The sequence below is a fragment of the Geothrix rubra genome (genome assembly GCF_030268065.1).
Lineage (GTDB): Bacteria > Acidobacteriota > Holophagae > Holophagales > Holophagaceae > Geothrix > Geothrix rubra.
On record NZ_BSDD01000002.1, the window covers coordinates 1 to 54990 of the forward strand.

Below are 54990 nucleotides of genomic sequence, written 5' to 3' on the forward strand. Positions count from 1 at the left end.
AGCGGGCCGCGAAAGGCGTGTCGGTGACCTTCCGGGCGCGCCTTTCGCGACCTTGCACCCCTCCCGGCGAGCCGACCCTGCCCGCGCGAAGGAATGGCAACGTGGTACCTTGACGGTGAACTGACAACCTTTCTCTTCATTCGTCTTCCTCGGCTTCGCTCATCGCCTCGGCGCAGGCGGGGCCGGTTAGCTCATTCCGTTAGGCGTCTGTAGAAAGGAGGGCCGAAGTGAGCACACTGCCTGGAATGCAGACGAGCCGATTTCTGTTGTTCCGGCGCCTGATCATTTTTTTTCTCGCCGGACTGCTGATCTACTACCACATCTATACCCTGTGCGGTCTGTATCTAGGTACTGGGACTAGTGCTCATACAACATTCGAATACGTGCAATCGGTCCTTCGAGTGATGATTACTCTCAGTTTGTTGCTCGTCGTCTTTGGTAAAAGCTGGGCATTGTATGGAATGTGGGTCGGTATCACCGGACTTGTTGCAACGCACTATTGGGCGCACTTCGGGAAACTGCCCGTCGATTTCACCCTGGGAAGGCATCCGCTTTCCTATCTCAAGGGCTTTATTTTTCCGTCAATCATCACCATGGCATTCCACACTTCAAGCCAGAATGGCGATTCAAATGCAGACGCCTAACCTCTCGCTCAAGTCGGACCCCGCCTGCATTGCCTTCCGCTCTATCTCAACTTCTCCCTTCCTTGGCTCCGCTCAGCGCCTCGGTGCAGGCGGGGCCGGTTAGCTTCATTCGTTAGGCTTCACATCCACACTGGTGCCCGATGAAAACCGCCATTATTGTTTTTACTCTTCTCACCTTTGGATGCAAAGGACCGGTTTCGGGGGTTCATTCAACACCAAAGGAAGATGGACCGTCCTTCAAATTTGAGCCAATACACATCAAAACCTGGCCTGCATCAGGGCCTGAATATCCCGCAAAGGCGAAAGCTGGTCATATTACAGGCACTGTGACGGTTTACATTCATGTTTCGGAAACCGGGCAAATTTTAAAAATCTACTCCGATCAAGGGCCGGAGATTCTTAGACAAGCAGCTGAAGACTATGCCAAACGCTTTACATTCATTCCTGCAAAATTAAATGGGAGGCCTACCACAGCCCGCTTCACCCTTCACGTCGTATTTGACTCGAATCCTTGAACAACAGCCTAACCCCTCGCTCTACTCGGACCCCGCCTGCATTGTCTTCTGCTCATTCTCTTCCTTCGTCTTCCTCGGCTTCGCCCATCCCCTCGACGCCGGCGGGGCCGGTTTTCTTCCTTCGTTAGGCGGGGCTGGAACAACTATTGGTACAGATATTGACTCAAACCCTCTGGAGAACCCCTTCCACGTCGATTTCGCAGCATCTTGCAACATCTACTAGGTTTCATCTCCGTGGGTGAATCAAATTGCAGCCTTAGCGACATTTGTGGGTTCTAGGAGGCAAAATGAAAACACTCTGTGTCTTTCTTACAATCTTGATGGTTGGGTGTGCGAATGTGGCCACCACGCCAGCCAAAAATCAGGGGGAAGCAAACGGGCCCGACTTATCACCGCGCCTTGTTATCCCTGCAACAGGTGGTCCACCCATTTTATGCACTCCCCTTGGCGGCGGTGTTTATCAGCCAGTGACAGGGGGGACACCCATCCCTGGAACGCCAGTAAATCAATAACGCCAAATTTCTTTGACCCCAATTCACACCTGCCCAACCCCCCGCTCAACTCGGCCCCCGCCTGCATTGTCTTCCGCTCTTTCTCTTCGTCCCGCTTCCCCAGCTTCGTTCATCGCCTAGGCGCAGGCGGGGCCAGTTGGCTTCATTCGTTAGGCTTCATTAAGGGCTCTGCACATGGACAACCATGAATGGATACCGGTCTCGCATGACAACTGCAACAGCGTGACCGGACCGTTTTATCACGGCACAAAGGCAAAATTGGACATAGGTGACTTGCTGGTAACCGGGCGAGCCTCCAATTTCGAGGAGGGCCGGACATCAAACAACATCTATTTCACAGCTGTCTTGGAAGCTGCCATCTGGGGCGCAGAACTCGCTACAGCGCTTTCGAATTTGAAAGGTCGCGGCTACATCTACATCGTCGAACCGACGGGGACGTTCGAGGATGACCCCAATCTCACAAACAAGCGATTCCCCGGCAATCTGACCAAGTCCTATCGTACGCGCGACCCACTCAAGATCATCGGTGTGGTCGAAGACTGGACCGGACATCCCGCTGATATGCTGCAGGCAAGATTGGATTCTCTTGAAAATTTGAAACGTCGTGGTCAGGCGGTTATCGAAGACTGACCAAATGCGCCCAATGCTCAATCATACAAGTCCACAGCCTAACCCTCCGCTCAAATCGGACCCTGGCCTAATCTTCCGCTCAACTCGGACACCGCCTGCATTGCCCTACGCTCCTTCTCTTTGTTCGTCTTCCTCGGCTTCGCTCAGCACCTCGGTGCAGGCGGGGCGGCCAGCTTCATTCGATATGCGCCGAATGGTCGCAGTGCAATGCATCTAGAATTCGAGAGCGATGCCAATGAGCAATTCAAAGCTTGAAGCGCTGGGCTGGGATGATTGGTTCGCAGAGCACGCGAAAATCGACTGTCATTCTGCAGGTACTTATGGGCGGGTGGCCGCAGTAGACCGCGAACTGTTTCTGCTAATCAATGAATCGGAGGTTTTTCGGGCCAAACTGTCAGGAAAGTATAGGCATGGATCGGTGTCCTCATCGCAGCTACCGTGCGTAGGTGACTGGGTCTGTGTCGAAAAGGCACCCGCTGATCAGTTTGGGGTTGTTCATTGCATTGTTGGCAGAAGGACCAGCCTGCGTCGCAAGATGGCTGGAGCATCAGTCGACGAACAGATGGTTGCGGCGAATGTCGATGTCGTATTTATCGTGCAGTCCTGCCACTACGACTTCAATTTGAAGAGACTAGAGCGTTACTTGGTCATGGTCATGGATGGCGGGGCTGTTCCCCACATTCTTTTAACCAAGACTGACCTTGTTGAGCCTGAAGTGCTTTCTGCGCAATTGGCGCAAATCAGAAGCGCGGGAATTGACGCGCCGGTGTTGACGTTGAGCCATGTCACCAAAGAAGGAATCGACGAACTCCAACGAGTTCTGTTGCCCCGCAACACGTATTGCTTCGTTGGTTCGTCTGGCGTCGGTAAAAGCACCATAATCAACGAGTTGATTGGTCATGCCGCTCTTGAAACACATGGGGTTAGTGGCACGGGTGAAGGTCGCCACACAACCGTGCGCCGAGAACTCATTGTTCTAGCGAACGGTGTGATGGTCATAGATAACCCCGGCATGCGGGAATTTGGAATACTTGGCGCAGGCGGCGGAATTGAGGCGAGTTATTCAGATATCGTCTCGCTTTCATCCCAATGTCATTTCAGGGACTGCACTCATACCAACGAGCCAGGTTGCGCAGTTCTAAAGGCGATGGAGTCTGGGAGAATCAGCGCCGATCATTACGACAACTTTCTCAAGTTGAGACGTGAGTCAGAGCACCATCAGGCGTCATACGCTGAGAAGCGCAAGAAGGATAAGGAGTTTGGCAGATATATTAAATCCGCCAAGAAGGATCTCAAAGGCGAATGAAATCACGCGGCGCCTAACCTCTCGCTCAAAGTCGGCCCCCCCCCCCCCCCCCCCCCCCCCCCCCCCTTGCATTGCCTTCCACGTTCTCTCAGCATTATGCCGTCTCGGCTCCGCTCGTCGCCTCTGTGCAGGCGGGCTGCTCAGCCTCATTCGTAAGCCGCTTCACCACATTCAACAGGAGCCCCATGCGCCCGTGGCGTTTCGTTTCAGCGTGCTTCCCCGCACTGTTGGCCCTATCCCCTTCCGTTGCGCGTGCGGGGCAGGTTCCCAAACCGATGTCCGACCTGGTCACGACAAACCCTGAGGCGACCTTCGACAGGATTGTCGGGAAGCTATTCGATAACAACTGGATCATCCTTTCGGCCAATCAGCCGCTCGGCCTTATCACCTTCCGCTATCAATCCGAGGAGAACTCGAGCCGATCGAGAAGCCACGTCAACGTCCTGGAAGGATCCATCCTCGTCAAAGCCGAAACCGCAACCTCGACCCGGGTACGAGTCGCGCTGACGCTCAGTTGGCAGGAGAGCTTCGCTGACCATACGTTCCAGACCGGGGTTCGAAACGACGTACCGGCCGAGTGGTACAAGCTTGTCTTTGACACCCTGGGGTTATCCGCCCCATCCACAAGCAAGTGACCATCGGCCCGGCCCTCCCCCCCCACTCGAACCCCGCCTGCATCGCCTCCGTCCTTACCCTTCATACCGCGTCTTCGGATCCCTTCCGCGCCCAGTGCAGGCGGGGCCGGCTGGCTTGATCCCTGAGCCCGTCCTTCTTTTCTCGAGTCAGCCCTTTGGCACGCAGATGGCTACTTGGAGCTACCCCTCCAAGGAGCCTCCATGCTTTCGCGCTCGCTGGCCGCACTTGCCCTGCTTTCCCTTGCTGGCTGTTTCCCCATCTCAGCCCCGTTCCACCTCTATCCAATCAGCGCAGCCCCTCCGCAGCCACCCGTCCTCTGCCGTTTCAAAATCCACTTTGGGTGGCAGTCTGCAACCATCACCGCCACCCTGCCCGGTGGTGATTTGTATTCCGGATCGTTCGCGCTTCATACCGCGATCCCGGATCGCGAATTGGCGCCGTACTGGGACCAGGTATTCGGGTCTGGCTACTTCAATGCAAAGGTCCTCGGGAGTCCACGCCATTTCCGGACCGTCCTGAAGAACGACCAGGGGGCTGAGCTGGTTTTGGAAATGCACCAGATCCCCGGGGACAATCACGGCGGCATGGAGGGCGTCGCCATTGACAGCCATAAAGGTATCTACAAGGCTGGTTACTAAGGGTGACAGCGACTGTCTCCTGCGCCTCCGCTGGCTTGACCTTTGGCTCAACCCGAACCCCGCCTGCATGGCCCTTCGTCCTCTCCCACCCTTCGCTTCCCCGGTTCCGCCCGTCGCCTCGGTGCAGGCGGGTCCGGTTGGCCTTCTCCGTTGGGCAGTATCCAGGTCTATGAATCCAACCTCGAAGAGGTCTCGTTGAGAGAAAATCCCCCCATCATGGTGCTCTCCGAAGAAACCCCTGAAAGCGTGACTTTCCGCTTCAAGGGCACCCGCTGGGCGGTGGCCACCTTCATCCCAGGGGTGGTTCTTCTGGGGCTGGTCACCAGGCTTTACCTATCGGCCCACTCCCCGAGTCGGCTCCTGGTCATCGTCGGGATGTTCGGAGCCCTTCTTGTGTATTCGAGCCTCTACAGTTTGACTGCGGATCAATGGCTGGTTGCTTCAGGCAGCCGGAAGACCCTTAAGTTCCACAAAAAGAATTTGTACGGTCTCGTCGAATGGGAAAGGCCTCCGCAGGATTTCCAGGGCATCACCGTTGGAAGGCACTTGAGATCTTCGAACTGGCAGATCACCTTGGTTTGTCGCGATGGGTTGGAGCTTTACCTTGGTGAACATGCGCTCGGCGCATTCACCCTTGAACGAGCGCTGAATCTGGCCCGGAAGGTCAGCGATCGAACTGGGATCATGGTCAAGTCCCCCAACCCAACCCCCTAGACAGGCCTGCCCCTCCGATCCTCTCGTACCAGGCCCGCACGACTTTCCGCTCTCTCCCAACCTCCGAATCCACGGCCCCACCCAGCGCCTCGTTGCGCGGGGGCCGGTCGGCTTCCTTCGTCCGGCCCTGGCTTTACGGAAAGGAGCGCCTGATGAACCACGACCAGGTACCACCTGAAACCCGAGGCGTCACAGTGGAACGCCTCGCCACGGTCGACCTCGGTCCCGAGATCGAGGGCATGGCCGGACTGCAGCTTCGGATGCGCAAGGTGACCCTCGCGCCCGGCGGCGTCTTCGGCCCGATTCACGACCACAAGGGACGACCGGGGACCGTCTACATCCTGCAGGGAACCATCACCGACCATCGGGATGGCGTCGCCACGGACTACGGGCCGGGCGTGGGCTGGCCCGAGGATCGGAACACGACCCACTGGCTGGAGAACCGAGGAACGATCCCGGCCGTGGAGATCTCGGTCGATATCGTCCGGCAGGAGCCGGCGCAGGCCTGACGGGCGGCAGGATCGGGCCCAGCCGACCCCCCGACCCGGCTCCCGGGGGGGAGCCCGATCGGCCTGGGTCGGTGGGCGGTCCTCGCGGTCCTGCGGGACCGGTGGGGTGCGCTCCCGGCTGCCTCAACCCGGCCCTCCCGGCCTTTGCGGATGACCCCGGGGGCCATCCCTGCTCTGATGGGGGCCAGGAGTCAGGATGGACCCCTGGTTCACCACGAGCCTCGGTGATGCGACGCTGGCCCTGGAGCCCCTGGGCCGGCTCGAGGCGGCGTTCCGGGCCGCCTTCGGAACGGCCGGGTGCCCGCCGGAGGCGGCGGTGTTCTTCCGGCACGAGTCGGAGGGGCACCTCCATTGCGAGCTCCGGGTGTACCTCTCCCCGGCCACGGAGGCCCTGGCCCGGACCCTCGGCGCCGATCCCTGCGGACGCCCCTCGCCGCAGGACCTGAGCCTCCTGGCCGGTCCGGAGGGGGCCTGGCGGCTGCTGTTCCCGGACTGGCCCGGACCCCGCTGACGGCCCCGGGGCGTGACGGGCGGGCCGCCCCGCCGGACACTACGGGGATGGGATCCCGACCGCGCCGAACCGACGCCCCCCCGCCCGCGAAGCCCGGGCTGCACCCGCGCAACCGCCATGCCGGCGGCTACGACTTCGCGCGCCTTGCGAAGGCCAGCCCGGACCTGGAGGGCTACGTGGTGCGCGCGCCCCACGGCGGGCCATCCATCGACTTCGCGGACCCGGCGGCGGTGAAGGCCCTGAACCGGGCCCTGCTGGCGGAAGCCTACGGCATCCGGGGCTGGGACGTCCCCGAGGGCTTCCTCTGCCCGCCCATTCCGGGCCGGGCGGACTACCTGCACCACCTGGCGGACCTGCTGGCGGAGGGGAATGGCGGCGCGATCCCGCGGGGCACGGCCGTGCGCGCGCTGGACGTGGGCGTGGGGGCCAGCGCCATCTACCCGCTGGTGGGCCACCGGGAGTACGGCTGGTCCTTCGTGGGCTCGGACATCGATGCGGCGGCGCTGGCCGCCTCGGCCCGCATCCTTCGGGCGAACGGCCTGGAGGCGGTCGTCCAACTGCGGCGGCAGGCGGACCCGGCGGCGAGCTTCGCCGGCGTGGTGGACCCGGGGGACCGCTTCGACCTGACCCTCTGCAACCCGCCCTTCCACGGCTCCCTGCGCGAGGCCAGGGAGGGCACCCAGCGGAAGTGGCGCAACCTGGGGCGCGGCGACTCGGCCCGGCCCGTGCGGAACTTCGGCGGCCGGGGCGCCGAGCTGTGGTGCGAAGGGGGCGAGGTGGGCTTCATCCGCCGGATGGCCGCCGAGAGCGCCCGCCTCTCCGGCCAGGTGCTGTGGTTCACCACCCTGGTCTCGAGCTCGGCCAGCCTGCCGGCGGTGCACCGGGCCCTGCGCCAGGCGGGGGCCGCCGAGGTCCGCACCGTGGCCATGGCCCAGGGCCAGAAGCAGAGCCGGTTCGTGGCCTGGACCTTCCTGGAGCCCGACGCCCGGGCAGCCTGGGCCAAACGCTGGACCCAGGCCTAGTTGCGGCTTGTGATCAGATATTTCGGACAGATCGGTATGATTCTCCCGTCGCCGGAGTTCCCATGCCTTTCCTTCGCCGCCTGCCCGCCGTACTCGCCCTGCTGATGCTGGGCGCCCACTTCCTCCGCTTCGGCCAGCTGCCCTTGGTGCTGCTCTGCCTGGCGCTCCTGGTGCCGCTCTTCCTGCGACGGCCCTGGGCGCAGATCCTCGTGGCCGGCGCCCTGGGCCTGGGGGCCCTGGTGTGGCTCTGGACCCTGGTCGGGGACGTCCAGCAGCGCCTGGCCTTCGGGGCGCCCTGGCTGCGCCTGGCGGCCATCCTGGGCACCGTGGCCCTGTTCACGGGCTGGTCGGCCTGGCTGCTGCGCCCCCGGCGGACCGCCTAGAACACCGACCAGCCGGTGCGGGTGGTGAAGCGGTCCAGGGCCTCCACGCCGGCCACGCTGTTGCCGTGGGCGTCCAGGGCCGGGCTCCATACGCAGAGGACGCCGCGCTCGGGCAGCACGGCCAGGATCCCGCCGCCCACGCCGCTCTTGCCGGGCAGGCCCACGCGGTAGGCGAAGTCGCCGGCGGCGTCGTAGGTGCCGCAGGTGAGCATGACGGCGTTGATGCGCTTGGCCTCGCTGCGGGTGAGGAGCCGGCTCCCGTCGGCCCGCAGGCCGTGGTTGGCCAGGAAGAGGCCCGCTCTCGCCAGGTCCCCGCAGCTCATGGCCAGCGAGCACTGGCGGAAGTAGTGGTCCAGCACCGCCTCCACGGGGTTCTCCAGGTTGCCGCAGCTGGCCATGAAGTGGGCCAGGGCCGCGTTGCGGTGGCCATGGGCGGCCTCTGAGGTGGCCACCTCCGCGTCCACGTCGACGGCTGCGTTCCCGCTCTCCTCGCGCAGGAAGGCGCGGAGGGCGCCCACGGAATCCCCCGTGAGGCTGAGCAGCCGGTCCACGAGGACCAGGGCCCCGGCGTTGATGAACGGGTTGCGGGGGATGCCCTTCTCGTACTCCAGCTGGACGAGGGAGTTGAAGGGGTTGCCGGAGGGCTCGCGGCCCACGCGCCGCCACAGGGCCTCGCCGTCCCGCGCCAGCACCAGCGCCAGGGCGAAGGCCTTGGACACGCTCTGGACGGAGAAGGGCGCGCGCCAGACGCCGCTGCCGAGCACCTGCCCGTCCATGGTGGCCAGGGCGATCCCGAACCGGGACGGATCCACCGCCGCCAGGGCCGGGATGTAGTCCGCCACCCGCCCCTGGGCCGCGAAGGGCGCGGATTCCCGCGCGAGGTCGTCGAGGAGGGCCTGCAGATCCATGGGACGAGGATCCCACAACCGGGCGTAGGATGGGCGCCATGACGCCCCTGGCCGCCGACCTCCTGGTGCTGTTCCGCCGCGACCTCGCGGCCTTCGAGCGGGAGGTGGCGCTGTTCCCGGACGACGAGGCCCTCTGGCGGACGCAGCCGGGCGTCGCCAACAGCGCCGGGAACCTGGCCCTGCACGTGGCGGGGAACCTGCGGCATTTCGCGGGCACCGTGCTGGGCGGCACGGGCTACGTCCGCGACCGGGAGGCGGAGTTCGGCCGCCGGTCGGGCCCGCGGACCGAGGTGGCGGCCGAACTCCGCGCGGCCCTGGCCGACCTCGAGGCCGTGCTGCCGGGCCTCTCCGACGCGGCCCTGGCCGCCCCCTTCCCCGTGGCGGTGGCGGGGGTCCAGCCCCCCACGGGGCGCTTCCTGCTCCACCTCGCCACCCACCTGGCCTTCCACCTGGGCCAGGCCGGGTATCTCCGGCGCGCCCTCGCAGTCGACGGCCGCAGCGCCGGGGCCATGGCCATTCCGGAGCTGATGGAGTCTTGAGCCCGCCCGCCAGGGGCGGCAGAATCGGGCCTGGCCCCAGGGAGGTTGCATGCCGCTCGCAGGAAACGTCGCCCTCGTCACCGGTGCCAGCCGTGGCATTGGCGCCGCCATCGCCCGCTCCCTCGCCGCCCAGGGCGCCGCCGTGGCCGTGAACTACCACCATTCGGAGGCCGCGGCCCAGGCGCTGGTGGCCGAACTGGCCGCCGCCGGAGGGCGGGCCGTGGCCGTGAAGGGGGACGCCCGGGACCGCGCCCAGGTGGAGGCCATGGCCGCGGCCGTGAAGGCGGAGCTGGGCCCCATCGGCATCCTGGTGCTGAACGCCTCCATCGGCTTCCCCATGAAGGGCTTCCTCGACTACCCCTGGGAGGCCTTCGAGTCGAAGCTCCTGGGCGAGATGGGCGCGGCCTTCCACGGCTGCCGGGCGGTGGTGCCCCAGATGCTGGAGCGGAAGGGCGGCTCCATCGTCGCCATCACCAGCGGTCTGGCGCGGAATCCGGGCTGGGGCTTCTGCGCCCACAGCGCCGCCAAGGCGGCCCTGGAGGGCTTCGTGCGGGCCCTGGCCTTCGAGCTCGGCCCCATGGGGATCCGCGTGAACGCCGTGGCCCCGGGCCTCACCCTCACGGACGCCACCGCCCAGCTGCCCGAGAAGCACAAGCAGGCGGCCGCGGAGCACACCCCCCTGCGCCGCAACGGGCTGGCCGGGGACGTGGCGGAGGCCGTGGCCGGGATCCTACAGGCCGGCTTCGTCACCGGCGCCACCCTCCCCGTCAACGGCGGCGGGCACGTCTTCTAGGAGCCACGATGGCGACGCTTCGCGCGGGGATCATCCTCGGGATCCTGGTGGTGCTGTGGACCTTCGTCATGGGGTTCACGGGCTGGTACCACCACCCCTCCCTGTTCGTCCTCTTCTGGCTGGTGATCCCTCTCCAGATCGCCGTGCTGCTGGTGCTGCTGCGGATCACGGCGCCGGCCAGCGGCTACCTGCGGCAGGTGGGCAACGGCGTGGCCGCCTCCGTGATCGCCTCCGCCATCATCTTCCTCGGCAGCCTGTTCTTCACGGTGGTGCTGTTCCCCAGCTACTTCCGCGAGATGGAGGCCCTGGGGCGCCTGAAGATGGCCCAGCAGGGCCTGGCCCCCGCCCAGATCGAGGCCCTGATCCAGGCCCAGGCCTCCATGCAGCGGCCCCTGCCCACGGCCTTCTCCGGCGTCCTGGGCACCTGGTTCACGGGCCTGCTCACGTCGCTGATCGCCGCCACCTGGCTGCGGAAGAAGAGCTAACGCTCCCGCCGCACCACCTCCACCAGCGCGAGGGGATGGCGGAGCCCCGCCCGGGCGTCGTCCACGCAGCGGAGCACCAGGCCCGAGCGCAGGGGCGCCGCGGCCAGCTCGTCGCGGCTGAGCCAGCGGCAGCCGAGGATCTCGGGATCCTCGGGAACGGCCTCCACGCCGTCGGGCACGGTGCCCGTGAAGCAGATGCGGCAGTAGTCGCGGCCGTTGCGGGCCTGCAGCTGGTAGATCCCCACCACCGCCTCCGGTGTGAAGGGTAGGCCGGTCTCCTCCCTCACCTCGCGGCGCACGGCGTCGAGGATCGTCTCGCCGGGATCCACGTGGCCTGCGGGCTGGTTGAACACCCGCTCGGGGTGGACGCCATCCGTCTCCTCCACGACGAGGAAGCGCCCCTGGCGCTCGATGACGGCGGCGACGGTGAGGGACCAGGTCATGGGCATCTCCGGACAGGTCCCATGATGCCCTTGCCCGGGCCGGCGCAGGGCCTATGGTGGCCCCGGACGGACGCATGCCTGTGCACGATCGCAGTCCTCCGGACTTGCACAAGGAAATTCCCGTCGCCTTCGACGACCAACGGAGGCCCCTGTCCCGGAGCCTCCAGGGTCATCTGTTGAACAGGAGGAAGGATATGGTCCGACGCAACGCGCTTTGCGTAGGCATCAACACCTACAAGAACTTCCCAACGGCCACCCTCCACGGCTGCGTCAACGACGCCAACGACATGGCCCAGCTGCTGAAGGACGTGAACGGCTTCACGGATGCGGAGATCACCCGGCTGACCGACCAGAACGCCACCAAGGCCAACATCATGAAGGAACTGAAACGCATGGTGACCGAGGCGCGGAACGGGAAGATCAACCACCTGGTGTTCAGCCTCTCCAGCCACGGCACCCAGGTGCCCGACCTGAACCTGGACGAGATGGACCGGGCCGACGAGGCCTTCTGCCCCCACGACCTGGCCCAGAGCGGCACCCAGTGGAACCGCGACCACATCATCGTGGATGACGAGCTGCATGACCTGTTCATCCAGCTCCCGCCGAACGTGCTGCTCGAGGTCTACCTCGACACCTGCCACAGCGGGACCGGGCTGAAGGCCATCGACCTGCTGCTGGACCGGAAGCCCCGCTACCTGCCCCCGCCCTCCATCGAGGCCTTCCGCGACATGGAGCTCCGCCGGGCGCGGCCCCAGCACCTCAAGCTGCTGGAGAAGGGCCTCACCCACCACATCCTGTGGACCGCCTGCAAGGACCACCAGACCAGCGCCGACGCCCTCATCGGCGGCGACTGGCACGGCGCCTTCACGTACTACCTGTGCAAGGAGATGCGGACCGGGAAGAACAAGCTGTCCCGGGCCAAGGTGCTGGCCAAGGTCCGGACCGACCTCGCCAACGCCCACTTCACCCAGACCCCGCAGCTGGAATGCGAGGCCACCGTCCGCCACGCCACCCACCACGAGGAGGCGCTGGTCACGTAGCCGGAAGTCCCGGTACGGCAAGGGACCCCGCCCGGCGGGGTCCCTTGTCCTGTCCCGGGCCGGGATCAGTACCGGTAGTGGTCCGCCTTGTAGGGCCCCTCCACCGGCACGCCGATGTACTGGGCCTGGTCGGGCCGGAGGGCCGTGAGCTTCGCATTCAGGGTCTGCAGCTGGAGCCGCGCCACCTGCTCGTCCAGGTGCTTGGGCAGGGTGTAGACGCCCACGGGGTACTGGCCCGGCTTCGTCCACAGCTCGATCTGGGCCAGGGTCTGGTTCGCGAAGGAGGAGGACATCACGTAGCTGGGGTGGCCCGTCCCGCAGCCCAGGTTCACGAGGCGGCCCTTGGCGAGCAGGATGATGCGCCGGCCGTCGGGGAAGATGACGTGGTCCACCTGGGGCTTGATCTCCTCCCACGGGTACTGCTCGAGGCTCGCCACGTCGATCTCGCTGTCGAAGTGGCCGATGTTGCACACGATGGCGTTGTGCTTCATCCGCTTCATGTGGTCATGGGTGATGACGTGGAAGTTGCCGGTGCAGGTGACGAAGATGTCGGCCTGGTCCGCGGCCTCCTCCATCGTCACCACGCGGTAGCCCTCCATGGCCGCCTGCAGGGCGCAGATGGGATCGATCTCGGTGACCCACACCTGGGCGCTGAGGGCGCGCAGGGCCTGGGCGCTGCCCTTGCCCACGTCGCCGTAGCCACAGACGACGGCGATCTTGCCCGCCACCATCACGTCCGTGGCGCGCTTGATGGCGTCCACCAGGGACTCGCGGCAGCCGTAGAGGTTGTCGAACTTGCTCTTGGTGACGCTGTCGTTGACGTTGATGGCGGGGAACTTCAGCTCGCCCTTCTTCGCCATCTCGTAGAGGCGGTGGACGCCGGTGGTGGTCTCCTCGGTGACGCCCTTCACCTTCGCGAGCTGGGCCGCGTACCAGCCCGGCTTCTCGGCGAGGCGCCTGCGGATGGCGGCGAAGAGCACCGTGGCCTCCTCGCTGTCGGGGTGGTCGAGGACATGGCTGTCCTGCTCGGCCCGGGCGCCCAGGTGCAGCAGCAGCGTGGCGTCGCCGCCGTCATCGAGGATCATGTTGGCGCCGCCCTCGAAGTCGAAAATGCGGTGGGTGTAGTCCCAGTACTCGGCCAGGCTCTCGCCCTTCACGGCGAAGACCGGCGTGCCGCCGGCGGCGATGGCGGCGGCCGCATGGTCCTGGGTGCTGAAGATGTTGCAGCTGGCCCAGCGCACCTCGGCACCCAGCGCCTTCAGCGTCTCGATGAGCACGGCGGTCTGGATGGTCATGTGCAGGGAGCCGGCGATGCGCGCGCCCTTCAGGGGCTGCTTGGCCGCGTACTCCTTGCGGATGGCCATCAGGGCGGGCATCTCGCCCTCGGCGATGGCGATCTCCCGGCGGCCCCAGGGGGCCAGGGAAAGATCGGCGACGACATGGTCGGCGGTGGCGACGGTCATGGGACCTCCTCGTGGAACCGGACGACGGGCGAACCCACCTCGCCAACCCGGTGCAGGGTTGAGGTGAGCGCCGTTCCTGGAAGGATGGGTCCGAGCCTGGGATCCCGCACAGCCGATCCGGCGGGTCCTGCAGCGCTCCTCGGACCCCTCCAGGATAGGTGGATCCGGGGCATTCCTGAAGGATTCCGGGACCGGGGACCGGTCCCTGTCCCATCAGGTCCCGATTCCTTTGGTTTTGATATGTCACTTTTTCAATTTTTTGAATCTATAAATTTACTAAATTTAAATATTTGAATATTTTGAATTAATAAAAATTTAGAAAATATTGTAATATTTTGATTACACATACATAACATGATTATTGATTAAATCTTTTATTTAAAGCACTTATAAAGTCGGCACGAATCTCGATTTTCCTCGATCGCCCTGAAAGGAGGCGATCATGTCCAACCCCCTCTCCACCCTGGCCCTGGCCTTCGCCCTGGCCCTTCCCCTCGCCGCCGCTGGCCCGGCCCCCCGGCAGCCCCAGCGGCCCGTGAACCTCAACACGGCCACCGTCACCGAGCTCATGCAGCTCCCCCGCATCGGGCAGAAGACCGCCGAGCGCATCGTCGCCTTCCGCAAGGAGCACGGCGGGTTCCAGCGCCCGGAGGAGCTGATGAACGTGAAGGGCATCGGCGAGAAGGCCTTCGCCCGCCTCAAGCCCTTCCTGGCGGCGACCCCCCGGCCCGCCTCGGCGCTCCGGTAGGCGGCGGCCATGGGCACCGGCCTGCTCCGAATCCCCCTCACCGGCGCAGGCCGGCACGCCCAGCGGGGGGTCTCCCTCCTGGACTTCACCCTCACCATGGGGATCTCTGGCCTTCTCGCCCTGGTGGGGGCCACCCAGTGGCACCCGGGCCACGCCGAGCTGGGCGCTGCCCAGCACGAGCTGGCCGAGAGCCTGGACCAGGCCTTCGTCATGGCCCGGGCCCGGGGCGTCAACGTCACCGTGGGCCTGGGCAACGGCCAGGGACCCAACCACCTGCCCATCCGCCTGGGCCGCCGGGTGAAGTGGGGCAAGCCCGCCCGCGTCCCCCTGCCGCCGGGCATGGACGACCCGGCGAAGGCGGACATCCAGGGCGAGGCCCATCCGCTTATCACGGTGACCCCGCGGCACACCGCCACCGCCAGCTGCTGGTTCCTGAACGACGGGGAGGAGGTGCTCTGCATGCGCCTGTCGAACCGGGGACGGGTCCGGATGCTGCGCTGGCGCCCGGACCTCCGGCACTGGGCGAGGGCCTGATGCGCGCCGCCCACCCCTTTCTCGACACGCTGGGCCGCGCCGCGGCCCGGATCCTCCCGGGCCCCCTCAGTCCGCCCCTCCAGGCCGCCCAGCGGGAGCTCCGCCGCAACCTGCACCTGGCTTTCAGCCTGGCCACCACCCACCGGCGCGCCGTGTGCGTGGCGCCCGGCGCCGGCCCAGGCCACCTGGCCCTCCGCCTGCCCGAGGGCGTGCGCTGGGGCCGACCGGCCTCCATTCCGATGCCACCCGAGCTGGCCGGCAGCGGCTGGCGTTCCGGCCGGCCACGCCCCCTCACCCTCCTGCCCCAGGGACGGGCCGCCGCCAACGTCTGGTTCCTCCATCACGGGCGGGAGGCCCTGTGCCTGCGCCTGGGACTGGGGGGGCAGGTGGCCTTCCTGCGCTACCGCCCGCGCCTGGGCGCCTGGACGGAGGCCTGACCATGCGCATCCTTGACCTCTCCCCGGACCAGCGCCCCCGGGAGCGCCTCCTCGCCGGCCACGGCGAGGCCCTGGCGGACGCGGAGCTGCTGGCCCTGCTCTGGGGCACGGGCCGCCAGGGCCAGAGCGCCGTGGAGCTGGCCCAGGCCCTGCTCGGCCGCACCGGCGGCCTCTCGGGCCTCATGGCCCTGGGGCTCCAGGACTGGCTGGACCAGCCGGGCCTCGGCCCCGCCAAGGCCGGCCAGCTCTGGGCCGCCGCCGAGCTGGCCCGCCGGGCCCAGCGGAGCGCGGAACGCCCCCGCATCACCAGCCCCCGGGCCGCCGGCAGCTACCTGCTGCCCCGCTGCCAGGGCTGGACGGAGGAGCGCTTCGGCCTCCTGGCCCTCAACGCCAAGGGCGACCTCCTGGCCGAGCGCATCCTCAGCCAGGGCACGGCCACGGCCACGCTCATCAGCCCGCGGGAGTTCTTCCGCGAGGCCCTGCGCTACGGCGCCACCACGGCCCTGGCCTTCCACAACCACCCCAGCGGCGATCCGGCTCCCAGCCGGGAGGACGTGCAGCTCACGCGGCGCCTCCAGGCCGCCGGGGAATCGCTCGGCGTCCCCCTGGCCGACCACCTGATCCTGGGCAGCGACCGCTACCACAGCTTCCGGGCCGCCGAGGGCTGGGACCGGCAGGCCTGAAGCCCGCCGGTCCCGTTCATCCCTACTTGGCGGAGCGCGTGTCCGCGTCCACTTCCCGGAGGAGCTCCGCCACGGCGGCCTCCAGCTGCTGGTCGCGCCCGCCCGCCAGCAGCGCGGGCTGGTTCATGACGGGGAGGTCCGGCTCCAGCTGGGTGTTCTCGCAGAACCGGCCGTCCGGCATGCGCCAGCCGCCCTGGGGGATGCCGAAGACGAGGGTGGGATCGATCTGCTGCTCCCACCACACGAAGGTGCCGGTGCCCGGCACGGGCATGCCCACGGTGCGGCCCAGGCCCTTGAGCTTGTAGGCCACGGGGAAGAGGTGCGCGTCGGAGTAGTTCCCCTCGCTCATGAGCACGATGGAGGGCTTGATCCACTTGAGGAGCGGCTCGTGGCCGTAGGCCTGGCCCCTCGGGATGACGTCGAAATACTTCTTCCCGCTGAGGAAGTCCGAGAGCTGCTCGTGGATGTTGCCGCCGCCGTTGTAGCGGGTGTCCACCACCACGGCCTCCTTGTCCACGTCGCGGCCCAGCACCTCGTCCATCACGGTGCGCATGCTGGGATCGTTCATGGCCCGCACGTGGACGTAGCCCAGGCGGCCCTTGGAGAGGCGTTCCACCTCCGCGCGGTTCCGCTCCACCCAGCGTCGGTAGAGCAGCTCACCCTCCTGCTGGGGGGTGATCGGCTTGACCGCCTCGTCCCAGGTGGCCCCGGTGGCGGGGTCCGCGAAGCTGAGGAGGGTCAGCTGGCCCGCCCGGCGGTTGAGGAGCCGTCCCAGGTCCTCCAGCGAGGCCAGGGACGTGCCGTCGATGGCGGTGAGCCGGTGGCCCGCCCGCACGCGGGAGCTGGCCTTGTCCAGGGGCCCGCCCCGGAGCACCTCACCCACCTTCAGCCCCTTGCCGCCGGCGGATTCCAGGATGAGGCCCAGGGCGGGCGTGGCGTCCGTGTTCACCTGGGGCGGGTTGTAGCGGCCGCCGGTGTGGGAGGCGTTCAGCTCGCCCAGCATCTCGCTCAGCAGCTCCTGGAAGTCGTAGTTGTTCTGGATGTAGGGGAGGAAGCGCCGGTAGGCGTCCCGGTAGAAGGTCCAGTCCACGCCGTGGAGGTCGGCTACGTAGAACTTCTTCTCCACCTGGCGCCAGGCGTGGTCGAAGATGTAGGCCCGCTCCTCCGCCGGATGCAGCACCATCTCCGTGGCCACGGGCAGGTTCTCCCGCTTGCCGGCCTCGGCCTCCACCTTGATGAGCTTGCCGTCGGCGAGGACGAAGACGGCCTTGCCGTCCCGGCTCAGCTCCAGCCCCGCGCGCTTGGCGTCCAGCTTGACCACCAGCTTCGCCTCCCGGCTGCGGAGGTCCACCGACCAGAGGTCGAAGTCCTTCTCGAACCTGGCCAGGTAGAAGAGCTTGTCGAGGCCCTTGGTCACGGCTCCGTCCGCCAGCGACGCGGAATGCACCGACAGCCGCGCCTTCCGGTCGATGAGGCCATCCCATTCGATGACGACGGGTTCCACCTTCGCGGCCTGGTCCTTGCCGTTCTCCTTGCCCTTCTCCTTGCCCTTCTCCTTTTCCTTGTCCGCCTCCTTCGCCTTCTCCTTGGCCTGGTCCTCCTTCTCCTTCACCAGGGCGAAGTCCTCCTTGGAGAGCTGGTAGCGGTCCCAGGCGGCCCGGGTGAGGAAGACGCCGTAGAAGTCCTCCGTGACGCCCTGCTGGGAGAGGGCGCGGCTGCCGTCCCGCGAGGAGACCCAGTAGACCATCGAGCCGTCCTTGGAGAAGCGGGGGTTCTCGTCCTCGAAGCCGCTCTGGCTGAGGTTGTGGATGGGGCCGGAGCCGTCGGCGGCCACGAGGCCGATGTCGCGCAGCCAGCCGAGGCCGGTGTTCATGGCGAAGACCAGCCACTTCCCGTCGGGGGACCAGTCGAAGGACTGGTCGCCGTCGGCGTAGGAGTAGTTCCGGCCCGCGGGCAGCAAGGTGCGGGTCTTCCCGCTGGCGAGGTTCAGTACCTTGAGCGCCGTGCGCTCCTCCAGGTAGGCCACTTCCGTGCCGTCGGGCGAGAACAGGGGCTGGAACTCCTCGGCGGGGGTGGCGACGAGGGCCTTCTCCTCCAGCCGGGTGGAGGCGTAGAAGTAGGGCTCCTCCGGCCGCACGATGCGGCGGGTGTAGATGTCCCAGCTGCCGCCCCGCTCGGCGGCGTACAGCAGGGTGCGCCCGTCGGGGCTGAAGCTGACGCTGCGCTCCTGGCCGGGGGTGTTGGTGATGCGGCGCGTGACCTTCCCGTCCGCGGAGGTGACGAAGATCTCGCCGCGCACGATGAAGGCGAGCTCCTTCCCGTTGGGGGACACCGCCATCTCCGTCATGGCCCCGTTCACGGGCAGGCTCTTCTCCAGGGAGGCGCGGCCGTCCACGTGGACGGCGATGGGCACCTTCCGCGGCTCCCCGCCGGGCGCCAGGGTCCAGATCTCCCCGTCGTAGGCGAAGCAGAGGACATTCCCCCGCGAGGCCGTGAGGAAGCGCACCGGGTGCTTCGTGAAGTGCGTGAGGGGTGCGGCCTGGTCCGGATGGGCCACCGAGCCCCGGAAGACGTTGAAGGAGCCCCCACGCTCGCTGAGGAAGAAGTATCCGTCCGGATCGGAACCGAAGACCGGGTTGCGGTCCTCCCCCTTGAAGGTGGTGAGCTGGGTGAAGGTGCCGGTGGCGGGCTCGAAGCTCCAGATGTCCCGGGTGACGGCGGAGGTGTGGTGCTTCCGGTACTTGTCCTCGTAGCCCTTGAGGTCCTGGTAGAGGATGCGCCGGCCCGTGGGGTCGTAGGTGGCCGCGTCCAGGGTGATGTCCGTCAGCAGGCGGGTCCGGTCGCCCTCCCGGGACACCAGGTAGGTCTCGGGGAAGAGCCGGCCGGGGAACTGCCGGCTGGCCGAGGCGTGGCCCCGGGAGGAGGTGAACAGGATCTCCTGGTCGTCGGGCGTGAAGGCAAAGGGCAGGTCCGGCGCGGCGTGGAAGGTGAGCCGGGTGGCTTCTCCGCCCTGGCTGGGCATGACGTAGACATCGAAATTGCCGCTGCGGTCCGAGGCGAAGGCGATCCACCGCCCGTCGTGGCTCCAGACGGGCTGGAAGGAGTACGAGCCCCCCACCGTGAGGGGCGTGGCCGTGCCGCCCTCCGCGGGCACCCGGAACAGGTCGCCCTGGTAGGAGAAGACGATGGTCTTCCCGTCCGGCGAGAGGGCCGGGTAGCGCAGCCACAGGGGATGGTCCTGGGCGGCGGCGCCCACCGCCAGGAAGAGGGCCAGGAACAGAAGGCTGAGGGTCCGCATGGATCACCTTGTGAGGTATGTGGTGGTCCCACCCTACCGCGCCTCGCCCGCCGGCGCATCCCCCTGGCGGCGGAAAAGGAAGAAGCCGCCTTGCGGCGGCTTCTGGTGGCGGAGAGAGGGGGATCCCTCCGGGGCCACCGCTTCGCGCCGTCCCCTCCGGCCGCACGCATCGCTCGCCTCTCTGGCCCGGGTCCGACAGCCCCCCGGGCTGTCTCCCCGAGCCAAGACGAGAGTCGGCGATTCAGTGACTTCGAATCCCCCTCCCGCCGCTACCAAAAGAAGCCGCCTTGCGGCGGCTTCCGGTGGCGGAGAGAGGGGGATTCGAACCCCCGGTACTGGTTTACCCAATACACTCGCTTAGCAGGCGAGCCCGTTCGGCCACTCCGGCATCTCTCCAAGGCCTTCCAGATTACCTGTGGGGCCCCAGGGGCACAAGGCTCCTTGTCCCGGACAGGGAACCGCCCCGCGGGCACGGGGCGTGACTGGCGGGTGAGGGATTCGCTACGGCCCTCCGGGCCTCCGCTCCGCGCGAATCGCGGGGCGTCCTGTCCCGGGTCCGACAGCCCCCCGGGCTGTCTCCCCGGGCCAACACAGACGCCAGCGATTCAGCGACTTCGAATCCCTCCCCTTCCGCCCATAAGAACGCCCCGCGGGCGCGGGGCGTGACTGGCGGAAGGTGAGGGATTCGAACCCCCGGCGGGCTCTCACCCGCGCTCGTTTTCAAGACGAGAGCCTTAAACCACTCGGCCAACCTTCCTGGCAAGGACCGTCCGGCGGAGCCGGCGATCCCCCAGTCTAGCGGAGGCCCCGCCGGGACGGCCCCGAACCCGCTGCCCCATCCGGGCGGCTCCTGGTACTGTTGGAACACGGAGGACCCCGATGGCCCAGACGCGCCTGACCCTTTTCGCATCCATGCTCACCCTGGCCGCCCTGGCCGGCTGCAACCAGAACCGCACGGTGAACGCGGCCGCGGCCCCCGCGGCCGCCGCCCCGGCCCCCCAGCCCATGGCCCCCATGATGGGCGGCGCCCCCATGGGCGAGGCCCCGGCGGCCGGCCCCACCGCCACCGGCACCGTGGTGGAGACCATGGACGCCTCCACCTACACCTACGTGCGCGTGAAGACGGCCACGGGGGACATCTGGGCCGCCGCCAACCAGTTCAAGGTGGCCGTGGGCGACCAGGTGGTGGTGCCCCTGAACATGCCCATGCAGAACTTCCACAGCGGCACCCTGAAGCGCACCTTCCCCATGATCTACTTCGCCTCCCACATCGACCGGGTGGGCGGCGCCGCGCCGAAGAAGTAGCCCGGACCGCGCCCGGAAGGCCCGGATATCCAGGGTGGGATCGCTCGAAGGCGAAGACTAGACTGATGGGGTCTGGTCTTCGCCCTCTGGAGTCTCCATGCCCTTCCGCCGCCTGATCGCCCCCCTGCTCATCCTCGCCGCCGGTCTCGCCTGCGGGGGGGGCGGCGGCGACATCCGCTGGGGCGGGGGGGCCACCGGCACCCTCGTGGTCCGGCTCGGGTCCGACAGCTTCCCCGGCTACGACCAGGCGGTCGTGAGCCTGGAGAAGGTGGAGGGGACCCTGGACGGCTCGACCTGGACGCCCCTCGGGACGGTGCAGGCCACCTACGACCTGATGGCCCTCCAGAACGGGAACAGCACGGTGATCCTGCCCGCCGCCTCCGTCCCCGCCGGGACCTACAGCCAGTTCCGCCTCACCTGGGCCACGAAGAACTACGCGAACCCGATCAACCTGGCGGCCTACGTCGTCCCCACGGGAGCCGCCACCGGCCAGCCCATGGGCATGCCCACCACCACCATCCTCCCCGGCCCGGTGACCGTGCCCTCGGGCGGCAGCGCCACGGCGCAGCTCATGCTCTCCGGGCAGCAGGCGGTGCAGGCCCGGCCCGGCACCTCCCCCTACACCTTCCAGCCGACGGGACAGGCCTTCGACACGACGAAGGTGGCCAGCATCGCCGGGAAGCTGCTCGACGGCACCACGCCCCTGGCGGGCACGGAGGTGTTCGCCGAGACCCTGGACGGCAGCCTCACCGTGCCCACGATCCAGCGGCGCGCCTTCACCGACGCTGCCGGCAACTACCTCCTCGAGGCCCTGCCCGCGAGCACCAACACGGCCTACTACGTGGTGGCCCAGCCGGGGAACGCCGTGGCCACCTATGCGGCCCAGGCGGCGACCCCCGTCATCGTCACCTCCGCCAGCGCCTACACGGCCAACCTCGCCTTCAGCGGGCCCACGGCGCCCGGCGCCCTGACCCTCACCCTCACCCCCGCCTCCACGGCCACCCAGGGCACCTGGGGCGAGCTCCGGCAGACCCTCCCCACGGGCACCTCCGGCGCCGCCATCCTGATCATCCGGTCCCAGACCGCGGCGTCGGGCCTGTCCCAGGACCAGGTCTACTTCACCGCCCTCCCGCCCGGCATCTACGGCGTGGCCGCCCAGCGCAGCACCTCCGGCGCGGCCCCGGTCACCGTGAAGGCCGCCACCACCCAGGCCGTGACGGCCGGCGCCACGACGACCACCACGCTCAGCTACTGATCGGGCCTTGGCAACGGAAACGCCCGCCGGATGGCGGGCGTTTCCGTTGGGGGCCTGGAAGCGGTCAGATGACCCGGTGCATCCAGCCATGGGGATCCGGGGCGGCACCGTGCTGGAGGTCGAGGAGCACCTGGCGCAGCTTCGCGGCCACAGGGCCGGTCTCGCCGCCGTTCACCAGCCAGTCGCCCTTGCGGGACTTCACGCGGCCGATGGGCGTGATGACGGCCGCGGTGCCGCAGGCGAAGGCCTCGGTCATGCGGCCCTCCTTCAGGGCCGCCTCCCACTCGTCGGTGCTGATCTTCCGCTCCTCCGCCCGGAAGCCCTGGTCCTTGGCCAGCTGCAGGAGGCTGTCGCGGGTGACCCCGGGCAGCAGGGATCCGGTGAGCTCGGGGGTGACCACCACCGTCTCGCCCTTCTCCTGGTAGACGAAGAAGATGTTCATGCCACCCATCTCCTCGATGTACTTGCGGTGGATGGCATCCAGCCAGACCACCTGGTCGCAGCCCTCGCCCTTGGCCTGGCGCTGGGCCACGAGGCTGGCGGCATAGTTGCCGGCGCACTTCGCGAAGCCCGTGCCGCCGGGCGCGGCGCGGACGTAGTCCTCGGAGATCCAGACCGTCACCGGCTTCACGCCCTGGGCGAAGTAGGCGCCGCTGGGGCTCGCGATGAGGAGGAACAGGTACTCGTTGCTGGGCCGCACGCCCAGGGCGGCCTCGGTGGCGATCATCAGGGGCCGCAGGTAGAGGCTCTCGCCGATGGCGCCGGGGATCCAGGCGCGGTCCTGGCGGATCAAGGCGTAGGCCGCCTCGAGGAACAGGGCCTCGGGCAGCTCGGGCATGGCCAGGCGGCGCGCGGAGGCCTGGAACCGGCGGGCGTTGGCCTCGGGCCGGAAGGTGGCCACGCCGCCGTCCTTCTGGGCGTAGGCCTTGAAGCCCTCGAAGATGGCCTGGCCGTAGTGCAGCACGGAGGAGGCGGGATCCATCGCGAGGGGGCCGTAGGCCTTCAGCTCGCCCCGGCCCCAGCCCTCGCCCTCCTTGTAGGGGATCACCACCATGTGGTCCGTGAACATGCGGCCGAAGCCCGGGTTCGTCATCTTCCGGGCCCGCTCCTCGGCGCTGGCGGCATGGTCCGAGGGGCGGATCTCAAGGGTCGGCGTGGACGTCGCGGTGCTCATGGAGGCTCCTTGGGAGAAGGCTGACCGGCTCAGGTCCGGCGCGCCAGGTGGCCCAGGCGCGCGATGGCGTCCCGGGTGACCGCAGGGTCGTGGGTGGAGAAGTTCAGGCGGAGGCAGTTGGTGCCCCGGCCATCCGCGAAGAAGAGCGGGCCGGGCGCGAAGCCCAGCCCGTGCTGGAGGGCGTCCCGGTGGAGGTCCATGGCCGAGTAGCCCTCGGGCAGCACCACCCAGAGGTGCATGCCCCCCTTCGGTTCCGAGACCTGGGTGCCGGGCGGGAAGTGCTCGACCACGGCCCCGTACATCGCGTCGCGCCGCTCCTTGAGGGCGCGGCGGAGGCGGACCAGATGGCGGCGGAAGCCCCCGTTGTCCAGGAACCGCGCCACCACCTCCTGGGTGAGGGTGGGCAGCGCGATGGTGTGGACCTCCTGGATGGGGGCCAGGCGGCGGAGGATGTCCTCCTTCGCGATGAGGTAGCCCAGGCGCAGGCCCGCGGCCAGGGACTTGGAGAAGCTGCCCACGTGGATGACGTGGTCGGCGTCCGGCAGGCGGCGGAAGGGCGGCAGGGAGTTGCCGGTGAAGCGCAGGTCGCCGTAGGCCGAATCCGCCACCAGCACCACGCCCTGGGCCCGGGTGAGCGCCAGCACCCGCTCGCGCCGGCCCTTGGAGAGGGTCATGCCGGTGGGGTTGTGGAAGCTGGGCACGGTGAACAGGAGTTTGGCCTCGCTGCGCTGGAGCGCCGAGGCCAGGCGCTCCGGATCCAGGCCCTGCCGGTCAACGGGCACGGGCACGGGCTCGCGGCCCAGGGCCCGGATGAGGGCCAGGATGCCCAGGTAGCAGGGGCTCTCCACCAGCACGCGATCGCCGGGCACGGTGAGGGATTCCAGGGCCAGGGCCAGGCCCGCCTGGGCGCCGGGGAGGGCGCGGATGCCCCAGCCCGCGTCGATGGGATCGCCCTCGGAGGCCAGCCAGTTCGACACGGCATCCAGGTAGGGCCGGTGGCCCGAGGGCGCCGCGTAGACCCAGGCCTCGGGGCCCAGGTCCTTCATCACCTGGACCGTGAGACGGCGGAGCTGCTCGCCCGGCAGCAGGTCCGAGGGGATGAACCCCGCGGAGAAGCTGACGAGGTGCTGGTCCTGGGCCCGCTCAAGGGTCTCCCCGATCCAGGAGCCCAGCTCGCCCTCGTGGACGAGGAGGGGCGACCCCTCGAAGGGGAACTCGCCCGAGCTGCGCAGGCCCGGGGCCTCCGGCAGCCGCGGGGCCACGAAGCTGCCCCGGCCCTGCACGGTCTGGATCCAGCCGGTGCGCTTGAGCCCGGCCAGGGCCTTCAGCACCGTGAGGCGGTGCACCCCCCAGCGCCCGGCCAGCTCCGGCACCGCGGGAAGCCGGGTGCCCGGCCGCCACTCGCCCTGCTGGATGAGCCCCCGCAGCTGGCGCTGCAGCTGGAGGTACAGGGGGCTGGAGGCGCCCGGATCGAGGGTGGGGTCGAGGACCATGACCCCACCAGGATCGGATGATCCCCGGCCGCATCCAGCATTTTTGGTATGAAATCACAGCCCTGGACAGACCGGCCGAGCAGGGAGGCCCAGAAACCCCCGGCTGCCAGACCGCCCTAGACCACCGGGGCGCCTCAACCAAGCCGCCCGCCCGGCGTCCATAATGGGTGCCCGGAGGTTCCATGACCGCGTTCCGCCTCTCTCCCGCCCTGCTCACCCTGGCCCTCCTCACGGGCTGCGCGGGCTACCAGGTCCGCTACGACTACGACGTGACCGCCACCTTCGCCCGGTACAAGACCTTCGACTACTACACCTCCAAGAAGGGCACCGGCGGCACCAGCAGCCTCATGGACACGCGGGTGAAGGCCGCCCTGGAGCGGGAACTCCAGACCAAGGGCTACGTGCTGGAGACCAAGGCCGATCCCGACTTCCTCGTGACCTACTACCCCATCGTGCGGGAGCGGCGCTACCGCACCACCACCCACGTGGGCGGCTACTGGGGCTGGGGCTTCCGCCCCTTCTACGGCGGCGTGGGCACCAGCGTGAGCCAGGTCCACAGCTACAAGGAAGGCACCATCGTCATCGAGATCGTGGACTTCAAGACCAACAAGCTGATCTGGCAGGGCGCCGCGGACGGGGCCCTCACCGGCCTCAGCGACCCCGAGGACGCCAACGAGGTGGTGGGCCGGGCGGTCCACGACATCCTCGCCAAGTTCCCGCCGAAGTAGCCGAGGGCTCAGAGGTCCTTCACGAAGGGGCTGAAGTCCGTCCCCTCGTCGTAGACGTCCACGCCTTCCGTGCGCTTCAGGAAGCCCACCACGGCGTAGGTGAGGGGCGTCGCCAGGGCCTCGTAGACGACCTTGAAGAGGTAGCCGCTGCCGGCCATCACGAGGATCGTCTTCACGGGCAGGGTGAACGCGAAGAGCCCGAAGGTCACCACCAGGCTGTCCACGGCCTGCCCGGCCACGGTGCTGCCGAGGGTGCGGGTCCAGAGCCAGCGGCCCCCGGTCCACAGCTTCATCCTGGCCATGACGTAGCTGTTGACGAACTCGCCGATCCAGAAGGCGGCGAGGCTCGCCAGGATGCCCCGGGTGGCGGTGCCGAACACGAGCTCGAAGGCCCGCTGGTTCTCCCTCGGCCAGTCGGGCGCGGCGGGCAGCCACACCATGAACAGGGCGAAGGCCCCCATCAGCAGGCTGGCCAGGAAGGCGATCCAGATGGCCCGGCGGGCGCCCCCGTAGCCGTACACCTCCGTGAAGACGTCCCCGAAGATGTAGGTGATGGGAAAGAGCAGCTGGGCGCCGCTGAAGATGAAGGGCCCGATCTGGGTGGGCTTCGGGCCCACCAGGTTGCTGATGAGCAGCACCACCACGTAGACGTGGACCAGCAGCTCGTAGTGGCGGAAGGCGGCCAGGCGGTGGTCCCGCGCGGTGATCTTCTGGAGCAGGGTGGTCAAGGCGACTCCGGGGCTTCGATGGTCCAGCCTACCTTCACCTTGGCAGTTCCGGACCTGCGCAAGGCCTGGACACCCCTGGGCAATTCCCGCCAAAGATTCCCAGGTTGGGTAACCTGGAGGTTCTCCACAGGAGCATCTCCATGGCCCAGGTCACCCTCAAAGGCAATCCCCTCCACACCTCCGGCGAGCTGCCCAAGCCCGGCACCGCCGCCCCCGCCTTCACCCTGGTCAAGACCGACCTCTCCGAGGTGTCCTCGAAGGACCTGGCCGGCCAGCGGGTGGTGCTGAACATCTTCCCCAGCCTGGACACGCCCACCTGCGCGGCCAGCGTGCGGGCCTTCAACGTGCGGGCCAACGAGAAGCCCAACACCACGATCCTCTGCATCAGCGCCGACCTGCCCTTCGCCCAGAAGCGCTTCTGCGCCGCCGAGGGGCTCGACAAGGTCGTGCCCGCCTCCACCTTCCGGAATGCCGACTTCGGCAAGGCCTACGGCACCACCCTGGTGGACGGCCCCCTGATGGGCCTGCACGCCCGGGCCGTCGTGGTGCTCGACGAACAGGGCAAGGTCATCCACACCCAGCTGGTGCCCGAGATCGCCCAGGAGCCGGATTACAGCGCGGCCCTGGCCGTCCTGTAACGCCGGACACTGCGCGGTCCGCGGCCTCCCGCCCGGGAGGCCGCGCCGTTTCCGGGGACCTACTCCGCCTGGAAGGCCGCCGCCGAGTTCCGGAGGGCCTCCGCCACCCCCACGAGCTCGCGGGAGGTGAGCACCAGCTCCGGCGCCGTGTTGGCCAGCTGGGCGGCCGCCAGCTGGACGTCTCCCGCCGCGGCCAGGCTGGCCTCCATGCGGCGGCTCACCTCGGTGCTGACCTTGGCCTGGTTCTCGGCCGCCTGGTGGATCTCACCCGCCGCCAGTTCGATGTCGCCCAGGGCCGCGTCCACGGTGGCCATGGTGGCCACCATCGCCTCCACCCGGGCGGCTCCCGCCTGCAAGGCCGACCGGCTGGCCTCCACGAGGCCGGAGACCTGGGCCGCGGCCTTCTCGCTCTGGATGCTGATCTGGTGGAGGCGCAGGGCCGTGTCGGCCTCGCGCGGCCCCTCCAGGATCTGCCGGCCCGACTGGGCCAGGGCCTGGATGGCCTGGATCGATTGCACGGCCTGTCCCGTGCGCGCGACCACCTCGCCAAGCGCCGCGACCACGGCCTGGGCCTGGCGGGCGGTCTCGCGCACCCGGTTCCCCGCGTCCCGGCCGCCGTCCAGCATGCTCTCGAGGCTGGCCTGGACCTGGAGGACGGAGGCCTGGAGCTGGGTGACGGCGGAGGCGACCTCCTCGGAGGCCTCCCGCTGGACCCGGGCGCTCTGGGCCAGCTGCCCCGTGGCGGAGGAGACCTGGCCTGCACTGGCCGATAGGGCCGACGCGCCGCCCCCGAGGCGGCCGGCATGGTGCTGGAGGCCGCGGACCAGCTCCCGCAGGCGGGCGCTCATGGCGTTGAAGGCCTGGGTCATGCGCCCGGTCTCGTCGTAGCTGTGGACCGGCAGCTGGATGCGGAGGTCGCCCTCCTCCATGCGCGCCATGCCCTCCGCCAGCTCGTGGATGGGCTCGGTGATGAGCACGGTGGCCCGCCAGGTCCAGGCCAGCACCAGGAGGCCGAAGAGGCCGAAGCCGCCCACCAGCAGCCAGCGCCGGGTGCGGGCGCCGTCCTCCAGTCCCCGGGCCTCGGCGAGGAGGTCCAGGCCCATCCGGTCCTGCACGGCCTTGATGGCGTCCAGCCGGGCCCCTGCCGCCCGGGCCCAGGCCTCGGGATCCTGGTCGAGCTTCCCGGCCATTCCCATGGCCAGCAGGCGGTCGAAGTCCGGCGCGGCGGGTCCCGCCAGGGCGTCCCGGTAGGCTGCCCGGGCCGCCTCCGGCGCAGTGGCCTGGAAGGCCTCGCCTTGGACCTTGAGCGCGTCCGCGGCGGCGGCGAGCCGGTCCTGGAGGCCCGGCCCGAAGGTGCCCTGGGAGAAGGCCTGGGCCAGGATGGCCTGCTCCTGGCCCGCGGACTCCTTGGCCCGCATGAGGCTGGCGAAGGCGCGGAAGGGGCCCTCCAGCGGCGTCCCCGCGGCGGGCAGCAGCAGCCGCTCCTCCACCCGCAGGAGCGCATCCACCTCGCGGCCGTAGCCGTCCAGGAGCTCCTGCGAGCCGCCCTGGCGGTCGGCGCGCTGGCGCAGCTGGGCCAGCAGGCCGTCGTCCAGCACGGGCTGCGAGAGCACGGCCTCCCGGCCGGTCACGGCCCCCTCCAGGGCCGCCCGCCGCCGGTCCGTCTCGGCCCGCGCGGCCAGCATGTCCCCCTGGTGGGAGGCGCCCTTCAGGCCCAGGTAGAGGGCCGTCCGGGCCGACTCCACCTGGAGGGCCTGGACCAGGTCCACCACGGCGCCCGAGGCGCTGGAGGCCGCTCGGAGGCGCGCCATGCGGTCCAGCAGCCGGGTCTGCTGGGCCACCTGGAGGCCCGAGAGCAGCCCCCCGCCCACGACCGGGAGGAGCACGAGGCCCAGGAGCTTGATGCGGATCCGCACGTGGATGAGGTCGAAGATCATGGGGCACCTGAGGCGGGAAGAACCCAGCACCAGTGTGCAAGGAGGGGGGCGGCCCCAAACCCTTGTCGGGACAGAATTGACTCAAATCACCACGATATCTTTTTAACAACCCCGCCCTACCGGATGCGGTCCATGCGGCGCAGGGCCGGCACCTTCCAGGCGGTGAGGCCCACCACGAGCAGGGTCATGCACCCCCCGAAGACCACGGAGGGGATGAGCCCCAGGAGCCGCGCCGCCACGCCGCTCTCGAAGGCGCCCAGCTCGTTGCTCGAGCCGATGAAGATCTGGTTCACGGACGACACGCGGCCCAGCATGGCGTCCGGCGTGAGGGTCTGGAGCAGGGTGGCCCGCAGCACCACGCTCACGCTGTCCACGGCCCCGGCGGCGGCCAGGATCAGCAGGCTCAGGACGAGGCTGCGGCTGAGGGCGAAGGCGATCATGGCGACGCCGAAGCCGCCCACGCAGAGGAGGAGGGTCCGACCCGCCCGCCGCATCGGCCCCAGGTGGGCCAGCGCCACGCCCATGAGCACCGAGCCGACCGCGGGCGCGGCCCGGAGCGCCCCCAGGCCCTGGGGCCCCGTGCGCAGCACGTCCTTGGCGAAGACCGGCAGCACCGCCACCGCCCCGCCGAAGAGGACCGCGAAGAGATCCAGGCTGATGGCCCCCAGCAGCAGCCTCTCGGAACGCACGAAGCGGATCCCCTCGGCCAGGCTCGCGAGCACGGAGCCGCCCCGGGGCGCCGCGGGCCGCGGCACGCGGCGCACGGGCAGCAGGGCCAGGAAGCCGAGGGCGAGGAGGACCATCACGGTGCCGTGGGCCACGACAGGTCCCTGCCAGGCATAGAGCAGGCCGCCGAGGGCCGGCCCCACCACCATGCCCGTGTGGAAGACGGAGGAGCGCCAGGAGGCCCCGTTGGCGTAGAGGGCCCGGGGCAGCAGCTCGGTGCCCAGGGCCGTGTTGGCCGGCCGGTAGAAGGCCCGGACGATGCCGGTGAGGAAGATGACGCCGTAGATGGGCCAGACGGCGCGGGCCAGCGGACCCGTCCGGGAGTGCCAGGTGAAGCTCCAGAGCAGGGCCGAGCAGAGGGCGAGGCTCAACAGCGAGGCCAGGCAGATGCCCCGGCGGCTCACCCGGTCCGCGGCATGACCCCCGAAGAGGGCCAGGAGGAGGAATGGCAGCGCCTCGGAGAGGCCCACCAGCCCCAGGGCCAGCGCATCACCGGTGCGGGCGTAGACCTGCCAGCCCACCACCACGCCCTGCATCTGGAGGCCCAGCGTGGCCAGCCCCAGCGAGTGGATGAACCACCGGTAGTCCGGATCCCGCAGGGCGGCATAGGGATCGTGGGAGGCCTCGCCCTCCTCAGCCACGGGGACCGCCGGCGCGGGGGGAATGGCTGGGGACTTCAGGCGTCACTCGTACCTCAGGGCGTCGATGACATCCAGTCTCGCAGCCTTGAGGGCCGGCAGGAATCCCGCCACCACGCCCACGGCGCCGCTGAAGCCCAGCCCCAGGGCCACGGCCCAGGTCTCCACCACGGCCGGGATCTCGGCCCGCTGGAGGATGGCCACGGCCGTCGCGGCGACCCCCACGCCCAGGGCCCCGCCCAGGATGGCGAGGACGATGGCCTCCGTGAGGAACTGCCAGAGGATGCTGTGCTGGGTGGCGCCTGTGGCCCGCCGCAGGCCGATCTCCTGGGTCCGTTCCGTCACGCTCACCAGCATGATGTTGGAGATGCCGATGCCGCCCACCACCAGGGAGATGCTGGCCGCCACCGCCAGCAGGGCCGTGAGGATGCCGGCCTGCTCCGTCTGCATGCGCACGATGTCGTCCTGCTTCCGGATGTGGAAGGGGTTCTCCTCCTGGGCCGGCACCTTCAGGTGCTGGCGGAGGAGGGCCGTGATCTCGGCCTCGGCCAGCTCGGCCTCCCCCTCGTGGGCGCTCACCATGATCCGCTGGATGGTGTTCCGGCCCATGACCTTCCGCATGACCGTGGTGTAGGGCCCCACGACGAGGTCGTCCTGGTCGCCCCACATGCCGGCGCCCTTCTTCTCCAGCACGCCGACGATCTGGAAGGGCAGGCTCCCGATGCGGAGGATCTGCCCCACCGGCTCCTCCCCGTTGGGGAAGAGGTTGGCCTGGACCGTCTTCCCGATGACGCAGACCTTGGCCTGTCCGCGGACCTCAGCGTCGGTGAAGAAGCGCCCCTTCTCCAGCTCCCAGCCGCGGATCTGGAGGAACTCCGGGCCCGTGCCCTGGACCTGGCTCAGGTAGTTGGCGTTCTGGTACACCACCGGCCGCGTGGTGGAGACCTGGGGTGTGGCCGCGTGGACACTGGACTCCGCCAGCTCTCGCTGGATGAGGGGCGGGTCATCCTCCTTGAGGATCGCGGCGCTGCCCAGGGCCTGGGGCCCATGATGGGTATGCGTGCCCGGCGCACCGGGGAAGATGGTCAGCATGTTCGAGCCCATGTTGCGGATGATGGCGATGGAGGCCCGCTTGGAGCCCTCCCCGATCCCGATCATGGCGATCACCGCCCCCACGCCCACGATGATCCCGAGCATGGTGAGGAATGCCCGCATCTTGTTCCGGGTGATGGCAAAAAGGGCAAGTTTCAGGAATTCGAACAGAGCCATGGCGCCTCCTCAGCCGATCGCAGGAGAGGACAACGGCGTCTCGCGTATCGCCGCAGGCGATACCGAGAGAAGGGCAAGTTTCAGGAATTCGAGCAGCGCCATGGCCAGCCTCCCGTCCAGGAGTGCCCCCTCCATTATCGATCCCGGGGGAGGCCCGGCCAGCGGGCGATCACTCGTAGCGGAGCGCGTCGATCACATCCAGGCGGGCGGCCTTCACCGCCGGCAGGAAGCCCGCCACCACGCCCACGATGCCGCTGAAGCCCAGCCCCAGGATCACGGCCCAGTTCTGGACCACCGCGGGCACCTGGAACTTCTGCAGGATGGCGATGGTGGCGAAGGCGAAGGCCGTCCCGAGGAGCCCGCCGAGCACGGCGAGCACGATGGCCTCCGTGAGGAACTGCCAGAGGATGCTCCGCTGGGTGGCGCCGAGCGCCCGCCGGATGCCGATCTCCCGGGTCCGCTCCGTGACGCTCACCAGCATGATGTTGGAGATCCCGATGCCGCCCACCACCAGCGAGATGCTGGCCGCCACCGCCAGCAGGGCCGTGAGGATGCCCGCCTGCTGGGTCTGCATCTGCACGATGTCGTCCTGCTTCCGGATCTGGAAGGGGCTCTCATCCTTGGGGGTGAGTTTCATGCGCTGGCGGAGGAGGGCCGTGATCTCCGATTGCGCGAGCTCGGCCTTGCCCTCCTGGGCGCTCACGATGAGCCGCTGGATCTTGTCCCGGCCCATGATCTTCCGCATCACGGTGGTATAGGGTCCGACGATGAGGTCGTCCTGGTCCCCGAACATTCCCGCGCCCTTCTTGTCCAGCACCCCCAGGATCTGGAAGGGCAGGTTGCCGATGCGGATGGTCTGCCCGACGGGGTCCTCCCCGTTGGGGAAGAGGTTGGCCTGGACGGTCTTCCCGATGACGCACACCTTGGCCTGGCCCCGCACCTCGCCCTCGGTGAAGAAGCGGCCCTCCTCCATCTCCCAGCCCCGGATCTCGGGAAATTCGGTGTTGGTCCCCTGGACCTGGGTCACGTAGTTGTTGTTCTGGAAGATCACGGGCCGGGTGGTGGACACCTGGGGCGTGGCGGCCACGACACTGGAATCCGACAGCTCCTGCTCGATGAGGGGGGCGTCCGTCTCCAGCAGGATGTCGGCGCTGCCCATGGCCTGGGGCCCGAAGCGGGTCGTCCCCTGCCCCGGGAAGATCATGAGCATGTTCGAGCCCATGTTCTGGATGAGGGCGATGGAGGCCTGCTTGGATCCCTCCCCGATCCCGATCATGGCGATGACCGCCCCCACCCCCACGATGATCCCGAGCATGGTGAGGAACGCCCGCATCTTGTTCCGGGTGATGGCAAACAAGGCCAGTTTCAGGAATTCCAGCAGGGCCACGGCGCCTCCCTGGCCTAGTGCATGCCGCGGGGGCCGCCCAGCGGCCGCGCGCCATTGGTGTTGGAGGCGTTCTTCGGCTCCTCGACCCCGACGAGGATGGCCTGGCCCTCCTGGAGGCCCTCGCCGCTCACCTCCGTGAACTGCCCGTCGGAGATGCCCGCCTTGACGGGGATGGCCTTCGGCTTCCCGTTCTCCAGGATCCAGACATGATCCTCCCGCCGCGCCACCATGCCGCTGGCCGAGCCGCCGGGCCGCTGCGCCGGCCGGGCCTGGCCACCGGGCCGTGCGGAGGCCTCGGGCTTCTTGTCCTCCTTCATGAAGGCCGCGGGGTTGAAGCGGAGGGCGGCGTTCGGCACGCGGAGGACATCCTTGCGCTGGTTGGTCAGGATGGTCACGTTGGCCGTCATGCCGGGCCGGAGGGCGAGGTTGCCGCTGAAGGTGGGGCCGCCCACCAGGCCGGCGCCACCCGGGGTGCGGGCGGCGGCCAGGCGGTCCGCGGCGCTGCGCGGAGCGGCAGAGGCCGTCGCCTTGGCCCGCTCGGCCATGCGCGCCTTGAACCGCGCCAGGAACTCGGCCTTGGTCGTGCCCTCGGGCAGCCGGTCCTTGGCCCGCTCCCAGGCCTTCTCGGGATCCGTCTCGGCGGGACCCTGGGGATGCTCCGAACCCGGCAGGGGCTCGTTGGGCACCTCCATCACCACGTTGTAGGTCACCACGTTCGAGTTGGTGATGGGCTCCAGGCGCACCTGGCTCACGGTGGCCATGAACTGCTTCTCGGGCAGGCTGTCCACCGTGAAGAAGGCCCGCTGGCCCACCTTCACCTGGTCGATGTCGGACTCGTCCACGGAGATCTGGACCTTCATCTTCGAGAGGTCCTGGGCGATCTGGAACAGGTTGGGCGTGCTGAAGCTGGCGGCCACGGTCTGGCCCACGTCCGCCAGGCGGGAGATGACCACGCCGTCCACCGGGGCCGTGATGTTGCAGTAGCCCAGGTTCGCCTTGGCCCGGTCCACCGTCGCCTTGGCGGATTCCAGGTTCCCCTTGGCCGTCTTCAGGGCCGTCACCTTGGTGTCGAGGTCCTGGTCCGCCAGGAGCTTGTCCGCGGCCAGCCGCTTGCTGCGGTCATAGTCCGCCTGGGCGAAGTCGTAGGCCGCCTGGGCCCGGAGGAGGCTGGCCTGGGCATCCTGCAGCTGCGTCTGCCAGACGGTGGAATCGATCTGGGCGATGAGCTGGCCCTTCTTCACCAGGCTGTTGTAGTCCACGTAGAGCGCGGAGATCACGCCGGACACCTGGGTGCCCACGGCCACCTGCACCATGGCGTTGACCGTGCCCGTGGCGCTGATCCGCTGGGTGACGTTCCCCTTGTCCACCTTGACGGTGCGCCACTTGACCTCTTCCTTGGGCTTGGCCGCGAAGTAGGTCGCCACGCCGACCACCGCCAGGAGGCCGCCCCCGAATCCGATCCAGGTCTTCCGCTTCATGGCGCCGCTCTCCCGATGTCAAGGGCCGGGTGGGGTCCGACCCTACACCATTGCATAACGATGTATGGATGGCCAGGGGCCCGATCCGGTTGAGGCCGGATTGAAGAAAATTACCGGAGCAGCCCCAGGCCCTCCGACACGGCACGATGGGCGAACCCATCGGCCAGGAAGGCCTGCACGAACCCGCCCGCCAGCACGATGGCGGCGGCCACCAGCACCGTGGCACCGGCGAGGGGGGCATGCACAGCGGGCCGGTCCGAGGCCAGGCGCTCGGCCTCGGTGCTCGGGGCCTGGAGGAAGAGGGCCACCAGGAAGCGGAGGTAGTAGTAGGCGCTCACCAGGCTCGCCAGGACGCCCAGGATGGCCAGCCCCACGTGACCGGTCCCCACCAGCTCCTTGAAGATCATGTATTTCCCGTAGAACCCGCCCATGGGGGGGATGCCGGCCAGGCTCAGCATGAACACGGCGGCGGCGAAGCCCATGGCCGGACGCTTCCAGCCCAACCCCCGGAGGTCCTCGAACGTGGTGTGCTCCCCCACCAGCCCGTAGGCGGTGAGGAGGCCGAAGGCCCCCATGTTCATGGCCAGGTAGATCACCAGGTAGAACAGCACGCCGGTGAAGGCGGCGGGCGTGCCGGCCACGAAGCCCAGCATGAGGTAGCCCGCGTGGCTGATGCTGGAGTAGGCCAGCATGCGCTTCACGTTGGTCTGCACCAGGGCGGTGAGGTTCCCCACCACGAGGGTGAGCACCGCCAGGAAGGCCAGGGCCGCCTGCATGCGGGCGCCCGCCGCGCCCATCCCCAGGAGGCTGACGGGGAAGATGCGGAGGAGGGCGAGGAAGGCCACGCCCTTGGTGGCCACGGACATGAAGCCGGCGATGGGGTGGGGCGAGGCCTCGTAGGCGTCCGGCGTCCACTGGTGGAACGGCACCGCGGACACCTTGAAGAGGAAGCCCAGGAGCAGGAGGGCCGCGCCCGCCATGACCATGGGATCCGCGCCCAGCCCCTGGGCCCGGATGGCCTGGGCAGCGAGGGTGAGGTCCAGGCTGCCGCCCAGCCCGTAGAGCATCACGCCGCCCATGAGGAAGCAGCTGGAGGCCACGGCGCCGGTGAGGAAGTACTTCATGCCGCCCTCGGCGCCCTCGGCCCGGTGCCGCACGGTGGCCACCATGGCATAGAGGGGCAGGCTGAACAGCTCCAGGCCCAGGAACAGGACCAGGAAGTTCGTGGTGGCCGTGAAGAGCATCATGCCCGTCACGGAGAAGAGCAACAGGGAGAGCGTCTCCCCCTTCACCCAGCCCTCCTGGTGGAAGTGGTCCCAGGACTGGAGGATGGCCATGGCCGCCGCCACCAGCACGAAGATGCCGGAGAACTGGGCCAGGCGGTCCATGTGGAGTTGGTGGAAGGCGGGCTGGGCGCCGGACTTCCAGAGGTCGGTGAGGAACCAGAAGCCCGCGGCCACCGCCGCCAGGGCGACCAGGTACATGGCCCCGCGGATCCACTTGGCCGTGGCCTGGTCCCGGTCGAGGGCCATGAGGGGGATCAGGCAGGCGCCGAGCGTCGGAAAGATCAGGGGCAGCAGGGCCGCCCACTCGGTCGGGGTGATGCTCATGGATGCACCTCGTGGGAGGCGGGGCCGTGGCCCTCGGCGGCGGCCTCGAGGGGGCCGGACTCCGGAGCGGATGGCAGGACGAGGGGCCGGATGGCCGGGGCGTTCGCATCCTTCAGCAGGGCGGTCACGGGAGCCTCGCTGACGGCCACGAAGGTGCGGGGATGGATGCCCATCCAGAGGATCAGCACCACCAGGGGCAGCATGACGGCGATCTCCCGGGCGTTCAGGTCGCTGTGCAGGTGCTGGGTGCCGCTCTCCTCGTCGGGATTCACGGGGCCCCAGAAGACGCGCTTCACCATCCACAGCATGTAGACCGCCCCGAGCACCACCCCCAGGGTGGCGATCACGGCGTAGGCCCGACCCCAGCCGAAACCGGAGAGGAAGGTGCCGTTCAGGATCCAGAACTCACCCACGAACCCGTTGGTGAGGGGCAGGCCGATGGAGCTCAGGGTCACGATCAGGAAGAAGGTCGTGAAGATGGGCATCTTCGTGGCCACGCCGCCGAAGTCCGCGATCATGCGGGTGTGGGCCCGGTCGTAGATCATGCCCACCAGGAGGAAGAGCGCGCCGGTGCTGATGCCGTGGTTGAGCATCTGGAGCATGGCGCCCTGGGTGCCGATCACGGTCATGGAGGCGAGCCCCAGCATCACGAAGCCCATGTGGCTCACGGAGGAATACGCCACCAGCTTCTTGATGTCCCGCTGGACCATGGCCACCAGGGCGCCGTAGATGATGGCGATGACGCTCAGCAGGGCCAGGGGCCTCGCGAAGTGCATGGCCGCCTGGGGGAACATGGGGATGGCGAAGCGGATGAAGCCGTATCCGCCCAGTTTCAGCAGCACGCCCGCCAGGATGACGGAGCCCGCCGTGGGGGCCTGGACGTGGGCGTCCGGCAGCCAGGTGTGGAGCGGGAAGAGGGGCACCTTGATGGCGAAGGCCACGGCGAAGGCGACGAACAGCCAGCACTGGGCCGCAAAGGGAAGCGCCGAGGCGGCCTGGGCCATCACCGCCGGGGCGAAGCTCCCGGCCCGGCCCGCCAGGAAGAGCAGGGCCACCAGCCAGAGCAGCGAACCGCTCAGGGTGTAGAGGAAGAACTTGTTGGCGGCGTAGCGGCGCTCGTCGCCGCCCCACACCCCGATCATGAAGTACATCGGGATGAGCATGCCTTCCCAGAACAGGTAGAAGAGGAAGAGGTCCTGGGCCACCAGGGCGCCCAGCATGCCGGTCTCCAGGAGCAGGAACAGGGCCGCGAAGGTGCCCATGCGGTCCTTCAGGCTGTTCCAGGTGCCCAGCATGGTGAGGGGCACGAGGAAGGTCGTCAGGATGACCAGCCAGAGGTTGAGGCCGTCGACGGCCAGGGCGTAGTCCACGGGCAGTCCCACGAGGGCGAACCAGGGGGCGTGCTCGGCGAGGGGGGCGGAGCCCGGGGCCCGGCCGAGGAGCCAGGCGAGGCTGAGGACGAAGACCGCCAGGGCACCCAGGAAGCCCAGGAGGCGGGTGAGCTTGCCCACGGAGTGCGGCAGGGCCATCAGCAGCAGGCCCAGCAGGGCCGGCGCGAAGACCAGGAAGGTGAGGGGATGGGAGTTCAGCCAGGTCATCGCCCCACCTACTTCAGGAAGACGTACAGGAGGACCGCGGCGCCCAGGGCCATGCTGAGCGCGTAGTTGCGCACCCGGCCGGTCTGGAAGAGGGCGGTGAAGTCCCCGGAGACCCTGGCCAGGGCCCCGGGCAGGTTCACGCCCACGCCGTCGATGATGATCACGTCGAAGAGCTTCCAGAGCAGGTTGCCGAACCAGCGGATGGGCCCGAGGAGCACCAGCTCCACGCCCTCGTCCACGTAGTACTTGTTCAGCAGCACCTTGTGGATGAACGGGAACTTCGCCGCACGCGCCTCCGCCACCGCCAGGCCCTTCCGGTAGGTGGCGTAGCCGAACCAGGCGAAGCCGAGGCCCAGGACCGTGGACACGGAGGCCAGGATCATGGCCAGCGAGGCGCTGCCGTGCTCGCCGTGGGCGGCATGGAGCTGGCCATAGGTCACGGCCGGAGCCAGCCACTCCTCGATGCGGAAGTCGCCGCCGAAGGCCTTGGGCCAGCCCAGCCAGACCGCCAGGATGGAGCCCGCCGCCAGCACCACCAGTGGCACGGTCATGGTGGCCGGGCTCTCGTGGGCGTGATCGTAGGCGTGGTGGTCCCGGGGCTCGCCCAGGAAGGCCAGGGTGAAGAGGCGCAGCATGTAGAAGGCCGTGCAGCAGGCCGCGACGACGCCGACCACCCAGAGGGCCGGGCTCTTCAGGTAGGCCAGGTAGAGGATCTCGTCCTTGCTGGCGAAGCCCGAGGTGCCCGGGAAGCCGATGATGGCCAGGGTGGCCGCCAGCATGGTCCAGAAGGTGAGGGGCATCTTCGACTTGAGGCCGCCCATCTTGAAGAGGTCCTGCTCGTGGTGCATGGCCAGGATCACGCTGCCGGCACCGAGGAAGAGGAGGGCCTTGAACCAGGCGTGGGTGAAGACGTGGAAGAAGCCGGCCGCGAAGCCCGAGGCCCCGAGGCCCAGGAACATGTAGCCGAGCTGGGAGACGGTGGAGTAGGCCAGCACCTTCTTGATGTCCCGCTGGACCAGGCCGATGGTGGCCGCGAAGAGGGCCGTGGCCGCGCCCACCCAGGCCACGATGTCCATGGTGATGGGGGCGAGGGTGAAGACCGGCGCCAGGCGGCAGATCATGTAGATGCCGCTGGTGACCATGGTCGCCGCGTGGATGAGGGCGCTGACGGGCGTGGGGCCCGCCATGGCGTCCGGCAGCCAGAGGTAGAGGGGCAGCTGGGCGCTCTTGCCCGTGGCGCCCACGAACAGCATCAGGGTAGCGAAGGTGAGGATGCCGAAGCCGGCCTCGGGCGCCAGGTGGCCGACGCGGAGGAGGATGTCACCCACGGTCAGGGTGCCGAAGGCCGCGAAGAGCACCATCATGCCGATGGCCACGCCCAGATCGCCCACGCGGTTGGTGAGGAAGGCCTTCAGCCCGGCATCCGGGGCGAAGTCCGTCTCGTAGTAGTAGCCGATGAGCAGGTAGGAGCAGAGGCCCACGCCCTCCCAGCCCACGAACATGAGCGGCAGGCTGGAGCCCAGCACCAAGGTCAGCATGAAGAACACGAAGAGGTTCAGGTAGCTGAAGAAACGCCCGTAGCCCTCGTCGTCGTGCATGTAGCCGACGGAATAGACATGGATGAGGAAGCCGATGCCCGTGACGACGAGCATCATCGTGCCGCTCAGGGGATCGATCACCAGGCCGAAGGGCACGCTCAGGGTGCCCGTGGCCATCCACTCGCCGTAGTCCAGCACCAGGCGGTGGTCGGGCATGCCCTTCATGGCGAAGAAGGCCGCCAGGGCGAGGACCAGGGAGCCCAGGACGGTGCCCAGGCCGAAGAAAGTGACGGCGCCCTTCCCCGCCCGCTTGCCCAGCAGGCCGTTGAAGACCGAACCCAGCAGGGGGAGGACCGGAATGAGCCAGAAGTACTTGTTCATCGCATCCTCACTGCTTCAGGCTGGCGGTCCGGTCCGAGTCGGTGGTGTCGCGGTGGCGGTAGAGCCCGATGATGAGGGCCAGCCCCACCGCGGCCTCGCAGGCGGCCACGGCGATGATGAAGAGGTAGAAGACCGTGGCCTGGAGATCGCCGCCGCGGAAGCGGGCGAAGGCCAGCAGGGCCACGTTGGCGGCGTTGAGCATCAGCTCCACGCCCATGAACTGCATCAGCATCGTGCGGCGCAGGAGCACCGCCGCCAGGCCGATGGCGAAGAGCAGGAGGGCCACCACCAGGTAACCCTGGAGGCCGCCGTGGAGGATCGCATCCATGCCGGTCATCGCCCGCCCCTCACAGATTCCGCTTCTCGGCATCGGCTTCGCCGATACGCGAGACGCCCGGAACATCAATGGTCCGCTCGCCGATGCTGCAGTGAGGCATCCGTGGTGAGCTCATCACAGATTCCTTTTCGTCAGCGCCACGGCGCCCACCATGGCCGCCAGCAGCATGAGGCCCGCCACCTCGAACCCCAGGAGATGGCCCTCGAAGAGCACCGCCCCGACCCCCTGGAGGGTCACCGCCGGGGGTACGGCCGCGCCGCGCGAGGCCAGCATCTGCACGCCCTTGGAGGCCATCACCAGCTTCACGCCCCCCGCGGCCAGGGCCAGGGCGAGCAGGAGGGACAGCCAGCGCTGGATCGGATGGCTGGCCTGGGCGGCCTCCTCCTCGTGGCTGCTGAGCATCATGATGACAAAAAGCACCAGCACCATGATGGCGCCGCTGTAGACGATGAGCTGGAGGGCCGCCGCGACGGGGTTGGCCAGGAGGACGAAGAGGCCGGCGATGCCGAAGAAGGCGGCGACCATGAAGAGCCCCGCCACGATGATGTTCTTCTGCAGCAGCATCCCCAGGGCGCCCAGGAGCGTGATGAGGGCAAAGGCCAGGAACATGGTCGCTCCTTACATCGCGATGGCGCGGCGCGGCACGGAGGGGATCGGATCCTCGGAGATCCGCTCCTTGCCGTCGGCCTCGGCGTAGGTGTTCATCAGGTCCCACTTGCCGAACTGCATGGACAGGCGGTCATAGGCGGCCACTTCGTAGTCGTTGCGGAGCCAGATGGCGTCCTTGGGGCAGGCCTCCTCGCACATGCCGCAGTAGATGCAGCGCAGCATGTCGATCTTGAAGACCTGGGGACGCTTCTCCTCGAAGCCCTGGGTGAAGTTCAGGTTGCTGAACTCCTCCGCCTCGATGCTGATGCAGCGCGCCGGGCAGGCCTCGGCGCACATGAAGCAGGCCACGCACTTGATGGCCCCGTCCTCGAAGCGCTTGAGCTCGTGCAGGCCCCGGTAGCCCGCCGGCATCTGCTTCTTCATGTCCGGGTACTGGATCGTGTAGCGCTTGGACGTGGGCGTGAAGAGCTGCTTGATGAAGTGCCTGAAGGTGATCCCCATGCCCTTCATCACGGGCCAGACGTAGGTGCGGTCCAGCCAGCTCAGCTCGACCTTCTTGACGACGACACCCATGTCCCTCTCCTCAGCGACCGTGGCTCATGAGCCAGGCATGGACAATCAGGTTCAGCATGGACAGCGGCAGCATGGCCTTCCAGCCCAGGTGCATCAGCTGGTCGTAGCGGAACCGCGGCAGCGTCCAGCGGATCCACACGAACACCCAGGCGAAGAACAGCATCTTGATCAGGAAGCTGAGGATGGAGAGCCCCACGGAGGGGTGGGCCACGAAGGGCACCTGCCAGCCGCCGAAGTAGAGGGTGGCCACCAGGGCCGAGGCCGTCATCAGGTGCGCGTACTCGGCCAGGGCCAGGAGGCTGAACTTCATGCTGCCGTATTCGGTGTTGAAGCCGGCCACGATCTCGCTCTCGCCCTCGGCGAAGTCGAAGGGGAGCCGGTTCGTCTCCGCGAACATGCAGGTGAAGAAGACGATGAAGCCGAGGAACTGCGGGACGACGTTCCAGTGCCAGGGGAGATGGCCCTGGGCCGCGATGATCTCCGAGGGATCGTAGCCGCCGGTGGTCATGAAGAGGGAGACCACCGCCAGGCTCATGCCGATCTCGTAGCTCACCATGGTCGCGGACGACCGCATGCCGCCGAGGATGGACCACTTGTTGTTGCTGGACCAGGCCGCCACCAGCACGCCGTAGACCGCGAGGCCGCCGATGGCCAGGGGGTAGAGCATCCCCATGCCGTTGCCGGGATCCAGCACGGACAGATGGTAGACATGGCCCCCGCTCGTGAAATCCCGGCCGAAGGGGATGATGGCGAAACCCATCATGGCGGGCACGAAGGCCAGGAAGGGCGCAAGCCAGAAGAGGCCCTTGTTGGCGTCGGTCGGCTCCAGGTCCTCCTTGAAGAAGAACTTGATGCCGTCGGCGAGGAGCTGGGCCAGGCCGAGGATCCGGATCTTCCCGAAGAGGGCGGCCCGGTTGGGGCCGATGCGGTCCTGGATCATGGCCGCCCCCCGGCGCTCCACCCACGTCCAGACCGAGGCCAGGAGCATGACTGCGCTGAAGACGATGACGATCTTCACCCCCATCCAGGCGATGGCGGGTGAGGTGTGCAGCAGGCTCGCGAGCGTGTCCATGGGCGGCTTCCCGGCAGGGCCTCCCGCGGGGACGCCCAACCCTTCGAGCCTACCAGAGCCCCCGCCCTCCCGACACGAAGGGAAAGAACCGGGTCCGGCGCCTTGCGACCTGGGTCACAGTCCCGGGGGCCCGCAGGTTTCCACGGGCCTGGGAGAAACCAGGCGGACTGCCGGTCAGCCCTTGGCCTCGAGCTTCGCCCAGCTGTCCTTCAACCCGACCGTCCGGTTGAACACGGGCGCCCCCGGCCGGCCGTCGGGATCGGCGCAGAAGTAGCCCAGGCGCTCGAACTGGACGCGCGTGCCAGGGGCGACCTCGGCCAGGGACGGCTCCACCCGGGCCCCGGCCAGGACCTCCAGGGAGTCGGGGTTCAGGGTGTCCCGCCAGTCGCCGCCCTCGGGGACGTCCATGGGGTCCTCGGCCGTGAACAGGCGATCGTAGAGACGCACCTCGGCGGGGACCGCATGTGCGGCGGACACCCAGTGGAGGGTGCCCTTCACCTTCCGGCCATCCGGCGCGTCCCCGCCCAGGGAGGCGGGATCCCAGGTGCAGCGCAGCTCCACGACCTCGCCGGCCGCATCGCGCACGACCTCCGTGCAGCGCACCAGGCAGGCGCCCTTGAGCCGCACTTCGGCACCGGGCGCAAGGCGGAACCACTTCTTGGGGGCCTCCTCCCGGAAGTCGTCCCGCTCGATGAGCACCTCGCGGGCGAAGGGCACCTGCCGCGTCCCGAAGGCGGGATCGTCCGGGTGGTTGGGCAGGGTCAGCCAGTGGACCTCGCCCTCGGCCATGTTCTCGATCACCAGCCGGAGGGGCCGCAGCACCGCCATGGCCCGGGGCGCCTTCCTCTCCAGGTCCTCGCGGATGGCGAACTCCAGGAGCCCCACGTCGATGACGGTGTCGCGCTTGGCGACGCCCACGCGCTCGGCGAAGGCCCGCACGCTCTCGGGCGTGTAGCCCCGGCGGCGCAGGCCGCTGATGGTGGGCATGCGCGGGTCGTCCCAGGCCTTCACGTGGCCCTCCTGCACCAGGAGCAGCAGGCGGCGCTTGCTCATCACGGTGTAGGTGAGGTTCAGGCGGGCGAACTCGATCTGGCGAGGCAGGGGCCTCTGGAAGAACCGGCCCTCCACGTCCTGCTCCAGGAACCAGTCGTAGAGCGGCCGGTGATCCTCGAATTCCAGGGTGCAGATGGAGTGGGTGATGGTCTCGATCGCGTCGGACACCCCGTGGGCGTAGTCGTACATGGGGTAGATGAGCCAGGCGTCGCCCGTGCGGTGGTGGTGGGCCCGGCGGATGCGGTACATCAGCGGGTCGCGCAGGTTCATGTTGCCGCTGGCCATGTCGATCTTCGCCCGCAGCACCTTGGAGCCGTCCGGGAACTCGCCGGCCTTCATGCGGCGGAAGAGGTCGAGGTTCTCCTCCGGGGCGCGGTCCCGGTACGGGCTCGCCTTCCCGGGCACGTGGAAGTTGCCCCGGTACTCGCGGATCTCCGCCTCGGAAAGGTCGCAGACGTAGGCCTTGCCCTGCTGGACGAGGTACTCGGCGTAGTCGTAGAGGAACTGGAAGTAGTCCGAGGCGTAGTGCTCGCCCTTCCAGCCGAAACCCAACCAGCGGACATCCTCGCGGATGGAATCCACGTACTCCACGTCCTCCTTCACCGGGTTGGTGTCGTCGAAACGCAGGTTCGTGGCGCCGCCGTACTTCGCGGCCAGCCCGAAGTTCAGGCAGATGCTCTTGGCATGCCCGATGTGAAGGTAGCCGTTGGGCTCCGGCGGGAACCGCGTGAGCACCCGCCCTCCGTGCTTGCCCGAGGCGAGGTCCGCCTCGACGATCTCCTCGATGAAGTGGAGGCTCTTGGGTTCGGGGATCGGGGGTTCGGCGGGCATGGGGGCTCTCAGGCTGGAACCTTCCAAGATACCCGGGCGACGGGGTCCCCCGAAATGCTCACGCCGGCCCCGCCCGCCCGGAGAGGAAGGGCTACTGGTCCCGCCCCCCATCCAGGGTCCACCAGGGGCAGTCCGCGAGATCGGACACCAGGAACCCCTGGTGGAGCTGGGAGATGCACTGGAACCGCGTCCCGGCCAGGGTATGGAAGCCGGTGGTGACCTCGCCGGGGCCGGAGCGCACGCCGAAGAAGAAGTCGGACTGCTCCAGGCCCAGGCGCAGCACCATCTCCTGGAGGGCCTCCCGGTCGTCGATCTCCGTTGGGATGCCCTGGATCACCTGCACCGCGTCCCCGGCGATGATCGTGGGGGCGTAGGCGGCGGTGCCCTGGTCCTCCAGGACCGCCAGGGTGAGCTGGGTGAACTCCTGGAGGTCCATCAGATCCACTTCTCCAGGCGCGCCGCCACCTCCGCCCGGCCCACGAGCAGGAGGGTGTCGAAGATGCCGGGACTGACGGGCCGGCCGCAGAGGGCCACGCGGAGGGCCTGGGCCAGGTCCTTGGTCTTGAGGCCGTGGCGCTCGAGGATGGCGTTGAAGCCGGCCTCCAGGCCCTCGTGGGTGTAGTCGGCCAGGGCGCGCACCTCGGCGAGGGCGGGCCGGACGGCCGGGGTCATGAACTTCTCCACGGCCTTCTCGTCGAAGGCGGCGGGCCGCTCGAAGGCGAAGCGCAGGGCCTCAGCCATCTCCACCAGCGACTTGCCCTTCTGGGTGGCCTGGATGGCGGCGCGCTTGAAGTCCTCGGGCTTCGCGGCCCAGGCTTCTGGCAGGAAGGGGCGCAGGTGGGGTTCCAGCTCCTGCCAGGAGGCCCGCTGGATGAGCTTCTGGTTCATCCACTGGAGCTTGTCCATGTCGAAGCGGGCGGCGCTCTTCTGGCAGTCCGCCAGGTCGAAGAGCTGGATCATCTGGGCGTCCGTGAGCAGCTCCTCCTCGGCGCTCTCCACGGCCCGGCCGTCGATCTTCGGGGTCCAGGAGAGCCTGGCCAGGGCCAGGCGCACCGCGGAGGGCAGCAGGCCCATGGCCTGGTACTCGGTGATGCTGGTGGCGCCATGGCGCTTGCTGAGCTTGGCGCCGTCCGCCCCCAGGATCATGGGCACGTGGGCGAAGGCCGGCAGGTCGTAGCCGAAGGCCTCGAAAAGGGGGATCTGCTTCGGCGTGTTGTTGAGGTGATCGTCCCCGCGGATGACGTGGGTCACCTCCATGTGGGTGTCGTCCACCACCACGCAGAAGTTGTAGGTGGGCACGCCGATCTCGCCCGGGGCCTCGCCGGTGCGGGCGATGATCCAGTCATCCAGGCTCTCCGCGGGGAAGCGGGTCTCACCCTTGATGAGGTCGGCCACCACGATGTCGCCGTCCACGGGCATGCGGAAACGGATGGCGGCCGGCTGGCTGGCATCGTGGTGGGCCTCGGCGCAGCCCCTCCCGGCATCCAGGCCCCGGTTGTACTGGAAGACCTTGCCGGCCTCCTCCACGGCCTTCCGGCGGGCGTCCAGGGCCTCCTTGGAGCAGCGGCAGCGGTAGGCCAACCCCTTGTCCAGCAGCTCCTGGATCTTCGCCCGGTAGAGGTCCATGCGCTGCATCTGGCGGTAGGGCCCGTGGGGTCCCTTCCACCGGCTCGGATCGCCCACGACCGGGCCCTCGTCCCAGTCCAGGCCGCACCAGGCCATGCCCTCCTCGATGATCCGGATGTTGTCGTCCGTGCTGCGGGAGAGGTCGGTATCCTCCACGCGCAGGATGAAGCGGCCTCCGTGCTTGCGGGCGTAGAGCCAGCAGAACAGGGCCGTCCGGACACCCCCGATGTGGAGCATGCCCGTGGGCGACGGGGCGAAGCGGGTGACAACCTGGCGGGACATGGGGGCCTCGGAACTCAATCCCTCAGTGTGCCCCAGGAGCAGGCGGTCGGCAGTCACCAGTTGCAGCCGGCCCGCCACTGCCTACTGCCCACTGCCTACTTGATATACAGCTTCAGCTTGATCTCGACGGGGGCCTCGCCGCTGAAGAGGCTGCGGTCCAGGACCACGGGGACCTCGACCACGCTGCTGTGGGGCATGTGGGTGGGCGGCGGGGTGTGGGCGATCTGGGCGGCGGCCTCCGCAGGGATCTCCTCGATCTCCTCCAGCAGCTCCCCGGCGGAGAGCTCCTCCACCTCCAGGGGCGCGGTATGGGTGGGGGCGGCCTGGGAGGGCGGGGGCGCCAGGAAGGCGGGCTCCTCCACCACGCCGCCGCCGTACTTCTCCGCCAGGTGCTTCAGCACCAGCCGGGCCACCCCGGTCAGGGTCTCCTTCACGCCCTCGCCGCGCATGGCGCAGGCCTCGAAGGTGGGCGCCCGGAAGAGGTTGACCTCCTGGTCCAGGGCCGCCACGGGCAGGGCGTTGGGCGTGTCCCGCTTGTTCCACTGGATCACGTGGGGGATCTTCGAGAGCTCGACCCCCTGCTCCTTCAGGTTGGTGATGAGGTTCTGGAAGCTCTCCTTGTTGCTCTCCAGGGCCGGGGCCTGGGAGTCGGCCACGAACACCACCGCATCTGCCCCGCGCAGCACCAGCTTCCGGGTGGCGTCGTAGAACACCTGGCCGGGCACCGTGTAGAGCTGGATCCGGGTCTTCATGCCGCGGATGGTGCCGAGTTCGATGGGGAGGAAGTCGAAGAAGAGGGTGCGATCCGTCTGGGTGGCCAGGGACAGCATCTTGCCCCGCCCGTCCTGGGGCAGGGTGTCGTAGATGTGCTGCAGATTGGTGGTCTTGCCACAGAGGCCGGGGCCGTAATAGACGATCTTGGCCGTCAGCTCCTTTGTGGCTGCATTGAAGAGCACCATGCCCCCTCCACCCGACCCGGGATTACCCGCAGGTTGGCGGGTCGACAGCACCCCGTCAAGAAAGAAGCGGCCCGGCGAGGGCCGCCTCTCCTTGCCAAAGGCCCGCCGGGATGCGCTACACTTCCGGCCATCCCCACTCCCTTGAGGTTTCCATGGCCAAGCTGCTGGTGCACGAGAGCGCAGGCGTCCGAGAGTTCGAGATCGTGGACAACGAAGTCCACATGGGCCGGGAACTGGACAATACCCTGCGCCTGCCCGACCCCAGCATCAGCCGCCACCACTGCGTGGTCCGCAAGGTGGCCGGCGGCTATGAGATCCAGGACCTCCAGAGCAGCAACGGCGTCCTGGTGAACGGCAACCGGGTCCAGTCCTCCCCCTTGCGGGACGGGGACCGCATCACCCTGGGCCAGGTCCAGCTCACCTTCCAGGACCCCCGGGCCGAGAACGCCACCGTCGCCATCAGCCGGGAGGAGGTGCCCGCGGCCCCCCTCGGCACCGTCCGCATGTCCGCCGCGGAGCTGGCCGCCATCCACGGCGGCGGCGCCTCGGCGCCGGAACCCAAGGTCGAGCTCCAGCAGGAGCCGACCCCCCCGGTCGCGACGCCCCCGAAACCCGCCCCGCCCGTCCCGCCGGTCGCCCCACCCCCCGCCACCCCGAAGACCGCCCCCGAATTCGGCCACTTCACCAACGCCGGAACCCAGCCCAATCCCGCGCCGGCCTTCCTCCACCCCTACCTGCCCTCCCTGCCCGACGACGCCCAGCCCACGGGCGAGCGCGGCGACTTCTTCAGCCGCCTGGTGGCCGTCCTCATCGACGCCGCCCCCCTGGTGGCCCTCTGGGTGGTCATCCTCGTCCTCCAGATGCTCCTCGCCTACATCCTCGGTCCCGCCTCCTGCCTGGTGTCCGCCCTGATCGGGCTGCTCCACCTGGCTGCCGCCATCGGCTACACCTGGGTCTTCATCCCCTGGTGCTGGATTAAGTTCGGCGCGAGCCCCGGCAAGAAGATGATGAAGCTGCGGGTGGTCCCCGAAGGCAACCCCATGGGCCGGATCGACGTTTCCACCGCCGTCCTCCGGATGGTGGGCTACCTGGTGAACGGCGTGCTCCTGGGCCTGCCCTACCTGATGATCCTGGGCGGGGAGCGGAAGGGCCTCCAGGACATCATCTCCAAGTCCCTGGTCATCAAGGTCGACCGCTGATGGCGGGAGGCATCCCGGAACCGGCGCCCGCGCGAGCGGGCGCCTTCCGTTGGGAGGCGGCATGATCCTCACCGGCCGGCAGATCCTCGAGGCCCGCGCCCAGGGAAGGCTCCGCATCGAACCCTGGAGCGACGCCCAGCTGAACCCCAACAGCTACAACCTGCGCCTGGGGGAGGACCTGGCGGTCTACACGGACCGCGAGCTGGACATGGCGAAGCCCAACGGCATCGAGTTCCTGAAGATCCCCTCGGAAGGGCTGCTCCTGGAGCCCGGCCGCCTCTACCTCGGCCGCACCCAGGAATACACGGAGACCCACGGCATGGTGCCTATGCTGGAGGGCCGCAGCAGCGTGGGGCGCCTGGGGCTCTTCGTGCACGTGACCGCCGGCTTCGGCGACATCGGCTTCTGCGGCTACTGGACCCTGGAGATCAGCTGCATCCAGCCCGTGCGCGTCTACGCCGGCGTGGCGATCTGCCAGATCTTCTACCACACCGTCAGCGGCGAGTACGACAGCTACGAATCCGGCAAGTACCAGCGGAATTCGGGCATCCAGCCCTCGATGCTGTGGAAGGACTTCATCAAAGAATAGTGCCCGGAAGGCACGGTTCACCTAGAATCACCTCAACCCCCCTACCGTTGAGGTGAACCGATGCCCACCCTCCTCCCCCTGCTCGGGATGCTCCAGCCGCGTCCCGACGACGCCGCCCTTGCGGGCCTCATGGCCTTCGGCTGCGTGTTCTGGCTGATCCTGCTGCTGGCCGCCATCGCCTTCCCGATCTTCTGCTTCTGGCGGATCTTCACCAAGGCCGGCTACAACGGCGCCATGGCGCTGCTCTGGCTGATTCCCGCGGTGGGCCCCATCGTGGTCATCTCCATCCTGGCCTTCGGCACCTGGCCCGCCGGCCAGCGCTGAACCCGTTCCCGGTCGGAAGGTCCCGGCCCCTGGCCGGGACCTTCCCCGTTCACTCGCGCCCGTGCACCGCGGTGGGTGCGTCCGGCTCCCAGAGCACCTCGAAGGGCCGCACGGGCTGCTCGATGTTCTTGAGGGCGAACGCCTCCATCGGGCGCAGCCTGGCCGGGTCGAGGAGCTCGGCGGTGCGGGGGCCGACGACGATCTGGCCCGGCTTGGCCACGCCGCTCTCCAGGCGCGAGGCCAGGTTCACGGTGCTGCCCATCACGGTGTAGTCCATGCGCTTCTCGCAGCCGATGTCGCCCGCGAAGGCCTCGCCGCTGTTGATGCCGATGCGCATCCGCAGCTCGGGGTAGCCGGCGGGCCGCTCGGCGTTGAGGATCCGCAGGACCTCCTGCATGGCCACGGCCGCCTCCACCGCGTGCCGGGCGTGGTCGGCATCGGGATTCGGGGCGCCGAAGAAGGCCATGATCGCGTCGCCGATGTACTTGTCGAGGGTGCCCCCCCGGGCGAAGATCTGGTCCGTCAGGGCCTCGAAGGTGCGGTTCAGGATGCCCGCCAGGGTGAGCGGCTCCATGCCCTCGCTGATGCGGGTGAAGCCGGAGATGTCGGCGAAGAGCACGCTGATCTCGCAGCGCTGGGCCTGCAGGGCCGGTGCCTCCTTGCTCTGGCTGGACTTGAGGATCTGGTCCACCACGGCGGGGCTGTGGTACCGCTCCAGCCGCTGGCGGAACTTGGCCTCCCGCTCGCGCTGGATGCCCACGGCGGCGAAGTTCGCCATGGCGCTCAGCAGGTGCTCGTCCTCCCGCTTGAAGCCGCCCTTGCTGAGGCTCGTCTCCAGGTAGATCACGCCGAGGGCCTGGTCCTCCACGATGAGCGGGGCGCAGAGGGCCGAGGTGATGCCGTGGATCTTGATGCTCTCGCCGGCGCTGAACCGGGGGTCCATGCGGGCGTCCGTGGTGAGGATGGCCACCCGGTCCGTCATGGCCGTGCGGGCGATGGTGCGGCTGATGGGATTGGCCTGGGACCCGGGCTGTTCCTCCCAGACCAGCTCGGGCACCAGCTCCCCGGTCGGGTCCTTGAGGAGGATGAAGCCCCGCTGGCAGGGGATCTGGGCGGTCACCAGGCCCATCACGGATTCCAACAGTTCGCTCAGGCCCGCGGCCCGGAGCAGCGTGCCCGCCATGCCCGCCAGGCGCTGGAACAGGGTCGCCGCGTCCGCGGCCGGGTGCTGGCCACTGGCCTGGGCCAGCATCTCGTTCAGGCTGGCGTGGGGCACCAGGATCGATCCCGAGGCGTCGAAGGCCCGCTCCTCCAGGGAGATCCGGGAAGCGGACCCCCGGGGCGCCTGGGCCGGGTTCGGGCCGGCCGGCGGGGCCTCCGTCGCGCCGCCCTCCGGCACCCACTTCACGAGGGCCTCGCCCAGCAGCACCGCATCGCCCTGGTGGAGGGCCACGGGTTCCGTCAGGGGCACGCCGTTGAGCAGGGTTCCGTTCAGGGACTTCAGGTCCTGGACGAAGGGGACGCCGTCCTTGAGGAAGATCCGCGCATGGACCCGGCTCACCGCGTTGGCCTGGATCCGGATGGTGGCCTGGTCGCCCCGCCCGAGGGTGACCCCCTCCTCCGTGAGGACCACCGGATGGAGGGCACCATCGACCAGCAGGTTGAGTTTCATGGGCGATCCGAAGGGGAGGTTGAGTCTATCACTGGTGAAGTCATCGGCCATTCGCGGTAATCTATGAGGTTCACCCCGGTCGGGGTCCGGAGCCGCGTTGACCAAAGTCGGATTCATGTCCCTGGGCTGCCCCAAGAACCTCGTGGATTCCGAGGTCATGCTGGGCCACCTCCGCCTGAAGGGCTACAGCATCACGCCCGTCCTCGAGGAGGCCCAGGTGCTGGTGGTGAACACCTGCGGCTTCATCGACGCCGCCAAGCAGGAGAGCGTGGAGGCCATCCTCCAGGCCGCCGCCATGAAGCAGGAGGGGGCCTGCGAGAAGCTGATCGTGGCCGGCTGCCTCGTGGAGCGGTACCGGGACGAGCTCATGGCCGAGATGCCCGAGATCGACGCCTGCCTGGGCACCCGCGACATCGAGCAGATCGCCGAGGTGATCGGCGCCGGCGCGGCCTTCGAGCTCGACCCCAATCCGGACTACCTGTACACCGAAGCCAGTCCGCGGATGCTCACCACGCCCAAGGCCAGTGCCTACCTCAAGATCAGCGAGGGCTGCGACCATGCCTGCGCCTTCTGCGTCATCCCGAAGCTGCGGGGCGGCCAGCGCAGCCGCACCATCGAGAGCGTGGTGGCCGAGGCCCGCAACCTCGTGGCCCAGGGCGTCCTGGAGATCAGCCTCGTGGGCCAGGACACCACGGACTACGGCCGGGATTTCGGTGATCCCGACGCCCTGGAGAAGCTGGTGCGCGCCCTGGGCCAGGTGGAGGGACTCCGCTGGTTCCGCATCCACTACGCCTACCCGAACCGCCTGACCGACGGCCTGCTGCACGCCATGGCCGAGACGCCCAACTGTGCGAAGTACCTCGACATGCCCCTCCAGCACGCCGATGCCGCCATCCTCAAGGCCATGGCCCGGGGCGGGAGCCGCGGCCAGTTCCTGAAGCTGGTCGAGAAGGTGCGCCGCATCGTGCCGGGCATCGCCCTCCGCTCGAACTTCATCGTGGGCTTCCCCGGCGAGGACGAGGCCGCCTTCGAGGAGCTGAAGGCCTTCGTGCAGGAGGCCCGCTTCGACCACGTGGGCGTCTTCACCTACAGCCCGGAGGAGGGCACCTCCGCCCACGCCCTGGGCGATCCGGTCCCCGGGCGCACCAAGGAGGCCCGCAAGCGGCGCATCCTCGAGCTGCAGCAGAAGATCGCCCGGGAGAAGAACCAGGAGAAGGTCGGCCAGGTCCTCGAGGTGCTGGTGGAGGGCGCCCACGAGGAGACCGACCTCCTCGTGAAGGGCCGCCACCAGGGCCAGGCCCCCGACATCGACGGCAATGTCCTCCTCGTGGATGGCGCCCCGCAGGTGAACACCATCCAGAAGGTCCGCATCGTGAAAGCCCACGCCTACGACCTCATCGGCGAAGTGGAGGAGGGCGGCCTGGAGGCGAGCACCGCCGCCTACGAACGGACCTTCCGGGCGAAAAAGGGCTAAACGGCCCTCCGAAGGTCCTCGTAGGACTCCCCGAACCGTTCTCCGGGGATCTTTCATGCGCCATCTGGCTCCGGCCCTTGCCTGCCTGCCCGTCCTGGCGGCCCAGGCGCCCAACCCGCCCCACCTGGCCATCCCCCGGCTGGCCCAGCCGCCGTCCATGGCCCGGGATGCGGACCTCTCCACCTGGAAGGGCGCCCTGGAGATCACCGATTTCGGCATGATCATGCCCGACGACAAGGGGGAGAACCGCTGGCCCACCATCGTCCACGTGGGCTGGGGGCCCGATGCCCTCTACGTGGCCGTGGAAGCCAAGGATCCCGACCCGGCCAAGATCCACGCCGCCCGCCACATGCGGGACACCAACAGCGGCGACTTCGACTTCGTGGGGGTGGATCTGGATCCTTCCGGCAAGGGCCAGAGCATCATCCGTCTCTTCGTGACGCCCCTGGGGGGCCAGATCGACGAGATCATGACCGACAGCACCGGGGAGAACAGCTCCTACGACTGCCTGTGGGACTCCACCGGCGTGCTGACGCCGGACGGCTACGTCGTGAAGATGCGCGTTCCCTACAGCAGCCTGCGGCGGATGCCGGGCGAGTGGGCCATGCGTTTCCTGCGCATCATCCCCCGGGAGCGGCGCTACGGCATCTCCTGGCCGCGCATGAGCAAGGACATCCAGTGCGACATCTGCCAGATGGCCCGGGTCTCCGGGGCGCCGGTGACGGAGCCGGGATCGCCCTTCCTGCTCATCCCCTTCGCCACCTTCAACCGCACCCAGACGCTGGAGGCGGATCCCGGTGCGCCCGCGCAGAGCAAGACCCAGCTCGGCGCGGACCTCCGCTACGCCACGACCGCCCTCACCCTGGAAGGCACCTACCGGCCCGACTTCGCCACGGCGGACGCGGATGTGGACCCGCTCCAGATCAACAGCCGGTTCAAGGTCTTCTACCCGGAGCGCCGCCCCTTCTTCCTGGAGGGCATGGATCTCCTCGGTCCCGTGGGGGCCCAGCGCCAGTTCTTCAGCCGCTCCATCCAGAACCCCCTCTACGGCGTGAAGGCCTCGGGCCAGGCCTCCCTGGCCAGCTGGACCGTCGTCCACGCCAAGGACCAGGACGGCGGGCTCCTCCTCGGCGCCAACGGGGCCGCAGGCGTGGACGGGATGGCCACCCGGGACACGGCGGCGGCCATGCGGTTCGAGCTGGACGGCCGCGGATCGGGGCTCTCCCTCCTCGGCACCGACAAGCGGCTGCAGGGCGGTCCCGACGCCACCGGGGGCCAGAGCGGCGGCATCTACCTGGACCAGTACCTCGGCACCGAGTTCCACTTCATCGGGAGCGCCCTGGCCGCCACGTCGCGCCTGCCCCAGGCGGACGGCACCACCCTTTCGCAGCGGGGGACCTCGACCTACGCCGAGCTGGACTGGAACACGCGCCACTGGTTCGCCTCCGCCAACAGCCAGACCACCAGCCCTGGGCTGGTGCTGGTGTCGGGCTTCACGGACCTCCAGGGCTACCGGCAGCAGAACGCAACCTTCGGGTGGCAGGGCACCTGGAACGGCGGCCGGTTCTCCCAGGCCAACGCCAGCCTCCGCGGGCGCCACCTCGAATGGTGGGACGGCCACCCCTTCGACCGCGCCGTGGGCCTGAGCGCTTACGTGGAGACCGCCGGACGCTGGGCCTGGAGCCTGGATTGGGACGTGGCCGGGCGCACCTGGGCCGACGACGAGGTCACATCGAACGCCACGCGGAACATCAACATGGCGCTGAGCTGGAAGAAGTACGGTTGGGCCCAGCTGCTCCTGCGGCGCGTCATGGGCCGCACCATCGACCTGGCCTCCGGCGCCCCCGCCCGCCTCCGGACCACCAGCTTCACCTCGAACGGCGCCATCGGCGACGTGTGCTACCAGTTCACCGCCCAGAGGACCGATCTGGACCGCGAATCCGACAGCCTCCGGCTGGTGCGGGCCCGCAAGCTCTCCACCACGGCCACCTACCAGATGCCCCGGTTCTTCTACCTGAAGGCCCAGGCCTTCGTGGTGCGCTACGACGGCTCCGAATTCGAAGGCGTGGACAAGTACCTCAAGGCCTTCCTCGGCTGGCAGCCCAACGCCTTCACCAACGCCTACCTGGGCTGGTCGGGCCAGCGGCACCGGGACCCCCTGGCGGTGATCCCCACCGAGCGCATGGTGGAGCGGGGCCTCTTCGCGAAAGTGGCCTACGCCTTGCAGTTCTGAGAACGGGCTAGACTAGGCGGATGCTGGAGCTCCGCGACATCACCCGCGCCTACGAACTCGGCGGCGAGCGCGCCGGCGTGTTCGGGGTGTCGCTGGACGTGCCGGCCGGCTGCCTGGCGGTGCTGGCCGGCCCGAGCGGCAGCGGCAAGACCACCCTGCTCCAGCTGGCCGGCCTCCTGGACCGGGCGGATGCGGGCACCATCACCCTGGATGGACAGGAAGTGTCCAGTCTGCACGAGCGGGATCGCTGCGACCTGCGCCTGCGCCGGCTGGGCTTCGTCTTCCAGGCCTTCAACCTGGTGCCGGTGCTGTCGGCCCTGGAGAATGTCATGCTGCCGCTCCAGTTGCAGGGCCTCCCGGAGACGCAGGCCCGGCAGCGGGCCGAGGCCGCCCTCGACCGCGTGGGCCTGGCGGACCGGCGGCACCACCGCCCCGGCCAGCTCAGCGGGGGCCAGCAGCAGCGGGTGGCCATCGCCCGGGCCCTGGCGCCGGACCCCCTGCTGGTGCTGGCGGACGAGCCCACCGCCAGCCTGGATCACGCCCACGGGGGCCCCCTCATGGACCTGATGGCCGACCTGGCCCGGGAGCGCGGCACCGCCTTCCTCGTGGCCAGCCACGACCCCGCCGTCATCGCCCGGGCCCACCGGGTCTTCCGCCTGGTGGACGGGCGACTGGCCGGGGCCCCATGATCCTCGCCCGCCTGGCCCTTCGGAACCTGCTGCGCCAGCGGCGGCGGACCGCCCTCACGCTGATGGTGGTGGTGGCCGGCTTCCTGGCCCTCAGCCTGGCCGGGGGCTTCATGGCCCAGACCTTCCAGGGCCTGTCGGACGCCGCCATCCGCGGCGGCCTGGGCCACCTCCAGGTGCTCCCGGCGGGGAACCTG

53 protein-coding genes, 2 tRNA genes, 1 pseudogene and 1 riboswitch (1 of these 57 only partly in view) are annotated in these 54990 nt (G+C 68.6%); of the genes and pseudogenes, 30 read left to right on the forward strand and 26 right to left on the reverse strand.

Annotation, left to right across the window (positions count from 1 at the left end; all coding sequences use genetic code 11):
* Positions 1–227: 227 nt before the first annotated feature.
* The 11 genes from QSJ33_RS04760 to QSJ33_RS04810 all read left to right on the forward strand — a co-directional run bounded on the left by QSJ33_RS04760 (position 228) and on the right by QSJ33_RS04810 (position 8020).
* On the forward strand, positions 228–644 hold the full coding sequence (locus tag QSJ33_RS04760; protein WP_285723415.1) for a hypothetical protein: 417 nt from the start codon (positions 228–230) through the stop codon (positions 642–644).
* Positions 645–784: 140 nt separating this feature from the next.
* Complete coding sequence (locus tag QSJ33_RS04765) at positions 785–1159, forward strand: energy transducer TonB (RefSeq protein ID WP_285723416.1); 375 nt, start codon at positions 785–787, stop codon at positions 1157–1159.
* A gap of 686 nt (positions 1160–1845) precedes the next feature.
* Positions 1846–2301, forward strand: a complete 456-nt coding sequence (gene arr, locus QSJ33_RS04770; RefSeq protein WP_285723417.1) for an NAD(+)--rifampin ADP-ribosyltransferase — start codon at positions 1846–1848, stop codon at positions 2299–2301.
* A gap of 229 nt (positions 2302–2530) precedes the next feature.
* Positions 2531–3607: a ribosome small subunit-dependent GTPase A gene (rsgA, locus tag QSJ33_RS04775; protein ID WP_420801377.1), complete on the forward strand. Its 1077-nt coding sequence runs from the start codon at positions 2531–2533 to the stop codon at positions 3605–3607.
* Positions 3608–3882: 275 nt separating this feature from the next.
* Positions 3883–4242 (forward strand): hypothetical protein, encoded by a 360-nt coding sequence (locus QSJ33_RS04780; protein ID WP_285723419.1) that lies wholly within the window; start codon positions 3883–3885, stop codon positions 4240–4242.
* A gap of 201 nt (positions 4243–4443) precedes the next feature.
* Positions 4444–4881 (forward strand): hypothetical protein, encoded by a 438-nt coding sequence (locus QSJ33_RS04785; RefSeq protein ID WP_285723420.1) that lies wholly within the window; start codon positions 4444–4446, stop codon positions 4879–4881.
* A gap of 150 nt (positions 4882–5031) precedes the next feature.
* Positions 5032–5595, forward strand: a complete 564-nt coding sequence (locus QSJ33_RS04790; protein ID WP_285723421.1) for a hypothetical protein — start codon at positions 5032–5034, stop codon at positions 5593–5595.
* Positions 5596–5747: 152 nt separating this feature from the next.
* Positions 5748–6104: a cupin domain-containing protein gene (locus QSJ33_RS04795; protein ID WP_285723422.1), complete on the forward strand. Its 357-nt coding sequence runs from the start codon at positions 5748–5750 to the stop codon at positions 6102–6104.
* Between the two features lie 196 nt (positions 6105–6300).
* Positions 6301–6615: a hypothetical protein gene (locus QSJ33_RS04800; protein WP_285723423.1), complete on the forward strand. Its 315-nt coding sequence runs from the start codon at positions 6301–6303 to the stop codon at positions 6613–6615.
* 47 nt (positions 6616–6662) lie between these two features.
* Positions 6663–7637: a 23S rRNA (adenine(1618)-N(6))-methyltransferase RlmF gene (gene rlmF, locus QSJ33_RS04805; RefSeq protein ID WP_285723424.1), complete on the forward strand. Its 975-nt coding sequence runs from the start codon at positions 6663–6665 to the stop codon at positions 7635–7637.
* 62 nt (positions 7638–7699) lie between these two features.
* Positions 7700–8020, forward strand: coding sequence for a hypothetical protein (locus tag QSJ33_RS04810; RefSeq protein WP_285723425.1), 321 nt, complete (start codon positions 7700–7702; stop codon positions 8018–8020).
* On the opposite strand, the gene QSJ33_RS04815 is transcribed toward QSJ33_RS04810, so the two are convergent.
* Positions 8017–8928, reverse strand: a complete 912-nt coding sequence (locus tag QSJ33_RS04815; protein WP_285723426.1) for a glutaminase — start codon at positions 8926–8928, stop codon at positions 8017–8019. The genes QSJ33_RS04810 and QSJ33_RS04815 overlap by 4 nt on opposite strands.
* A 38-nt stretch (positions 8929–8966) precedes the next feature.
* Here QSJ33_RS04815 and QSJ33_RS04820 point away from each other — a divergent pair, with 38 nt between their 5' ends.
* The 3 genes from QSJ33_RS04820 to QSJ33_RS04830 are packed head-to-tail and all read left to right on the forward strand — an operon-like array spanning position 8967 to position 10745.
* Positions 8967–9467: a DinB family protein gene (locus QSJ33_RS04820; protein ID WP_285723427.1), complete on the forward strand. Its 501-nt coding sequence runs from the start codon at positions 8967–8969 to the stop codon at positions 9465–9467.
* A 49-nt stretch (positions 9468–9516) separates the two neighbouring features.
* Positions 9517–10260 (forward strand): SDR family NAD(P)-dependent oxidoreductase, encoded by a 744-nt coding sequence (locus QSJ33_RS04825; RefSeq protein ID WP_285723428.1) that lies wholly within the window; start codon positions 9517–9519, stop codon positions 10258–10260.
* 8 nt (positions 10261–10268) lie between these two features.
* Positions 10269–10745, forward strand: coding sequence for a DUF4199 domain-containing protein (locus tag QSJ33_RS04830; RefSeq protein WP_285723429.1), 477 nt, complete (start codon positions 10269–10271; stop codon positions 10743–10745).
* Here the strand turns inward: QSJ33_RS04830 and QSJ33_RS04835 are convergent.
* Positions 10742–11188 (reverse strand): NUDIX domain-containing protein, encoded by a 447-nt coding sequence (locus tag QSJ33_RS04835; protein ID WP_285723430.1) that lies wholly within the window; start codon positions 11186–11188, stop codon positions 10742–10744. The genes QSJ33_RS04830 and QSJ33_RS04835 overlap by 4 nt on opposite strands.
* 194 nt (positions 11189–11382) lie before the next feature.
* Between QSJ33_RS04835 and QSJ33_RS04840 the strand changes: the two genes are divergently transcribed.
* Positions 11383–12228, forward strand: coding sequence for a caspase family protein (locus QSJ33_RS04840; protein WP_285723431.1), 846 nt, complete (start codon positions 11383–11385; stop codon positions 12226–12228).
* Between the two features lie 65 nt (positions 12229–12293).
* Here QSJ33_RS04840 and ahcY read toward each other — a convergent pair whose 3' ends face one another.
* On the reverse strand, positions 12294–13691 hold the full coding sequence (gene ahcY, locus QSJ33_RS04845; RefSeq protein ID WP_285723432.1) for an adenosylhomocysteinase: 1398 nt from the start codon (positions 13689–13691) through the stop codon (positions 12294–12296).
* A gap of 58 nt (positions 13692–13749) precedes the next feature.
* A riboswitch (S-adenosyl-L-homocysteine riboswitch) is annotated at positions 13750–13838 on the reverse strand.
* Between the two features lie 295 nt (positions 13839–14133).
* Between ahcY and QSJ33_RS04850 the strand changes: the two genes are divergently transcribed.
* Genes QSJ33_RS04850 through radC form a run of 4 tightly spaced genes read left to right on the forward strand, consistent with a single transcriptional unit; the run spans position 14134 to position 16093 of the window.
* A complete protein-coding gene (locus tag QSJ33_RS04850; protein WP_285723433.1) occupies positions 14134–14439 on the forward strand; it encodes a ComEA family DNA-binding protein in 306 nt (101 codons plus the stop codon).
* A 9-nt stretch (positions 14440–14448) separates the two neighbouring features.
* Entirely contained in the window at positions 14449–14973 is a 525-nt protein-coding gene (locus tag QSJ33_RS04855) for a pilus assembly FimT family protein (RefSeq protein WP_285723434.1), read from the forward strand.
* Positions 14973–15410 (forward strand): hypothetical protein, encoded by a 438-nt coding sequence (locus tag QSJ33_RS04860; protein WP_285723435.1) that lies wholly within the window; start codon positions 14973–14975, stop codon positions 15408–15410. The genes QSJ33_RS04855 and QSJ33_RS04860 overlap by 1 nt, the downstream gene beginning before the upstream one ends.
* 2 nt (positions 15411–15412) lie before the next feature.
* On the forward strand, positions 15413–16093 hold the full coding sequence (gene radC / locus QSJ33_RS04865) for a RadC family protein (RefSeq protein ID WP_285723436.1): 681 nt from the start codon (positions 15413–15415) through the stop codon (positions 16091–16093).
* Positions 16094–16115: 22 nt separating this feature from the next.
* On the opposite strand, the gene QSJ33_RS04870 is transcribed toward radC, so the two are convergent.
* From QSJ33_RS04870 to QSJ33_RS04880, 3 genes are all read right to left on the reverse strand, one after another.
* Positions 16116–19391 (reverse strand): S41 family peptidase, encoded by a 3276-nt coding sequence (locus QSJ33_RS04870; RefSeq protein WP_285723437.1) that lies wholly within the window; start codon positions 19389–19391, stop codon positions 16116–16118.
* A gap of 303 nt (positions 19392–19694) precedes the next feature.
* A tRNA-Ser gene (locus tag QSJ33_RS04875) sits at positions 19695–19787 on the reverse strand.
* Positions 19788–20058: 271 nt separating this feature from the next.
* A tRNA-Ser gene (locus QSJ33_RS04880) sits at positions 20059–20148 on the reverse strand.
* Positions 20149–20270: 122 nt separating this feature from the next.
* On the opposite strand from QSJ33_RS04880, the gene QSJ33_RS04885 reads away from it, so the two are divergent.
* A complete protein-coding gene (locus tag QSJ33_RS04885; RefSeq protein WP_285723438.1) occupies positions 20271–20696 on the forward strand; it encodes a hypothetical protein in 426 nt (141 codons plus the stop codon).
* 97 nt (positions 20697–20793) lie between these two features.
* Positions 20794–21951 carry a DUF4382 domain-containing protein gene (locus QSJ33_RS04890; protein WP_285723439.1) on the forward strand — a complete coding sequence of 386 codons (1158 nt, stop codon included), beginning with the start codon at positions 20794–20796 and terminating at the stop codon, positions 21949–21951.
* 64 nt (positions 21952–22015) lie between these two features.
* Here QSJ33_RS04890 and QSJ33_RS04895 read toward each other — a convergent pair whose 3' ends face one another.
* Together QSJ33_RS04895 and QSJ33_RS04900 are read right to left on the reverse strand one after the other, a co-directional pair.
* Positions 22016–23125, reverse strand: coding sequence for a branched-chain amino acid aminotransferase (locus QSJ33_RS04895; RefSeq protein ID WP_285723440.1), 1110 nt, complete (start codon positions 23123–23125; stop codon positions 22016–22018).
* A gap of 29 nt (positions 23126–23154) precedes the next feature.
* Positions 23155–24618 carry an aminotransferase-like domain-containing protein gene (locus QSJ33_RS04900; protein ID WP_285723441.1) on the reverse strand — a complete coding sequence of 488 codons (1464 nt, stop codon included), beginning with the start codon at positions 24616–24618 and terminating at the stop codon, positions 23155–23157.
* A 182-nt stretch (positions 24619–24800) separates the two neighbouring features.
* Here QSJ33_RS04900 and QSJ33_RS04905 point away from each other — a divergent pair, with 182 nt between their 5' ends.
* Complete coding sequence (locus QSJ33_RS04905) at positions 24801–25346, forward strand: DUF4136 domain-containing protein (protein ID WP_285723442.1); 546 nt, start codon at positions 24801–24803, stop codon at positions 25344–25346.
* An 8-nt stretch (positions 25347–25354) separates the two neighbouring features.
* Here QSJ33_RS04905 and QSJ33_RS04910 read toward each other — a convergent pair whose 3' ends face one another.
* Complete coding sequence (locus QSJ33_RS04910; protein ID WP_285723443.1) at positions 25355–26074, reverse strand: queuosine precursor transporter; 720 nt, start codon at positions 26072–26074, stop codon at positions 25355–25357.
* 140 nt (positions 26075–26214) lie between these two features.
* Here QSJ33_RS04910 and tpx point away from each other — a divergent pair, with 140 nt between their 5' ends.
* The gene (gene tpx / locus QSJ33_RS04915) at positions 26215–26712 is read left to right on the forward strand and encodes a thiol peroxidase (protein WP_285723444.1); all 498 of its coding nucleotides are present in this window, start codon (positions 26215–26217) and stop codon (positions 26710–26712) included.
* Positions 26713–26771: 59 nt separating this feature from the next.
* On the opposite strand, the gene QSJ33_RS04920 is transcribed toward tpx, so the two are convergent.
* The 16 genes and pseudogenes from QSJ33_RS04920 to QSJ33_RS04995 all read right to left on the reverse strand — a co-directional run.
* Positions 26772–28649 carry a methyl-accepting chemotaxis protein gene (locus tag QSJ33_RS04920; RefSeq protein ID WP_285723445.1) on the reverse strand — a complete coding sequence of 626 codons (1878 nt, stop codon included), beginning with the start codon at positions 28647–28649 and terminating at the stop codon, positions 26772–26774.
* Between the two features lie 116 nt (positions 28650–28765).
* Positions 28766–30016 (reverse strand): MFS transporter, encoded by a 1251-nt coding sequence (locus QSJ33_RS04925; protein WP_285723446.1) that lies wholly within the window; start codon positions 30014–30016, stop codon positions 28766–28768.
* A 42-nt stretch (positions 30017–30058) separates the two neighbouring features.
* Positions 30059–31282, reverse strand: a complete 1224-nt coding sequence (locus QSJ33_RS04930) for an ABC transporter permease (protein WP_285723447.1) — start codon at positions 31280–31282, stop codon at positions 30059–30061.
* 169 nt (positions 31283–31451) lie between these two features.
* Positions 31452–32669: an ABC transporter permease gene (locus QSJ33_RS04935; RefSeq protein WP_285723448.1), complete on the reverse strand. Its 1218-nt coding sequence runs from the start codon at positions 32667–32669 to the stop codon at positions 31452–31454.
* 14 nt (positions 32670–32683) lie between these two features.
* Positions 32684–34147, reverse strand: coding sequence for an efflux RND transporter periplasmic adaptor subunit (locus QSJ33_RS04940; RefSeq protein WP_285723449.1), 1464 nt, complete (start codon positions 34145–34147; stop codon positions 32684–32686).
* A 110-nt stretch (positions 34148–34257) separates the two neighbouring features.
* Positions 34258–35757 (reverse strand): NADH-quinone oxidoreductase subunit N, encoded by a 1500-nt coding sequence (locus QSJ33_RS04945; RefSeq protein ID WP_285723450.1) that lies wholly within the window; start codon positions 35755–35757, stop codon positions 34258–34260.
* A complete protein-coding gene (locus QSJ33_RS04950; RefSeq protein WP_285723451.1) occupies positions 35754–37355 on the reverse strand; it encodes a complex I subunit 4 family protein in 1602 nt (533 codons plus the stop codon). Before QSJ33_RS04950 ends, QSJ33_RS04945 begins: the two co-directional genes overlap by 4 nt.
* A gap of 8 nt (positions 37356–37363) precedes the next feature.
* Positions 37364–39274 (reverse strand): NADH-quinone oxidoreductase subunit L, encoded by a 1911-nt coding sequence (gene nuoL / locus QSJ33_RS04955; protein WP_285723452.1) that lies wholly within the window; start codon positions 39272–39274, stop codon positions 37364–37366.
* A gap of 7 nt (positions 39275–39281) precedes the next feature.
* Positions 39282–39602, reverse strand: a complete 321-nt coding sequence (nuoK, locus tag QSJ33_RS04960) for an NADH-quinone oxidoreductase subunit NuoK (protein ID WP_285723453.1) — start codon at positions 39600–39602, stop codon at positions 39282–39284.
* Between the two features lie 123 nt (positions 39603–39725).
* Positions 39726–40220, reverse strand: a complete 495-nt coding sequence (locus tag QSJ33_RS04965; protein WP_285723454.1) for an NADH-quinone oxidoreductase subunit J family protein — start codon at positions 40218–40220, stop codon at positions 39726–39728.
* A 9-nt stretch (positions 40221–40229) separates the two neighbouring features.
* The gene (locus tag QSJ33_RS04970; protein ID WP_285723455.1) at positions 40230–40793 is read right to left on the reverse strand and encodes a NuoI/complex I 23 kDa subunit family protein; all 564 of its coding nucleotides are present in this window, start codon (positions 40791–40793) and stop codon (positions 40230–40232) included.
* A 10-nt stretch (positions 40794–40803) separates the two neighbouring features.
* The gene (nuoH, locus tag QSJ33_RS04975) at positions 40804–41865 is read right to left on the reverse strand and encodes an NADH-quinone oxidoreductase subunit NuoH (RefSeq protein ID WP_285723456.1); all 1062 of its coding nucleotides are present in this window, start codon (positions 41863–41865) and stop codon (positions 40804–40806) included.
* A gap of 174 nt (positions 41866–42039) precedes the next feature.
* A complete protein-coding gene (locus QSJ33_RS04980; RefSeq protein ID WP_285723457.1) occupies positions 42040–43749 on the reverse strand; it encodes a glutamine--tRNA ligase/YqeY domain fusion protein in 1710 nt (569 codons plus the stop codon).
* Between the two features lie 91 nt (positions 43750–43840).
* Positions 43841–44194, reverse strand: coding sequence for a hypothetical protein (locus QSJ33_RS04985; RefSeq protein ID WP_285723458.1), 354 nt, complete (start codon positions 44192–44194; stop codon positions 43841–43843).
* Positions 44185–45657, reverse strand: a complete 1473-nt coding sequence (gltX, locus tag QSJ33_RS04990) for a glutamate--tRNA ligase (RefSeq protein ID WP_285723459.1) — start codon at positions 45655–45657, stop codon at positions 44185–44187. Before gltX ends, QSJ33_RS04985 begins: the two co-directional genes overlap by 10 nt.
* Before the next feature lie 386 nt (positions 45658–46043).
* Positions 46044–46616 (reverse strand): annotated as a pseudogene (locus QSJ33_RS04995) (GTP-binding protein); the annotation flags it as partial.
* A gap of 152 nt (positions 46617–46768) precedes the next feature.
* Between QSJ33_RS04995 and QSJ33_RS05000 the strand changes: the two are divergent.
* From QSJ33_RS05000 to QSJ33_RS05010, 3 genes are all read left to right on the forward strand, one after another.
* Entirely contained in the window at positions 46769–47815 is a 1047-nt protein-coding gene (locus QSJ33_RS05000; RefSeq protein ID WP_285723461.1) for an FHA domain-containing protein, read from the forward strand.
* A 61-nt stretch (positions 47816–47876) separates the two neighbouring features.
* Complete coding sequence (gene dcd, locus QSJ33_RS05005) at positions 47877–48404, forward strand: dCTP deaminase (RefSeq protein ID WP_285723462.1); 528 nt, start codon at positions 47877–47879, stop codon at positions 48402–48404.
* A 60-nt stretch (positions 48405–48464) separates the two neighbouring features.
* Positions 48465–48728 (forward strand): hypothetical protein, encoded by a 264-nt coding sequence (locus QSJ33_RS05010; RefSeq protein ID WP_285723463.1) that lies wholly within the window; start codon positions 48465–48467, stop codon positions 48726–48728.
* Between the two features lie 49 nt (positions 48729–48777).
* Here the strand turns inward: QSJ33_RS05010 and QSJ33_RS05015 are convergent, their stop codons facing one another.
* Positions 48778–50400, reverse strand: coding sequence for an adenylate/guanylate cyclase domain-containing protein (locus QSJ33_RS05015; protein ID WP_285723464.1), 1623 nt, complete (start codon positions 50398–50400; stop codon positions 48778–48780).
* A 97-nt stretch (positions 50401–50497) separates the two neighbouring features.
* On the opposite strand from QSJ33_RS05015, the gene rimO reads away from it, so the two are divergent.
* The 4 genes in view from rimO to QSJ33_RS05035 are tightly spaced (at most 55 nt apart) and all read left to right on the forward strand, a layout consistent with a single transcriptional unit that may run on beyond the window.
* A complete protein-coding gene (gene rimO, locus QSJ33_RS05020) occupies positions 50498–51874 on the forward strand; it encodes a 30S ribosomal protein S12 methylthiotransferase RimO (RefSeq protein WP_285723465.1) in 1377 nt (458 codons plus the stop codon).
* Between the two features lie 55 nt (positions 51875–51929).
* Positions 51930–54107 (forward strand): DUF5916 domain-containing protein, encoded by a 2178-nt coding sequence (locus QSJ33_RS05025; RefSeq protein WP_285723466.1) that lies wholly within the window; start codon positions 51930–51932, stop codon positions 54105–54107.
* A gap of 20 nt (positions 54108–54127) precedes the next feature.
* Positions 54128–54796, forward strand: a complete 669-nt coding sequence (locus tag QSJ33_RS05030) for an ABC transporter ATP-binding protein (RefSeq protein WP_285723467.1) — start codon at positions 54128–54130, stop codon at positions 54794–54796.
* Positions 54793–54990: the start of an ABC transporter permease gene (locus QSJ33_RS05035; protein WP_285723468.1), read on the forward strand. 1047 nt of this gene lie beyond the right edge of the window; 198 of the gene's 1245 nt are visible here — the first part of the coding sequence; it begins with the start codon at positions 54793–54795; its stop codon lies beyond the right edge, outside the window. The genes QSJ33_RS05030 and QSJ33_RS05035 overlap by 4 nt, the downstream gene beginning before the upstream one ends.

Coding starts and splice junctions, on each gene's coding strand:
- QSJ33_RS04765 (WP_285723416.1), top strand. CDS start 785: ATGAAAACCGCCATTATTGTTTTTACTCTTCTCACCTTTGGATGCAAA.
- arr (WP_285723417.1), top strand. CDS start 1,846: ATGGACAACCATGAATGGATACCGGTCTCGCATGACAACTGCAACAGC.
- rsgA (WP_420801377.1), top strand. CDS start 2,531: ATGCCAATGAGCAATTCAAAGCTTGAAGCGCTGGGCTGGGATGATTGG.
- QSJ33_RS04780 (WP_285723419.1), top strand. CDS start 3,883: ATGTCCGACCTGGTCACGACAAACCCTGAGGCGACCTTCGACAGGATT.
- QSJ33_RS04785 (WP_285723420.1), top strand. CDS start 4,444: ATGCTTTCGCGCTCGCTGGCCGCACTTGCCCTGCTTTCCCTTGCTGGC.
- QSJ33_RS04795 (WP_285723422.1), top strand. CDS start 5,748: ATGAACCACGACCAGGTACCACCTGAAACCCGAGGCGTCACAGTGGAA.
- QSJ33_RS04800 (WP_285723423.1), top strand. CDS start 6,301: ATGGACCCCTGGTTCACCACGAGCCTCGGTGATGCGACGCTGGCCCTG.
- rlmF (WP_285723424.1), top strand. CDS start 6,663: ATGGGATCCCGACCGCGCCGAACCGACGCCCCCCCGCCCGCGAAGCCC.
- QSJ33_RS04810 (WP_285723425.1), top strand. CDS start 7,700: ATGCCTTTCCTTCGCCGCCTGCCCGCCGTACTCGCCCTGCTGATGCTG.
- QSJ33_RS04815 (WP_285723426.1), bottom strand. CDS start 8,928: ATGGATCTGCAGGCCCTCCTCGACGACCTCGCGCGGGAATCCGCGCCC.
- QSJ33_RS04820 (WP_285723427.1), top strand. CDS start 8,967: ATGACGCCCCTGGCCGCCGACCTCCTGGTGCTGTTCCGCCGCGACCTC.
- QSJ33_RS04825 (WP_285723428.1), top strand. CDS start 9,517: ATGCCGCTCGCAGGAAACGTCGCCCTCGTCACCGGTGCCAGCCGTGGC.
- QSJ33_RS04830 (WP_285723429.1), top strand. CDS start 10,269: ATGGCGACGCTTCGCGCGGGGATCATCCTCGGGATCCTGGTGGTGCTG.
- QSJ33_RS04835 (WP_285723430.1), bottom strand. CDS start 11,188: ATGACCTGGTCCCTCACCGTCGCCGCCGTCATCGAGCGCCAGGGGCGC.
- QSJ33_RS04840 (WP_285723431.1), top strand. CDS start 11,383: ATGGTCCGACGCAACGCGCTTTGCGTAGGCATCAACACCTACAAGAAC.
- ahcY (WP_285723432.1), bottom strand. CDS start 13,691: ATGACCGTCGCCACCGCCGACCATGTCGTCGCCGATCTTTCCCTGGCC.
- QSJ33_RS04850 (WP_285723433.1), top strand. CDS start 14,134: ATGTCCAACCCCCTCTCCACCCTGGCCCTGGCCTTCGCCCTGGCCCTT.
- QSJ33_RS04855 (WP_285723434.1), top strand. CDS start 14,449: ATGGGCACCGGCCTGCTCCGAATCCCCCTCACCGGCGCAGGCCGGCAC.
- QSJ33_RS04860 (WP_285723435.1), top strand. CDS start 14,973: ATGCGCGCCGCCCACCCCTTTCTCGACACGCTGGGCCGCGCCGCGGCC.
- radC (WP_285723436.1), top strand. CDS start 15,413: ATGCGCATCCTTGACCTCTCCCCGGACCAGCGCCCCCGGGAGCGCCTC.
- QSJ33_RS04870 (WP_285723437.1), bottom strand. CDS start 19,391: ATGCGGACCCTCAGCCTTCTGTTCCTGGCCCTCTTCCTGGCGGTGGGC.
- QSJ33_RS04885 (WP_285723438.1), top strand. CDS start 20,271: ATGGCCCAGACGCGCCTGACCCTTTTCGCATCCATGCTCACCCTGGCC.
- QSJ33_RS04890 (WP_285723439.1), top strand. CDS start 20,794: ATGCCCTTCCGCCGCCTGATCGCCCCCCTGCTCATCCTCGCCGCCGGT.
- QSJ33_RS04895 (WP_285723440.1), bottom strand. CDS start 23,125: ATGAGCACCGCGACGTCCACGCCGACCCTTGAGATCCGCCCCTCGGAC.
- QSJ33_RS04900 (WP_285723441.1), bottom strand. CDS start 24,618: ATGGTCCTCGACCCCACCCTCGATCCGGGCGCCTCCAGCCCCCTGTAC.
- QSJ33_RS04905 (WP_285723442.1), top strand. CDS start 24,801: ATGACCGCGTTCCGCCTCTCTCCCGCCCTGCTCACCCTGGCCCTCCTC.
- tpx (WP_285723444.1), top strand. CDS start 26,215: ATGGCCCAGGTCACCCTCAAAGGCAATCCCCTCCACACCTCCGGCGAG.
- QSJ33_RS04920 (WP_285723445.1), bottom strand. CDS start 28,649: ATGATCTTCGACCTCATCCACGTGCGGATCCGCATCAAGCTCCTGGGC.
- QSJ33_RS04930 (WP_285723447.1), bottom strand. CDS start 31,282: ATGGCTCTGTTCGAATTCCTGAAACTTGCCCTTTTTGCCATCACCCGG.
- QSJ33_RS04940 (WP_285723449.1), bottom strand. CDS start 34,147: ATGAAGCGGAAGACCTGGATCGGATTCGGGGGCGGCCTCCTGGCGGTG.
- QSJ33_RS04945 (WP_285723450.1), bottom strand. CDS start 35,757: ATGAGCATCACCCCGACCGAGTGGGCGGCCCTGCTGCCCCTGATCTTT.
- QSJ33_RS04950 (WP_285723451.1), bottom strand. CDS start 37,355: ATGACCTGGCTGAACTCCCATCCCCTCACCTTCCTGGTCTTCGCGCCG.
- nuoL (WP_285723452.1), bottom strand. CDS start 39,274: ATGAACAAGTACTTCTGGCTCATTCCGGTCCTCCCCCTGCTGGGTTCG.
- nuoK (WP_285723453.1), bottom strand. CDS start 39,602: ATGGATGCGATCCTCCACGGCGGCCTCCAGGGTTACCTGGTGGTGGCC.
- QSJ33_RS04965 (WP_285723454.1), bottom strand. CDS start 40,220: ATGTTCCTGGCCTTTGCCCTCATCACGCTCCTGGGCGCCCTGGGGATG.
- QSJ33_RS04970 (WP_285723455.1), bottom strand. CDS start 40,793: ATGGGTGTCGTCGTCAAGAAGGTCGAGCTGAGCTGGCTGGACCGCACC.
- nuoH (WP_285723456.1), bottom strand. CDS start 41,865: ATGGACACGCTCGCGAGCCTGCTGCACACCTCACCCGCCATCGCCTGG.
- QSJ33_RS04980 (WP_285723457.1), bottom strand. CDS start 43,749: ATGCCCGCCGAACCCCCGATCCCCGAACCCAAGAGCCTCCACTTCATC.
- gltX (WP_285723459.1), bottom strand. CDS start 45,657: ATGTCCCGCCAGGTTGTCACCCGCTTCGCCCCGTCGCCCACGGGCATG.
- QSJ33_RS05000 (WP_285723461.1), top strand. CDS start 46,769: ATGGCCAAGCTGCTGGTGCACGAGAGCGCAGGCGTCCGAGAGTTCGAG.
- dcd (WP_285723462.1), top strand. CDS start 47,877: ATGATCCTCACCGGCCGGCAGATCCTCGAGGCCCGCGCCCAGGGAAGG.
- QSJ33_RS05010 (WP_285723463.1), top strand. CDS start 48,465: ATGCCCACCCTCCTCCCCCTGCTCGGGATGCTCCAGCCGCGTCCCGAC.
- QSJ33_RS05015 (WP_285723464.1), bottom strand. CDS start 50,400: ATGAAACTCAACCTGCTGGTCGATGGTGCCCTCCATCCGGTGGTCCTC.
- QSJ33_RS05025 (WP_285723466.1), top strand. CDS start 51,930: ATGCGCCATCTGGCTCCGGCCCTTGCCTGCCTGCCCGTCCTGGCGGCC.
- QSJ33_RS05030 (WP_285723467.1), top strand. CDS start 54,128: ATGCTGGAGCTCCGCGACATCACCCGCGCCTACGAACTCGGCGGCGAG.